Origin of the sequence: Pandoraea terrae, from assembly GCF_902459695.1 — a bacterium.
Taxonomy (GTDB): Bacteria; Pseudomonadota; Gammaproteobacteria; order Burkholderiales; family Burkholderiaceae; genus Pandoraea; species Pandoraea terrae.
The window spans coordinates 1-57671 of sequence record NZ_CABPRZ010000031.1 but is presented as its reverse complement, the minus strand read 5'-3'; the positions used below and the strand labels follow the sequence as shown (position 1 = coordinate 57671).

Annotated in this window: 51 protein-coding genes and 1 pseudogene (1 of these 52 running past the window's edge); 30 read left to right on the top strand and 22 right to left on the bottom strand. The window is 63.9% G+C overall.

Annotated elements, in window-relative coordinates:
• The 5 genes from PTE30175_RS24735 to PTE30175_RS24715 all read right to left on the bottom strand — a co-directional run.
• Positions 1 to 141, bottom strand: partial view of a mechanosensitive ion channel family protein gene (locus tag PTE30175_RS24735; protein WP_150699723.1) — the start only. It extends 1095 nt beyond the left edge of the window; the window shows 141 of its 1236 coding nt (coding positions 1–141); the start codon lies at positions 139 to 141; its stop codon lies beyond the left edge, outside the window.
• 12 nt (positions 142 to 153) lie between these two features.
• Positions 154 to 1284: an osmoprotectant ABC transporter ATP-binding protein OsmV gene (locus tag PTE30175_RS24730; RefSeq protein ID WP_150699722.1), complete on the bottom strand. Its 1131-nt coding sequence runs from the start codon at positions 1282 to 1284 to the stop codon at positions 154 to 156.
• Positions 1281 to 1937, bottom strand: coding sequence for an ABC transporter permease (locus PTE30175_RS24725; protein WP_150699721.1), 657 nt, complete (start codon positions 1935 to 1937; stop codon positions 1281 to 1283). The genes PTE30175_RS24730 and PTE30175_RS24725 overlap by 4 nt, the downstream gene beginning before the upstream one ends.
• Before the next feature lie 41 nt (positions 1938 to 1978).
• Positions 1979 to 2875, bottom strand: coding sequence for a glycine betaine ABC transporter substrate-binding protein (locus PTE30175_RS24720; RefSeq protein WP_150699720.1), 897 nt, complete (start codon positions 2873 to 2875; stop codon positions 1979 to 1981).
• 103 nt (positions 2876 to 2978) lie between these two features.
• On the bottom strand, positions 2979 to 3710 hold the full coding sequence (locus PTE30175_RS24715) for an ABC transporter permease (protein WP_150699719.1): 732 nt from the start codon (positions 3708 to 3710) through the stop codon (positions 2979 to 2981).
• A gap of 957 nt (positions 3711 to 4667) precedes the next feature.
• Here PTE30175_RS24715 and PTE30175_RS24710 point away from each other — a divergent pair.
• Positions 4668 to 6035 carry a GGDEF domain-containing protein gene (locus PTE30175_RS24710; RefSeq protein WP_191629201.1) on the top strand — a complete coding sequence of 456 codons (1368 nt, stop codon included), beginning with the start codon at positions 4668 to 4670 and terminating at the stop codon, positions 6033 to 6035.
• Between the two features lie 76 nt (positions 6036 to 6111).
• On the opposite strand, the gene PTE30175_RS24705 is transcribed toward PTE30175_RS24710, so the two are convergent.
• From PTE30175_RS24705 to PTE30175_RS24690, 4 genes are read right to left on the bottom strand one after another with little or no spacing between them, the layout of a single operon-like run.
• A complete protein-coding gene (locus tag PTE30175_RS24705; protein ID WP_150699717.1) occupies positions 6112 to 6522 on the bottom strand; it encodes a VOC family protein in 411 nt (136 codons plus the stop codon).
• Between the two features lie 21 nt (positions 6523 to 6543).
• On the bottom strand, positions 6544 to 8082 hold the full coding sequence (locus PTE30175_RS24700) for a SpoVR family protein (protein WP_150699716.1): 1539 nt from the start codon (positions 8080 to 8082) through the stop codon (positions 6544 to 6546).
• 30 nt (positions 8083 to 8112) lie between these two features.
• Complete coding sequence (locus tag PTE30175_RS24695) at positions 8113 to 9375, bottom strand: YeaH/YhbH family protein (RefSeq protein WP_150699715.1); 1263 nt, start codon at positions 9373 to 9375, stop codon at positions 8113 to 8115.
• 23 nt (positions 9376 to 9398) lie between these two features.
• Positions 9399 to 11321: a PrkA family serine protein kinase gene (locus PTE30175_RS24690; protein WP_150699714.1), complete on the bottom strand. Its 1923-nt coding sequence runs from the start codon at positions 11319 to 11321 to the stop codon at positions 9399 to 9401.
• A 1012-nt stretch (positions 11322 to 12333) separates the two neighbouring features.
• Here PTE30175_RS24690 and PTE30175_RS24685 point away from each other — a divergent pair.
• The 17 genes from PTE30175_RS24685 to gloA all read left to right on the top strand — a co-directional run bounded on the left by PTE30175_RS24685 (position 12334) and on the right by gloA (position 28618).
• Positions 12334 to 13593, top strand: a complete 1260-nt coding sequence (locus tag PTE30175_RS24685) for a GTP-binding protein (protein WP_150699713.1) — start codon at positions 12334 to 12336, stop codon at positions 13591 to 13593.
• Positions 13590 to 13712: a hypothetical protein gene (locus tag PTE30175_RS29010; protein ID WP_263596300.1), complete on the top strand. Its 123-nt coding sequence runs from the start codon at positions 13590 to 13592 to the stop codon at positions 13710 to 13712. The genes PTE30175_RS24685 and PTE30175_RS29010 overlap by 4 nt, the downstream gene beginning before the upstream one ends.
• Complete coding sequence (locus PTE30175_RS24680; RefSeq protein WP_191629200.1) at positions 13709 to 14404, top strand: metal ABC transporter ATP-binding protein; 696 nt, start codon at positions 13709 to 13711, stop codon at positions 14402 to 14404. The genes PTE30175_RS29010 and PTE30175_RS24680 overlap by 4 nt, the downstream gene beginning before the upstream one ends.
• Positions 14394 to 15257, top strand: coding sequence for a metal ABC transporter permease (locus PTE30175_RS24675; protein ID WP_150699711.1), 864 nt, complete (start codon positions 14394 to 14396; stop codon positions 15255 to 15257). Before PTE30175_RS24680 ends, PTE30175_RS24675 begins: the two co-directional genes overlap by 11 nt.
• A 60-nt stretch (positions 15258 to 15317) precedes the next feature.
• Positions 15318 to 16199, top strand: a complete 882-nt coding sequence (locus PTE30175_RS24670; protein ID WP_224788957.1) for a metal ABC transporter solute-binding protein, Zn/Mn family — start codon at positions 15318 to 15320, stop codon at positions 16197 to 16199.
• A 231-nt stretch (positions 16200 to 16430) separates the two neighbouring features.
• Entirely contained in the window at positions 16431 to 17774 is a 1344-nt protein-coding gene (miaB, locus tag PTE30175_RS24665) for a tRNA (N6-isopentenyl adenosine(37)-C2)-methylthiotransferase MiaB (protein ID WP_150699709.1), read from the top strand.
• Between the two features lie 50 nt (positions 17775 to 17824).
• Positions 17825 to 18895 carry a PhoH family protein gene (locus PTE30175_RS24660; RefSeq protein WP_420819676.1) on the top strand — a complete coding sequence of 357 codons (1071 nt, stop codon included), beginning with the start codon at positions 17825 to 17827 and terminating at the stop codon, positions 18893 to 18895.
• Complete coding sequence (ybeY, locus tag PTE30175_RS24655) at positions 18892 to 19365, top strand: rRNA maturation RNase YbeY (protein WP_150699707.1); 474 nt, start codon at positions 18892 to 18894, stop codon at positions 19363 to 19365. The genes PTE30175_RS24660 and ybeY overlap by 4 nt, the downstream gene beginning before the upstream one ends.
• A 30-nt stretch (positions 19366 to 19395) precedes the next feature.
• Complete coding sequence (locus PTE30175_RS24650; RefSeq protein WP_150699706.1) at positions 19396 to 20130, top strand: gamma-glutamylcyclotransferase; 735 nt, start codon at positions 19396 to 19398, stop codon at positions 20128 to 20130.
• Between the two features lie 66 nt (positions 20131 to 20196).
• Complete coding sequence (locus tag PTE30175_RS24645) at positions 20197 to 21063, top strand: HlyC/CorC family transporter (protein ID WP_150699705.1); 867 nt, start codon at positions 20197 to 20199, stop codon at positions 21061 to 21063.
• The gene (gene lnt, locus PTE30175_RS24640; RefSeq protein ID WP_263596299.1) at positions 21053 to 22660 is read left to right on the top strand and encodes an apolipoprotein N-acyltransferase; all 1608 of its coding nucleotides are present in this window, start codon (positions 21053 to 21055) and stop codon (positions 22658 to 22660) included. The genes PTE30175_RS24645 and lnt overlap by 11 nt, the downstream gene beginning before the upstream one ends.
• A gap of 143 nt (positions 22661 to 22803) precedes the next feature.
• The gene (glyQ, locus tag PTE30175_RS24635; protein ID WP_150699704.1) at positions 22804 to 23742 is read left to right on the top strand and encodes a glycine--tRNA ligase subunit alpha; all 939 of its coding nucleotides are present in this window, start codon (positions 22804 to 22806) and stop codon (positions 23740 to 23742) included.
• Entirely contained in the window at positions 23739 to 25847 is a 2109-nt protein-coding gene (gene glyS / locus PTE30175_RS24630; RefSeq protein WP_150699703.1) for a glycine--tRNA ligase subunit beta, read from the top strand. Before glyQ ends, glyS begins: the two co-directional genes overlap by 4 nt.
• Before the next feature lie 12 nt (positions 25848 to 25859).
• A complete protein-coding gene (gene gmhB, locus PTE30175_RS24625) occupies positions 25860 to 26444 on the top strand; it encodes a D-glycero-beta-D-manno-heptose 1,7-bisphosphate 7-phosphatase (RefSeq protein ID WP_150699702.1) in 585 nt (194 codons plus the stop codon).
• A gap of 29 nt (positions 26445 to 26473) precedes the next feature.
• On the top strand, positions 26474 to 27235 hold the full coding sequence (locus PTE30175_RS24620) for a lysophospholipid acyltransferase family protein (protein WP_150699701.1): 762 nt from the start codon (positions 26474 to 26476) through the stop codon (positions 27233 to 27235).
• A gap of 40 nt (positions 27236 to 27275) precedes the next feature.
• On the top strand, positions 27276 to 28130 hold the full coding sequence (locus tag PTE30175_RS24615) for a M48 family metallopeptidase (protein WP_150699700.1): 855 nt from the start codon (positions 27276 to 27278) through the stop codon (positions 28128 to 28130).
• Positions 28131 to 28216: 86 nt separating this feature from the next.
• Positions 28217 to 28618, top strand: coding sequence for a lactoylglutathione lyase (gene gloA / locus PTE30175_RS24610; protein WP_150699699.1), 402 nt, complete (start codon positions 28217 to 28219; stop codon positions 28616 to 28618).
• A 492-nt stretch (positions 28619 to 29110) separates the two neighbouring features.
• Here the strand turns inward: gloA and PTE30175_RS24605 are convergent, their stop codons facing one another.
• From PTE30175_RS24605 to PTE30175_RS24585, 5 genes are all read right to left on the bottom strand, one after another.
• Positions 29111 to 29812, bottom strand: a complete 702-nt coding sequence (locus tag PTE30175_RS24605; protein WP_150699698.1) for an alpha/beta hydrolase — start codon at positions 29810 to 29812, stop codon at positions 29111 to 29113.
• A gap of 288 nt (positions 29813 to 30100) precedes the next feature.
• Positions 30101 to 30934, bottom strand: a complete 834-nt coding sequence (gene rsmA / locus PTE30175_RS24600; protein WP_150699697.1) for a 16S rRNA (adenine(1518)-N(6)/adenine(1519)-N(6))-dimethyltransferase RsmA — start codon at positions 30932 to 30934, stop codon at positions 30101 to 30103.
• Between the two features lie 9 nt (positions 30935 to 30943).
• Entirely contained in the window at positions 30944 to 32062 is a 1119-nt protein-coding gene (pdxA, locus tag PTE30175_RS24595; protein ID WP_150699696.1) for a 4-hydroxythreonine-4-phosphate dehydrogenase PdxA, read from the bottom strand.
• Between the two features lie 11 nt (positions 32063 to 32073).
• Positions 32074 to 33444, bottom strand: coding sequence for a peptidylprolyl isomerase (locus tag PTE30175_RS24590; RefSeq protein ID WP_150699695.1), 1371 nt, complete (start codon positions 33442 to 33444; stop codon positions 32074 to 32076).
• Positions 33437 to 35773, bottom strand: coding sequence for an LPS-assembly protein LptD (locus tag PTE30175_RS24585; RefSeq protein WP_150699694.1), 2337 nt, complete (start codon positions 35771 to 35773; stop codon positions 33437 to 33439). Before PTE30175_RS24585 ends, PTE30175_RS24590 begins: the two co-directional genes overlap by 8 nt.
• A gap of 163 nt (positions 35774 to 35936) precedes the next feature.
• Here PTE30175_RS24585 and PTE30175_RS24580 point away from each other — a divergent pair, with 163 nt between their 5' ends.
• From PTE30175_RS24580 to purH, 7 genes are all read left to right on the top strand, one after another.
• Positions 35937 to 37031, top strand: a complete 1095-nt coding sequence (locus tag PTE30175_RS24580; RefSeq protein ID WP_150699693.1) for an aminoglycoside phosphotransferase family protein — start codon at positions 35937 to 35939, stop codon at positions 37029 to 37031.
• A gap of 11 nt (positions 37032 to 37042) precedes the next feature.
• Positions 37043 to 37825 carry an N-acetylmuramate alpha-1-phosphate uridylyltransferase MurU gene (gene murU / locus PTE30175_RS24575; RefSeq protein ID WP_150699692.1) on the top strand — a complete coding sequence of 261 codons (783 nt, stop codon included), beginning with the start codon at positions 37043 to 37045 and terminating at the stop codon, positions 37823 to 37825.
• 109 nt (positions 37826 to 37934) lie between these two features.
• Positions 37935 to 39269 (top strand): aminopeptidase P N-terminal domain-containing protein, encoded by a 1335-nt coding sequence (locus PTE30175_RS24570; protein ID WP_150699691.1) that lies wholly within the window; start codon positions 37935 to 37937, stop codon positions 39267 to 39269.
• A gap of 17 nt (positions 39270 to 39286) precedes the next feature.
• Complete coding sequence (locus tag PTE30175_RS24565; protein WP_150699690.1) at positions 39287 to 40600, top strand: UbiH/UbiF/VisC/COQ6 family ubiquinone biosynthesis hydroxylase; 1314 nt, start codon at positions 39287 to 39289, stop codon at positions 40598 to 40600.
• 151 nt (positions 40601 to 40751) lie between these two features.
• Positions 40752 to 41780, top strand: coding sequence for a tRNA dihydrouridine synthase DusB (dusB, locus tag PTE30175_RS24560; protein WP_150699689.1), 1029 nt, complete (start codon positions 40752 to 40754; stop codon positions 41778 to 41780).
• Positions 41777 to 42010 (top strand): Fis family transcriptional regulator, encoded by a 234-nt coding sequence (locus PTE30175_RS24555; protein ID WP_010803993.1) that lies wholly within the window; start codon positions 41777 to 41779, stop codon positions 42008 to 42010. The genes dusB and PTE30175_RS24555 overlap by 4 nt, the downstream gene beginning before the upstream one ends.
• Positions 42011 to 42074: 64 nt before the next feature.
• On the top strand, positions 42075 to 43640 hold the full coding sequence (gene purH / locus PTE30175_RS24550; protein ID WP_150699688.1) for a bifunctional phosphoribosylaminoimidazolecarboxamide formyltransferase/IMP cyclohydrolase: 1566 nt from the start codon (positions 42075 to 42077) through the stop codon (positions 43638 to 43640).
• Between the two features lie 113 nt (positions 43641 to 43753).
• Here purH and PTE30175_RS24545 read toward each other — a convergent pair whose 3' ends face one another.
• The 6 genes from PTE30175_RS24545 to PTE30175_RS24520 form a co-directional block, all read right to left on the bottom strand.
• Positions 43754 to 45022 carry a glutamate-5-semialdehyde dehydrogenase gene (locus tag PTE30175_RS24545; RefSeq protein ID WP_150699687.1) on the bottom strand — a complete coding sequence of 423 codons (1269 nt, stop codon included), beginning with the start codon at positions 45020 to 45022 and terminating at the stop codon, positions 43754 to 43756.
• A 157-nt stretch (positions 45023 to 45179) separates the two neighbouring features.
• Positions 45180 to 46259 carry a DNA polymerase III subunit delta gene (holA, locus tag PTE30175_RS24540; RefSeq protein ID WP_150699686.1) on the bottom strand — a complete coding sequence of 360 codons (1080 nt, stop codon included), beginning with the start codon at positions 46257 to 46259 and terminating at the stop codon, positions 45180 to 45182.
• Positions 46260 to 46278: 19 nt separating this feature from the next.
• Positions 46279 to 46794 carry an LPS-assembly lipoprotein LptE gene (locus PTE30175_RS24535; protein WP_150699685.1) on the bottom strand — a complete coding sequence of 172 codons (516 nt, stop codon included), beginning with the start codon at positions 46792 to 46794 and terminating at the stop codon, positions 46279 to 46281.
• Between the two features lie 34 nt (positions 46795 to 46828).
• A complete protein-coding gene (gene leuS, locus PTE30175_RS24530) occupies positions 46829 to 49420 on the bottom strand; it encodes a leucine--tRNA ligase (protein ID WP_150699684.1) in 2592 nt (863 codons plus the stop codon).
• Between the two features lie 158 nt (positions 49421 to 49578).
• Positions 49579 to 50376: a 4-hydroxy-tetrahydrodipicolinate reductase gene (dapB, locus tag PTE30175_RS24525; protein WP_150699730.1), complete on the bottom strand. Its 798-nt coding sequence runs from the start codon at positions 50374 to 50376 to the stop codon at positions 49579 to 49581.
• An 8-nt stretch (positions 50377 to 50384) separates the two neighbouring features.
• Entirely contained in the window at positions 50385 to 51020 is a 636-nt protein-coding gene (locus tag PTE30175_RS24520) for an outer membrane protein assembly factor BamE (RefSeq protein WP_224788956.1), read from the bottom strand.
• Between the two features lie 124 nt (positions 51021 to 51144).
• Here PTE30175_RS24520 and fur point away from each other — a divergent pair, with 124 nt between their 5' ends.
• Positions 51145 to 51576, top strand: coding sequence for a ferric iron uptake transcriptional regulator (gene fur / locus PTE30175_RS24515; protein WP_150699683.1), 432 nt, complete (start codon positions 51145 to 51147; stop codon positions 51574 to 51576).
• A gap of 96 nt (positions 51577 to 51672) precedes the next feature.
• Here fur and gap read toward each other — a convergent pair whose 3' ends face one another.
• Together gap and tkt are read right to left on the bottom strand one after the other, a co-directional pair.
• Positions 51673 to 52683 carry a type I glyceraldehyde-3-phosphate dehydrogenase gene (gap, locus tag PTE30175_RS24510; RefSeq protein WP_150699682.1) on the bottom strand — a complete coding sequence of 337 codons (1011 nt, stop codon included), beginning with the start codon at positions 52681 to 52683 and terminating at the stop codon, positions 51673 to 51675.
• A 28-nt stretch (positions 52684 to 52711) separates the two neighbouring features.
• A complete protein-coding gene (gene tkt, locus PTE30175_RS24505) occupies positions 52712 to 54736 on the bottom strand; it encodes a transketolase (RefSeq protein ID WP_150699681.1) in 2025 nt (674 codons plus the stop codon).
• A 355-nt stretch (positions 54737 to 55091) separates the two neighbouring features.
• On the opposite strand from tkt, the gene PTE30175_RS24500 reads away from it, so the two are divergent.
• The 4 genes and pseudogenes from PTE30175_RS24500 to PTE30175_RS24485 form a co-directional block, all read left to right on the top strand.
• Complete coding sequence (locus PTE30175_RS24500) at positions 55092 to 55931, top strand: spermine/spermidine synthase domain-containing protein (protein ID WP_224788955.1); 840 nt, start codon at positions 55092 to 55094, stop codon at positions 55929 to 55931.
• 110 nt (positions 55932 to 56041) lie between these two features.
• Positions 56042 to 56464, top strand: a complete 423-nt coding sequence (locus PTE30175_RS24495) for a VOC family protein (protein WP_150699679.1) — start codon at positions 56042 to 56044, stop codon at positions 56462 to 56464.
• Positions 56465 to 56556: 92 nt separating this feature from the next.
• A complete protein-coding gene (locus PTE30175_RS24490; RefSeq protein WP_150699678.1) occupies positions 56557 to 57288 on the top strand; it encodes a 16S rRNA (uracil(1498)-N(3))-methyltransferase in 732 nt (243 codons plus the stop codon).
• A gap of 139 nt (positions 57289 to 57427) precedes the next feature.
• Positions 57428 to 57671: pseudogene (locus PTE30175_RS24485) on the top strand (YidB family protein); the annotation flags it as partial.

Sequence of the window (57671 nt, the reverse complement as noted above, 5' to 3'; positions counted from 1 at the left end):
CACGACGAGGCGCACCACGCGTACGATTACCCGGCTCGCCACGACGCGCGCGGCCACCGCCACCGACAACAACAACACCAACGAACCCGCCGAGTGTGCCCAAGGCTCAGCTGAGAGCCACGTGATTCCCGAAGTCAACATCGCCTGCCGCCATTATCCTGAAGTGAGATCGCGCGACTTGCCCGAACTCAGATAGTCCGCGATCGAGTCCTGCGTGACCTCGCCCAGATACTGGTTGGCGTCGCCGAGTACCGGCAGCGACGCCAGATTGTGTTCGTACATGCGGGAGAGCAACACACGCAGATTGTCACCGGCCGCGGCCGTCGCCTTGAATGGACGCACGCGCGCCTCGCAGGTTCCCTGCGCGCCGCGTGTTTCCCGCCGTGCGATGTAACCCAACGCACGCGCGCTTGCGTCCACAACGACCAGCGAGCGCGTATCGAGTTCGTCCATCAACGCGAACGCCTCCGATGCCGGCGTCTGCGGCCTGACGGTCGGTTGCGGCGTGGCGGCATCCTCCGCGCGCACCAGCAGCAGGCGTTTCAGGATACGGTCATGGCCGACGAAACTCGCGACAAATTCGTCGACCGGTTTGGCCAGCAGCGCATCGGGCTGGGCGAACTGCACCAGCCGCCCTTGGCGGAACACGGCGACACGGTCGGCCAGCTTGATCGCTTCGTCGATGTCGTGGCTGACCATGATGACGGTCTTGCCGAGTTGACGCTGCATCTGCAGGAACTCGTTCTGGATCGATTCGCGGTTGATGGGGTCGACGGCGCCGAACGGCTCGTCCATCAACAGGACGGGCGGATCGGCCGCCAGCGCGCGGATCACGCCGATACGCTGCTGCTGGCCGCCCGACAGCTCTCGCGGATAGCGCGACAGATAGCGCTTCGGATCGAGCGCGACCATCGCCATCAGCTCCGTGGCGCGCGCCCGGCAGCGCGTCTTGTCCCAGCCCAGCAGACGCGGCACGACCGCGATGTTTTCCTCGATCGTCATGTTGGGGAACAGGCCGATTTGCTGGATCACATAGCCGATATGTCGGCGTAAAGCGATTTCATCGAGCTGGCGGGTGTCCTCACCGTTGATCAGCACGCGGCCCGACGTGGGCCGGATCAGGCGGTTGATCATCTTGAGCGTGGTGGTCTTGCCGCAACCGCTCGGGCCGAGAAAGACGCAGATTTCGCCCGGGGGGACGTCGAGACTCACGGCGTTGACCGCGCTCACCTGCGAGCCGTCCTTCTGGACGAAGCTTTTGGTGAGATTGTCGAGAGTAATCATGGGGTTCGAATTCCTTTCGGGGTCAGCACGCGTTGCAGGCGGTGCAGGACGGTGTCCGCCACGACCGCCAGCACGCTGACCATGATCGCGCCGACCACGAGTTGGCGAATGTCGCTCTGGTTGATACCGCGCAGGATCAGGACACCCAGGCCGCCCGCGCCGACCACGGCGCCGATGGCCATGACGCCGATGTTCATGACGACCGCCGTGCGCACGCCGCCCAGAATGACGGGCACGGCCAACGGCAGGTCGACGAGTCGCAGGCGCTGGCCGAACGTCATGCCGATACCGACACCAGCTTCGCGGATACTGGCGTCGATCTGCCGCAGCGCGAGGCAGGTATTGCGCATGATCGGCAACAGCGCGTACAGAAAGACCGTCACCAGCGCCGGGGCAGCGCCGATGCCGAGCCCGTAGATCGACAGTACCGGGATCATCAGGCCGAACAGCGCGATCGACGGAATCGTCAGCACCACCGTGGCGAGGCCGAGCAAACCGCCAGAGAGCCACTTGTAGCGCGCGGCCAATACACCGAGCGGCACCCCCACGAGCACGGCGCAGCCCACCGACGCGGACACGAGCCACGCATGCTGGCCGGTGAGCGCGGCGATGCGCGGCCAGTTGGCCAGCGCGTATTCGTAGATGGCGTTCACGTTGTGCCCAGCCGCCGACAGCCACAAAGTCGCGTTGCCGCTCACTTGACGAGACCCTGGGCCTTCAGGAAGTCACCGGCAACTTTCGCGACCGGCTCGCGGTCGACGTCAACCTTGGCATTCAGATCGCGCATCGTGGTGTCGTCGATCTTCGCCGAGAGCGCGTTCAGCTGTTCGGCCAGTTGGGGATTCGCCTCGAGCACCGGCTTGCGGACCACCGGCGTTGCCGCATATGTCGGGAAGAAGTGCTTGTCGTCTTCGAGCACCTTCAAGTCGAAGCCCTTGTTGCGGCCGTCCGTGGTGTAGACGAGACCGACGTCGACGAGGCCGTCGCGCAGCGATGTGTAGACAAGGCCCGGGTCCATCTGCTTGATGTTTGCTCGCCCCAGACGGAAGTCGTACAGCTTTTGCATCGGGCGCAGGCCGTCCGAACGGCCGACGAACTCCATGTCGGAGGCAAGCGTCATGCCCTTTTTGCTTTCCAGTTGCTTCACGAGATCGGAGACGGTGCTGATGCCCTCCGTGTCGGCGCGCTTCCTCTGCATCGCGAAGGCGTACGTGTTGTTGAGATTTGCCGGGTTCAGCCAGACGAGGCCGCGCTTGGCATCGAGTTCCTTTACGCGTGCATAGGTCTGCTGACGATCGAGCTTCTCGTTGACCTTGTTGTAGACGATCAGCGAGGTGCCCGTGTACTCCCAGACGATGTCGAGTTGCTTGCTCTCGATGCCCTGGCGCAAGACCACTGAGCCAAGTCCATTCTTGAGATCGACGTTGTAGCCCTTCGACCTCAGGTACTGCGCGGTCATGTTCGAGAGAATGAGCTGCTCGGTGAAATTCTTGCCACCGATGGTCAGCTTGGCGGCGTGCGCCGGACCGAAGGCAACCAGGCTGCAGACGGTGGCGGCGAAAGCGGTAAAACGGGTGAATCCGGACTTCACGTGTGGGCTCCTTTTTCGGCAAGGATGAAAGCGGCAACCGGCGCATGCACGCTGCACGCACCGGGGCGAAGGCGCGCGGCGCCGGACAGGGCCGGCACCGCCATCAGGTATCTTGCTGCGCAGCGCCGTGACGGGCGAACCAGATCTGGCTGCCGAATGCCAGCAGGCCGTCGAGCGTCAGCGCGAGCAATGCGGTGCCGGCTGCGCCGAGCAACAGCTTGACCGGGTCGTTGAGATAAATGCCCGGGAAAATCAACTCGCCGAGGCTGCTCGCGCCGATCAGGAACGCGAGCGGGGCGGTGCCGACGTTGATCGTCAGCGCAGTGCGAATGCCGCCGACGATCACCGGCATGGCATTGGGGATTTCGACGCGAAGCAGCACCTGACGCGGGCGCATGCCCATGCCGCGCGCCGCTTCGCGCTGCGCCGGCGCCACCTGCTTGAGTCCCTCGTAGGTATTGCGCACGATCGGCAACAGCGATGCGAGCCACAAGGCCAGGATCGCTGGCCCCGCGCCGATGCCGAGCACTGTCATCGACAGCGCGAGCACCGCCAGCGAGGGCAGCGTGTTGCCGACGTTGAAGAGTTGCATCGCGCGCTCGGCATGGCGGGCGAACATCGGCCGCGACAGGACGATGCCGGCCGGCACGCCGGTGGCGATGGCCAGCGCCATCGAACCGCCCACGAGCTTCAGGTGCTGCCGCGTGAGAAACACAAGTTCTTCCTGGTAATCGACCAGCGTGCCGAGGCCGAGCCACGCCACAAGCCCCGCCACGGCGGCAGCTACGGCCAGAATGCCGAGAACGAAAATACGATACTGCTTCGCCACGTTCATACTCCCTTTACGGTTGGCAGCGCCAACGCAAAAGGCAATGGCGAGCCCGATTTGGGCGGGAACAGGCCCCAGCATGACAACTGTTGGCTGCCTTGCGAATGGATATGTACGCCCCGAAGGTCTGTGGGAGACGACGGACACGAACCAGGCGTCGCGCAATGCGACATGAGAGACAAGCTTTCGACGCCATCGGCGCCTGGGCCTCTCGGTGCACGCTTATTGAAAGCGCGCGGATGTTTTGCTGCACAGACTCATTGCATGGATGGAACAGATGCCGGTGCAACGAGGAACATCGGCATCGCTTTTTATTAGTCAACCGTAACGATTGGCATTTTTTATTCTAGTACAGATAGTGCGTCGATGCCAACCCGCCAGCTCAGCATTGGGAAATTTCCTAGATAACCAATTATGTATATCGCACTACAAAATATTTACCACTCGTAGGCCGCCCAAGGGATTTCTTCCCATCAAGTTGCCGATTGCGAACACGACGGAAACGGCATTTTGATTTCTCAAATACACCGAATTCTTTTAAATGCGCGTTTTACGCGTTCTGCGCGATGCGCGCGGTCGCCGATGGCGCGGGAATGGCGTGGAACGGGCCTTGGAGCGCCGTTCAGGCATGCGTATCCGGTTTTGGGTGCGGGCCCGGAGAAATTGGTGTATTCTTCGAAGTTTATCTTAGTTTTCAATCATTTAGCGCGACCACTGCAGAAGCGAATTGCCATTCCGCCGTGTCATTTCACCGTCACTCGGATGTCATTCCCGCGTAACTCAGATGCCACCGGAACGTCATGGTGACCTGACGATATGCCTGCAGTGCCACGGGGGAGCGCGGGGTGCACACGGCGGCCGGGATCGATAGCGGCACACCGGTGGCCCGATGAGAGGACCGGGATTCGCGCAAACCGCGCGGGACCGTACGAACCAGCGTACGTTGAACGGCGAATAATAACGATGAAAAGCACCATCAGTCGAACTGAGCAGGGGAATCGTGTCGCTGCCGCCAGCGTGCTGGTGGCCGGTTGCGCGCTGACCGCGGCAGGTTTCATGGCGCGCGCCATCGACGGTCCCGTGAACCCGCTGCTGACGTTCTTCCTCGTCTCTGCCGCCGGCATCCTCAATCTGTCGACAGCCTGTCTGTTGGGCGTCCAGTTCCTCTATAACGGCAAGCGCTATTTCGCACAATTCGGCTGTGCCTTCCTGTTGCGCGGCCTGCTCATGTTCACGCAGGGCGTGTTGCTCGCGAATCAGCTGGCCGGCGGCGAAGATGCGGTGACGCGCGCGCCCTTCTGGTTGTGGATCGCCGGCGAAACAGGCTTCGCGGGCTATGTGTGGCTCAGCGCCCGCAGCTATTCCAGCACATGCCAGGATCCGCACAAGCGCCCCGGATATCGCGAAGCGGCTCGTCACGGGGTGACTGTGCTCGTTGTTTGGTTTGCCGTGTCGATGTCGCTGGTCGGTGCCGGGAAGACGATGAGCGCGCCTGCGATCATCGGCGGCGCCAACGTCGAGCGCTTTGCGGGCGTCGGCTTGCTTGTCCTGTACATGGCGTTGTGGCTATACGTCGCGGCGCTGACCCGTTTGTCGCACAAATTATTCCTGCTGGTCTGGGTCGTGCTTTCGCTCGCGTTGTGCGAAGTGCTGCTGTCACTGACCGCGCCGGGTGAAACTTCGTACCCGTGGTATGTCGCACGCATGCTCGCGCTGGCGTCGCCGGGGGTCGCGACGCTGGCATTGATGTGGGAAATCACGCGGCAGTACCAGTCGCTCGCGCTCACGAACACCGATCTCGTCGAGAAGGTGTTCATCGATCCGCTCACCGGCATCTACAACCGCCGTTATTTCGACAGCCGGATCCGGCTTGTCGCCGAGCGCGCGCAGCAGAACGAGCGGCCGTTGTCGCTTTTGATCATCGACGTCGACTTCTTCAAGCAGGTCAACGATCGCTACGGCCACCCGTTCGGCGACGCCGTGTTGCAGCGAATCGCGGCCACGATCCAGCATTGCATCCGCACGCCGAGAGACTTTGCGGTGCGGCTGGGCGGCGAGGAGTTTGCCGTCGTGCTGCCGGAGATCGACCAGCACGCGGCGCTGCGCGTGTCGGACCGGATTCGTGAATCGGTCAAGCGCGCCGGCGCCGATATGCTGCCCAAACAGGCACACGACGACGGCGAAGCGATCACGATCAGCGTCGGCATCGCAACTTGGAAGCCGGGCCAGCCGTTCATCATCGGCGCGATGCTCGAAAATGCCGATCAGGCGTTGTACGAGGCCAAACACAAAGGCCGCAATCAGAGCGTCCTGGCAAGCATGCCGGCGTGATGCCGCCGTCCCCGCATCGGTGTGCGCGGCACCCGGCGCCCTGTGCTGTGCCAAACGGCCGTGGATTCCACGGTGCCTACTTCGCCGGCGGCCCCTTGAGTTCGACGGTGTTGCCGTCGGGATCCTGCAGATAGCAAGACGGCCCCTCGCCCTCGGCCCCGTAGCGCATGGCCGTCTCGCCAAGCGACACGCCGCGGATGGCGAATGCCGCGCGCATGGCGTCCGGATCCCAGGGATCCACGCGCAGACAGAAGTGATCGAGATTGTGTCCGTCGCGGCGTGGCGCCGGGCCGCCCATGCGGCCGATCTGGCCGTTCACGTCGGTGATGTCGATCAGCGCGTTCCCTGCTCGCAACTGCCACAGACCCAGCGCTTCCTGTGTGCGCTCGATCGTACAGCCGAGAACTTCCGTATAGAAGCGGACCAGGCGGCCCGCGTCGGCCGTGCGCAACACGACGTGATCCAGGCCGACAATCGGCACCTTCATGACAAGATCCTCATGCAACGTTTACGCCGTCAGCGCGTAGCGCTTACGCTTCTCGACCTTGGTCTCATGCGTAATTTCGCTGCGTCCGTCCTCGAACACAGTTTCGAGGCGCACCGTAAACCCCCACAGCCGCGCCACGTGCTTGAGCACTTCCTCGAAGCTGTCGTCCAGCGGCCGCCGATCATTTTGCAGATGCCGCAGCGTGAGCGAACGGTCGCCGTGCAGATCGACATGCGCGACTTGTACATTCGGCTCCAGGTTGCTCAAATTATGCTGCTGCGCGAGCATTTCGCGAATGGCGCGATAGCCGCTGTCGTTGTGAATCGCCGTGACGCGCAGGCGGCTGTCGCGATCGTCGTCGAGCACGGAGAACAACTTCAGGTCGCGGATGACCTTGGGCGAAAGGAATTGCTGGATGAAACTCTCGTCCTTGAAGTTGCGCATCGCAAAATCAAGCGTCGTCAGCCAGTCGCTTCCGGCGATCTCCGGCGCCCACCGCCGGTCTTCCTCGGTCGGGTCCTCGCACATGCGGCGGATGTCCTGGAACATCGAAAAGCCCAGCGCGTAGGGATTCAGTCCGCTGTAATACGGGCTGTCGAACGGCGGTTGATACACGACGTTGGTATGCGCGTGCAGGAACTCCATCATGAACGCGTCGTTGACCAGTTTTTCCGTGTACAGCTGCTGCAGGATCGTGTAATGCCAGAACGTCGCCCAGCCTTCGTTCATCACCTTCGTCTGGCGTTGCGGGTAGAAGTATTGCGCAAGCTTGCGCACGATGCGCACGATTTCGCGTTGCCACGGCGCGAGCTTCGGCGCATTCTTCTCGAAGAAGTACAACAGGTTCTCCTGCGGCTCGGGCGGGAAGGCAGGCTCCTCGGATTCGCCGGGCTCGAGGCCGTCGTCGTCATCGTGCAGCACGTGATGCGGCAACGTGCGCCACAGATCGTTGATCTGTGTCTGCAAATAATTCTCGCGCTCCTTCTGACGCGCCTGTTCCTGCGCCATCGACAGGCGCTTCGGCCGCTTGTAGCGGTCGACGCCATAGTTCATCAGCGCGTGGCACGAATCGAGCAGGACTTCGACCTGCTGCTCGCCGTAGCGCTGTTCGCATTCAGTGATGTAGTTGCGCGCGAACAGCAGGTAATCGATGATCGCGTCGGCGTTGGTCCACGTGCGGAACAGGTAGTTGCCCTTGAAGAACGAATTATGGCCATAGCAGGCATGCGCGATCGTCAGCGCCTGCATGGTCATGCTGTTCTCTTCCATCAGATACGCGATGCACGGGCTGGAATTGATGACGATCTCGTACGCGAGCCCCATCTGGCCGCGCTTATAGCCGCGCTCGGACGCGAGGAAATGCTTGCCGAACGACCAGTGATGGTAGCCGACGGGCAGGCCGACGCTGGCATACGCGTCAAGCATTTGCTCGGCGGTGATGATCTCGATCTGATTAGGATAGGTGTCGAGCTTGAAGTTCGCCGCGATGCGAGCGATCTCGTGCTCATACCGCTGGATCAGTTCGAAAGTCCATTCCGATCCGGTGGAAATGTACGCCATTGCGTCCCCCGTTGTGCCCCAGGGCCTGGGCTAGGCCGCCTTCTTCTTGAAGAGATCGTGCAGCACCGGATAGATCTCCGCCGCTTCCATGATGCGCTGCATCGCGAAATTCGGATGCCCCGACTTCACTGCCAGATACTCGTTCCACAAATTCTGCGGCTCCGCGCTCGCCACTTCGATATACGCGAAGTACTGAACGAGCGGCATGATCGAGTCCTGCAGCAGATCACGGCAAATCGGCGAATCGCCGTCCCAGTTGTCTCCATCCGACACCTGTGCGCCGTAGATATTCCATTCGCCGACCGGGTAGCGATCCTGGATGACTTCCAGCATCAGCTTGAGCGCGCTCGACACGACCGTTCCGCCCGACTCCCGCGCATAGAAGAAGTCGTCTTCATTGACTTCCTTCGCGGTCGTGTGGTGACGGATCAGGACCAGATCGATGCGTTCATAGTTGTGGCGCAGGAACAGATAGAGCAGCATGAAGAATCGCTTGGCCAGATCCTTGCGGGCCTGGTCCATCGACCCGGACACGTCCATCAGGCAGAACATGACCGCCTGCGCCGACGGGCGCGGCTGCATGATCCGGTTCGAGTAGCGCAGATCGAGCTTTTCGATATACGGAATCGCCTCGGCACGGGTGCGCAGATGCACCATTTCGTGCTGGATCGCAATCGCGCGCGGCGACGTATCGCCTTCACGCGACACGACGTCGGCGTACTCTTCCTCGAGCTCACGCAGCTGGCGGCGGTACGGCGCCGACAGCGCGATGCGCCGGCCCAGCGAACTGCGCATCGTGCGGATCACGTTCAAGTTGGATGGCGTGCCGTCGATCGAATACCCCGCCCGGATCTTGCGGAACTCCGGAACCTGCGCCAACCGGCGCTTGGCCAGATCGGGCAGCGCCATGTCCTCGAAAAAGAACTTGAGGAATTCTTCGCGCGACAGATTGAAGACGAAATCATCTTCGCCTTCGCCCGAATCGCTGGCGCGGCTGCCGCCGCCTCCGCCCTGCGGCGGCGGACGTTCGAAGTTGTCGCCCACCACGAACTCGCGGTTGCCGGGATGCACCATCTCCCGCTTCCCGCCGTGTCCGTGGTGGAACAAAGGTTCCGAGATGTCCTTGACCGGAATCGAGACCTGTCCGCTGCCATCGATGTCGGTGATCTTACGGCCAGCCACCGCCTTCGCTACCGCGCGCCGTATCTGGTCGCGGTAGCGCTTGATGAAGCGCTGCTGATTGATCGCGCTTTTGTTCTTGCCGTTTTCGCGTCTGTCGATGATCGCGGACATATTGGCCCCGACTGGCTACTGACTCACGACGATTTGCGCACGCGCAGGTACCATTCCACGAGCAGGCGAACCTGCTTCGGGGTATAGCCTTTTTCCACCATTCGGTTGACGAAGTTGGCGTGCTTTTCCTGGTCCTCCTTGGACGATTTGGCGTTGAACGAGATCACCGGCAGCAGATCCTCCGTCGTGGAGAACATGCGTTTTTCGATCACCGCCCGCAGCTTCTCGTAACTGGTCCAGAGCGGGTTCTTGCCGGCGTTGCTGGCGCGCGCCCGCAGGACGAAGTTGACGATCTCGTTGCGGAAGTCTTTCGGGTTGGTGATACCCGCCGGCTTTTCGACTTTCTCCAGTTCATCGTTGAGCGCCGTGCGATCGAGAATCTCGCCGGTATTCGGATCGCGGTATTCCTGGTCCTGGATCCACAAATCGGCGAAGTTGACGTAGCGGTCGAAGATGTTCTGGCCGTACTCGGAATACGACTCCAGGTAGGCCGTCTGGATCTCCTTGCCGATGAACTCGACAAACGGGGCGGTCAGATACTCCTTGATGTAGGCGAGGTAACGCTTCTCGAGTTCCGACGGGAACTGTTCACGCTCGATCTGTTGCTCGAGGACATAGAGCATGTGCACCGGATTCGCGGCGACTTCTGTGTTATCGAAGTTGAAGACCTTCGACAGCACCTTGAAGGCGAATCGGGTGGACAACCCCGTCATGCCCTCGTCGACGCCGGCATAATCGCGGTACTCCTGATACGACTTTGCTTTCGGATCGATATCCTTGAGGTTCTCGCCGTCATAGACGCGCACCTTCGAGAAAATGTTCGAGTTCTCCGGCTCCTTGAGGCGGGTAAGCACGGCGAACTGCGCCATCATCTTGAGAACGTTCGGCGCCCTCGGCGCGTTGGCGAGCGAACTGAACTTCACCAGCTTCTCGTAGATCTTCACTTCGTCGGTCACGCGCAGGCAGTACGGCACCTTGACGATGTAGATCCGGTCGAGGAATGCCTCGTTGTTGCGGTTGCTCTTGAAGGCCTGCCACTCGGCTTCGTTCGAGTGCGCGAGCACGATGCCGTCGAACGGAATCGCGCCGAAACCCTCGGTGCCCTTGTAGTTGCCTTCCTGGGTTGCCGTCAGCAACGGGTGCAGCACCTTGATCGGCGCCTTGAACATTTCAACGAATTCGAGCAGGCCGCGATTGGCCAGGCACAGGCCGCCGGAGTACGAATATGCATCCGGGTCATCCTGCGGGAATTCCTCCAGCTTGCGGATGTCGACCTTGCCGACCAGCGACGAGATGTCCTGGTTGTTTTCGTCGCCCGGCTCCGTCTTGGAGATGGCAATCTGGTTCAACACCGACGGCCGCGTCTTCACCACGCGGAACTTGGTGATATCGCCGTTGAATTCGCGCAAACGCTTGGCCGCCCATGGCGACGGGATCGAATTCAGATAGCGCGACGGTATGCCGTAATCCTCTTCGAGAATGCGGGCGTCCTCGCCGGGCGAGAACAGCCCCAGCGGAGATTCGTGCACCGGCGAACCCTTCAGGCTGTAGATGGGCACTTCTTCCATCAAGGCCTTCAGTTTCTCGGCCAGCGACGACTTGCCGCCGCCCGGAGGTCCGAGCAGGTACAGGATCTGTTTGCGCTCTTCCAGCCCCTGCGCCGCGTGCTTGAAGAACGAAACGATCTGTTCGATCGTGTCCTCCATGCCGTAGAAGTCGCGGAATGCCGGATATATCTTGATGATCTTGTTGGAAAACAACCGGGACAGGCGCGGATCGTGGTGAGTGTCCACAAGCTCCGGCTCGCCGATCGCACGCAACATCCGTTCAGCCGCAGTGGCATACGCGGTCGGATCTTTCTTACAGATCTCCAGATACTCCTGGATACTGCATTCCTCTTCCTTGCGCGCGTCGAAACGTGTCGTGTAGTGGCTGAAAATATCCATATGCCTCACCCCCGCTTCACAGGCGAACATCGCACATGCGACGCTCACCTACTGCCTAAGACTGGATGGCGATGCGTTTGGTTTCGGCGTGGCCCACTGAATGTTCGAGCGACCTCGCGAAACGTGCCCGCACTGCCCCCTCCCTGACATGAACGACTCAAAATCGGTTTAGGTTGACTTTAAACTTGTGACGCCAAAAAGCCAACCGGTAATTCATCATATGCACAAAATAAAAAGCCGTGTTGGACGATTTGCGGCGACGCGCTCATCGCCGCGTCAACCCGTGTTTCACAAGGGTTTCCGAGCATCTACGCATTGCGCATGTTTTGCTCGTCCGCCGACATTTCGAAAGCATTCGACAAGCGAAATGGGCGCGCTGTGCATTCGGGCCGACCGTTTCCTTGCCATTCAAAACAAATTAGGATTACAACCCATTACATACAACTTCCTGCGAATCGGAATCGCATGATTTTTCTCACCTTGCGACGAGACTTTCCAAAAAAAAAGTGGGAGCCGCAGCGACGTCGACGCAAACGAAGACGTGGGCGCGATGAGATGGATTTTCCCTGCGGACCGGAGTGAGGGCGCAAGCCAATCCGGTTGGCGGCGATGCGGGACGTTGGGGATCGAAGCGCAAGCGCCGTGACGGGGAAAATCAGCAGAGCGGTCGAATGTACGGATCAGCCTCCTGTCGGAAGAGGTCGCCTCGCCTGCACGGCATGCGGGACGGCCGCCATCGAAACTTGCAAATTCCGCGTACGTGGTATGAAGCGAACAATGTGCCAACGCGACGCGTGAAGCCCATGTTACGCCGGTTCGCAAAAACGTGCATGTCCGATCACCGCTGGAAAACCCTGAATTCCCCCTCAGCGACCGCTTACCGCCGATCGCCCGGGCGCGCGCTTCGCGGGAGCGGGTTCGTTTAGTCACAAGACCCGGCCCGTTCACACCGGCACACGAGATTCGTGCAATAATGCAACTTTGTTGCATTTATTACCGTGTTGCAATAACCATGGCCCTCATTTCCCAGCCGGTTGCGTCCGGACGCTTGCCGGTGACCGTATTGTCCGGCTTTCTTGGCGCAGGCAAGACCACGCTGCTCAATCATCTGCTGCGCTCGGCAATCGGCCCGCGCGTAGCGGTGATCGTCAACGACATGGCGTCCATCAACATTGACGCGGCGCTGGTGCGGCAGGCCGACGGCGCCACGCCGGCGGCCGATCTCGTCGAACTCACCAACGGGTGCATTTGCTGCACGTTGCGCGACGACCTGCTCGCCGCTGTGCTCGACCTCGCCGACGCCGGGCGTTTCGACTATTTGCTGATCGAATCGACCGGCATTTCCGAACCCTTGCCCGTTGCCGAAACGTTTACGTTTGCCGCGGACGATGGACGCACCCTGTCCGACGTCGCGCAACTGGATACCCTCGTGACCGTGATCGATGCCGAACGGTTTCTCGACGATTATCGAGGGGCTGCCTGTCTGCATGAGCGCGACCCGGAGGCCCAGGGCGAAGACGGGGAAGCCGACGACGACCGGACGGTCGTGGAGTTGCTGGTGGAACAAGCCGAATTCTGCGACGTCCTGGTCATCAACAAGACCGACCGCATCGCGCCCGAAGCGCTCGAAGCACTGCAAGCCGTGCTGCGCGCCATCAATCCGCGCGCCGAGCAGATTGTCACGACGCACGGCATCGTCGATCCGGCCCGTGTCATGGGCACCGGCCGCTTCGACTTCGTGGCCGCCGAGGCCGCGCCGGGATGGCTGCAAAGCCTGCACGGCCAGCATCTCCCGGAAACGGAGCGGCTCGGGATAGGGAGCTTCGTCTATCGGGCCGACGGGCCATTCCACCCGCAGCGCTTCTGGGAATTTCTGCAGGGCGACTGGCGCGGCATGCTGCGCAGCAAGGGATTTTTCTGGCTGGCGACGCGTCCGGCCGACGCAGGCAGCCTCTCGCAAGCCGGTGGCGCATGCCGCCACGGTCCGGCCGGACGTTGGGCCGACGATGGCGAAGTCCTCGGCGCGCCGCGCCAGGAGCTGGTTTTCATCGGCCAGCAACTTGACGCTGACACGCTGCAGGCGCGTCTTGACGCGTGCCTTGCCACCGCCGGGGAAATCGCCGGCCGCGACGCGCTCGCCGACCCGTTCCCGGAATGGGAATCGTTTTTTGCCGATATGAACGACAATGGCGTTGACCCGGCGGGTGCCCCCGCCGAAAGGCTCTTGCCAGCCGGCGCGCAAGCCAATGCCGCGCCGAGCGCCGCCCGATGATCCGCTTCTCCGTCTGGCTGTACCGCCGCGCCGGCTGGCAGCGCATGGCCCTGGCGCTCATCGTTCTCGTGCCGCTCTGGGCGCTCGTCGCCTGGGCGCTGCTGGGGGTGGACGGATGATCGCCTGCCGTAACCTGACCGTCCGCTTCGGCGGGCATGTCGCGCTCGAGGGCGTGGACGCCTCGTTTTCGTCGGGCTGCCTGTCCGCGGTCGTCGGCCCCAACGGCGGCGGAAAGACCTCCCTGCTTCGCGCCTTGGCGGGTTTGCAGCGCGCGTCGGGGCAGATCGTGACGGATGGCGCGGTGGCATATCTGTCGCAGCGGCCCGAGACCGACCACCGGTTCCCGATGAGTGTGGAAGAATACGTGCTGACCGGCGCCTGGCGGCGGACCGGCGATGTCCGGGCGTTGGAGGACAATGAATTTCAGCGCGCGCAGGACGCCTTGGGGCGGGTCGGGCTGGCCGCACAGCGCCGCCACGCCCTTGATGCCCTGTCGGGCGGCCAGTGGCAGCGCGCGCGCTTTGCGCGGCTGATCGTCGAAGATACCCCGAATGTATTGCTGGATGAACCGTTGACGGGTATCGACGCCCCTTCGGCGGAACTGTTGCTCAGTTTGCTCGACCAATGGCGCAATGAGGGCCGCACCGTGGTGGCCGTGTTGCATGACCTGCCGCTGGTCCTGGAACGCTTCGCCCATGTTGTCGTCCTGGCGGGCCGGCTGACGGCCTCGGGCCGGCCGCAGGACTGTCTTGCGCACGCCGCGCTGCCGGGATTCACCTACTTTCCCCCGGAGGCGGACCATGTCGCCTGACGCGTTGCTGGCACCGTTCACGCAGGTCATCGCGCCGTTTGCCGAATTCGACTTCATGCGGCACGCCCTGGTCGGCGGCTTGGCCCTGGCGATCGGTTGCACCCCGGTGGGCGTTTTCCTGATTTTGCGCCGCATGAGCCTGATGGGCGACGCCCTGTCGCACGCCGTATTGCCGGGTGCGGCGATCGGGTACCTGGTTGGCGGGTTGTCACTGCCCTGGATGGCGGGCGGCGGCATGATGGCCGGATTGCTGGTTGCGTTGCTGGCGGGATTGTCGAGCCGGCTGACGAAACTCGACGAAGGCGCCTCGTTCGCGGGCTTTTATCTGCTGGCGCTGGCGGCCGGCGTGGTGATCGTCTCCAAATGGGGCAACAGCGTCGACCTGATGCATTTGCTGTTCGGCTCAGTGCTGGCGGTCGACGATGCATCGCTGATCCTGGTCGCAGCGATTGCCACCGTCACGCTGCTGTGGTTTGGCTGGCATTATCGCGGGCTGGTCCTGGACAGCGCCGATCCGTCGTTCCTGGGGCAAGGCGGGACCGTGTTGCGCTACCACCTGGGCTTTACGGTGTTGACCGTGATGAATCTCGTGGCCGGTTTTCAGGCCATGGGTACACTGATGGCCGTCGGGCTGATGATGTTGCCCGCGGCGACGGCGCGCTTGATGGCGCGCACCTTGCCGGGCATGCTGCTGGCGGCGTGGCTCGTGGCCAGTGCGTCGTGCGTGATTGGCCTGCTCATTTCGTATTATCTGGCTTGTCCGTCGGGGCCGGCCATCGTATTGACCGCAGGGATTGCCTACGTGGCGGCCTTGTTGACCGCGCAGGGACGCTCGCACGCGCCGGCGCTTTGACCTAGGGGGAACGGAATGTTTGGAGGGGTAAACCGCGCATTGCGGGAGGCGAAAGCCTGGATGACCGGGTCGTTGCTTGTGGCTGCGCTGGTAATCCCGGGCGTAGCGAATGCGCAGGACGTCCGGTTGCCGGTAAGCGCGAGCTTCAGCATTCTCGGCGATCTCGTGCGCGCCGTCGGCGGCGACCGTATCGATCTGACGACGCTCGTCGGGCCGGACCAGGACGCGCACGTCTACGAGCCCACGCCGGCCGATATCGGCAAACTCACCGCGACGAAGGTCTTCTTCATCAACGGGCTGGGTTTCGAAGGCTGGATGCCGCGCCTGCGCAAGGCCAGTCATTACACCGGCCGCGTGGTCGAGGTGACGGAAGGGCTGAAGCCGCGCACCACGCGGGATCAGGGCAAGCTGGTCACGGACCCGCACATGTTCCAGGACCCGGCGCTGGCAAAGGCGATGGTCACGCGCATCCGCGACGCGCTGACGGAAGCGGATCCTGCCGGCAAGACTTACTACGCCGAGCGTGCGAAGAACTACGAACTGGCCCTCGACGACCTGATCACCTGGGCGCGCAAACAACTGGCGCCGATTTCGCCGACGCGCCGCGTCGTGCTGACGTCGCATGACGCATTCGGCTACCTCGGCGAGCGCTTCGACATCCGCTTCCTGGCCCCGGAAGGCGTGTCGACGGAAAGCGAAGCCAGCGCGCGCGACGTCGCCAAGCTGATCCGCGTGATCCGCACGACAGGCGTGAAGGCCGTGTTCATGGAAAACATCACCAATCCGCGCCTCATCGAACGCATTGCGCACGACGCGAAGGTTCAAGTCGACGGGAAGCTGTACTCGGACGCCTTGTCGCAAAATCAGGAAGCGTCCACTTACCTTCAGTTGTTCCAGCACAACATCCGGGCGATCGCTGCCGCGATGAAAGACGACCGGTAATCGGAATGTCCCGGCCGGCCGGCGCCCGTGCCCGCCGGCCGCGCCGCGCGCCGTTCACGGGGGCGAAGCCGCGGCCTGCCGCCAGGCGCGCCATCCCCTTGCGCCCGCAGCGGTATAATAATGCCCTTCGCCGGTGGACCCGCCGGCCCCGGCGCCATGCCGGTTCACCCCCGAAGACATCGGCTTTTTACGGACGCCCCCAGGTCAACCACTGCGATCGGCGCGAAATATATGGCTAAGAAGATTTACATCAAGACGTTCGGCTGTCAGATGAACGAGTACGATTCGGACAAGATGGCCGACGTACTCGGCGCGGCCGAGGGTCTCGAAAAGACGGACACGCCGGAAGACGCAGACGTCATCCTGTTCAACACGTGTTCGGTACGGGAAAAAGCTCAGGAGAAAGTGTTCTCCGACCTGGGCCGCATGCGTGCGCTGAAGGAACTCAAGCCGGATCTGATGATTGGCGTCGGCGGATGCGTCGCCAGCCAGGAGGGTGCGGCGATTGTGCAGCGCGCGCCATACGTCGACGTCGTGTTCGGGCCGCAAACGCTCCATCGTCTGCCGCAAATGCTGGAAGCGCGCCGTCAGAGCGGCCGCTCGCAAGTGGATATCAGCTTCCCCGAGATCGAGAAATTCGACCATCTGCCGCCCGCCAGGGTGGAGGGTCCGACGGCGTTCGTCTCCATCATGGAAGGTTGCTCGAAGTATTGCAGCTATTGCGTGGTGCCGTACACGCGCGGCGATGAAGTGTCGCGTCCGTTCGACGATGTGTTGACGGAAATCGCAGGCCTCGCCGAACAGGGCGTGCGCGAAGTCACGCTGCTGGGCCAGAACGTCAACGCCTATCGCGGCCTGATGGCTGACGGGGAAATCGCCGATTTTGCGCTGTTGATCGAGTACGTCGCGGAAGTCCCCGGCATCGAGCGCATTCGTTACACCACCAGCCACCCCAAGGAATTCACGCAGCGCCTCATCGATACCTATGCCCGCGTGCCGAAACTCGTGAGTCACCTGCATCTGCCCGTCCAGCACGGCTCGGACCGCGTACTTTCGGGCATGAAGCGCGGCTACACCGTGCTCGAATACAAGTCGATCATCCGCCGCCTGCGCCAGGTGCGCCCGGACATGTCCATGTCGTCCGACTTTATCGTCGGCTTTCCCGGCGAGACCGAAGAGGACTTCGACAAGCTCATGGCCATGATCGAAGATATCGGGTACGACACCAGCTTCTCGTTCATCTACAGCCCGCGACCCGGCACCCCCGCCGCGAACCTGCACGACGACACGCCGCGCGAAGTCAAGCTGCGCCGGTTGCAGCACCTTCAGGCGACCATCGAGGCCAACGTCGCGCGCATCAGCGAAAGCATGGTCGGCTCGCGTCAGCGTATCCTGGTGGAAGGCTTGTCCCGCAAGGACGACAACGAACTTCAGGGCCGCACGGAAAACAACCGGGTCGTCAATTTCCCTGTCAGCCAGGCCCAACACGCCGCGCGGATAGGGCAGATGGCCGACGTTGTCATCACGTACGCCTACCCGCACTCGTTGCGCGGCGAACTCGTCGCGAAGCATTGACCGCACCCGAAAACCTGGTAACGTAACTCAGACAAAGGCGCCCCGCGACCATCTTGAAACTGCCTGCCCAAGACTTTACCGCCCCGCGCGACGACAACCGCCGGCTCGCCAATCTGTGCGGCCCGCTCGATGAAAACCTGCGGCAAATCGAACAGGCGCTCGACGTGTCGATTTCGCGGCGCGGCAACCGCTTCACGGTGCGCGGCAGAAGTGCCGCGATCACGGTGCAGGCGCTCGAAAGCTTCTACAACCGGGCCACCGAACCGCTTTCCGTCGACGACATCCAGCTCGGCCTGGTCGAAACGCGCCAGGGCCACGTGCCGATCGTGCGCCACGGCGACGACAACCCGTTCGTCGGCGGCGGCGAAGACGACGGCGAACAGGACGGCTCGCCCGTGCTGCACACGCGCCGCAGCGACCTCCACGGCCGCACGCCCGCGCAGCGCGACTACCTGAAGCAAATCCTGTCGCACGATGTCACGTTCGGGATCGGTCCGGCCGGCACCGGCAAGACCTATCTCGCGGTCGCGTGCGCCGTCGACGCGCTCGAACGCGACGCCGTCAAACGCATCGTGCTCACGCGCCCTGCGGTCGAAGCCGGCGAACGCCTCGGCTTCCTGCCGGGCGACCTGGCCCAGAAGGTCGACCCGTATCTGCGCCCGCTCTACGACGCGCTGTACGACCTGCTCGGCTTCGACAAGACCCAGAAGTATTTCGAGAAACAGATGATCGAGATCGCGCCGCTCGCCTACATGCGCGGCCGCACGCTCAATCATGCCTTCATCATCCTGGACGAAGCGCAGAACACCACGCCCGAACAGATGAAGATGTTCCTCACCCGCATCGGCTTCGGCAGCAAAGCCGTCGTGACCGGCGATACGACGCAGGTCGACCTGCCCCGCGGCCAGAAAAGCGGGTTGATGGAATCTCAGATAATTCTGAAAGATGTCCGTGGCATTGCCGTCACGCGCTTCACCAGCGTTGACGTCGTCCGTCACCCGCTGGTGGCCAGAATCGTCGATGCCTACGACGCCCATGCGCGCCTTGAAGCCGGGCTCGACCTGCCGGACAACGGTCATGGCGACCGCCGCGTGCGCCGCGATGGCCGGGGCCAGGCATGAGCCGCCGTCCCGGCCTCGATCTGACGGTGCAATTCGCCGCGCCCGCGTTCGCCGGGCACAAGGCAGTGCTGGGGCGTGCCGCCCTGCGCCGCTGGGTGCAGGCCGCGCTGTTTGCCGACGCGGAACTGACGCTGCGGTTCGTCGACGCCGACGAAGGCCAGTCGCTTAACCGCAGCTATCGCGGCAAGGATTACGCCACCAACGTGCTGACATTCGCCTACGCGCAGAGCGAAGACGACCCGGTCAGCGGCGATATCGTGCTGTGCTGTCCGGTCGTCGCGCGTGAAGCCTCGGAACAGAAGATCACGCTCGAAGCGCATTATGCTCATCTGGTCGTGCATGGGGTTTTGCACGCGCAGGGGTACGATCATGAAGACGACGAGGACGCGGCCGAAATGGAAGCCCTCGAAACGGAAATTCTCGCCGTCCTCGGCTATGCTGACCCGTACCAACCGATTGCTGCTGCTTAATCGCCGCCCTGAGCCGCTCACCGCCACCGCATGGAACGACCGCCGAACGACCGCTCTGCCCCTCTCCCGCCGGCCACGACGGCACTCGCACAGGACACCGTGCGTCCGACGTCCGGCCCGCATGCCGAGCACTATCCGCCCGATCTCGGCCACGCCCGTCATCTCAGTCCCGAGGAACTGTCGAAGTCGCTCGACGCCGCGCTGCGCGGCTGGAACGGCAAGCAGGATCTCTGGCTTTTCGCCTACGGTTCGCTGATCTGGAATCCGGGCGTGCCGGTCGAGGAAAACCTGCACGCGCGCGTGTTCGGCTATCACCGCGGCCTGTACCTTTGGTCGCGCGTCAATCGCGGCACGCCGGAACATCCGGGCCTCGTACTCGCCCTCGATCGCGGCGGTTCGTGCGCCGGCGTGGCGCTGCGGCTCGCGGCGCCCACGGTGCGCGCCCACCTGGAGACGCTATGGCACCGCGAAATGGCGCTGGGCTCCTACCGCCCCGCGTGGCTGCACTGCGCGCTTGCCGATGGACGAACGACCCCCGCGCTGGCCTTCGTCATGCGCCGCGACGTCGCCAGCTATGCGGGCCGGCTGTCCGACGACATGATTCGTCAGGTGTTTACGCAGGCCCAGGGCCGCTACGGCACGACCCACGATTACGTGGCCCGTACCGTGAGGGCACTGCGCGAAGCCGGCATGCCCGACCCGGCGCTCGAAGCGGTCCTGCACCGCTGCGGTGCGCCGAATATGAAAACCCGCGGTCGATTGTGACATGCCGCATAGTGTATCCTTGAGTTTCCTGCAACCTCGGCGTCCGCCCAATCTGGACGCGCCGTCATGAACGACCCTTATCCCAGTCGAAAGTCTTCCGACAAACCCCGCTCGCTGCTCGAGCGCCTGACCGACCTGATTTCTCCGGAACCGGAGTCGCGCGCCGAACTGCTCGAAATTCTGCAAGACGCGCACGCCCGTAACCTGATGGACGCCGATTCACTGGCGATGATCGAGGGTGTGTTCCAGGTGGCCGATCTGTGCGCGCGCGACATCATGGTCCCCCGGGCACAGATGGACGCGATCAACATCGCGGAATCCCCCGAGGAATTCATGGCCTTCGCGCTGGAGCAGGCGCACTCGCGCTATCCGGTGTTTGAGGGCAATCGCGACAACATCATCGGCATCCTGCTCGCGAAGGATCTGCTGCGCTTTTACGCCAACGAAGATTTCGACGTGCGCGACATGTTGCGCCCGGCCGTCTTCATCCCGGAATCGAAGCGCCTGAACGTGCTGCTGCACGACTTCCGCGTCAATCGCAACCACATCGCGATCGTCGTCGACGAATACGGCGGCGTCGCCGGCCTGATCACGATCGAAGACGTGCTCGAGCAGATCGTCGGCGATATCGAAGACGAATACGACTTCGAAGAGGAAGAAGACAATATCATCGCCGCGCCCGACGGCACCTACCGGATTCGCGCGCTCACCGAAATCTCGCAGTTCAACGAGGCCTTCGGCACACAGTTCCACGATGACGAAAACGATACCCTCGGCGGCATGATCACGCACCAGTTCGGCCGCGTGCCGCGCCGTGGTGAACGGCTGCGCATCGGCAATCTGATGTTTGAAGTGTTGCGCGCCGACGGCCGCCAGATCCATATGCTGCTGATGCGCCGCGCCGAACCCGGCGCGACGGCCAATGACGATTGACGCCCCGCGTCCGATGCAGGAAATAACGACTGCCGCAGGCGTGCCACGCGGCCGCGCGCGCCCGGCCTGGCGCACCTGCGCCCTTGCCGGAGCGGCCGGCATCGCCCACATGCTCGCCTTCGCGCCGCGCGACTGGTGGTGGCTGCAACTGATCGCACAGGCCGGCCTGTTTGCGCTGATCGAGCGCACCGCCGGCCGCCGGCAGGCCGCGTGGCTGGGCGCCGCGTTCGGACTGGCCTGGTTCATCGCGGGCGTCTGGTGGCTGTACGTCAGCATGCACACATACGGCGGCATGCCCGCGCCGATGGCCGGGCTCGCCGTCGTGCTGTTCGGCGCCTATCTGTCGATTTACCCGGCGGCGGTCGCGGCCGTCACGCGGGCCGTGCCTGCCGCCGGATTCCCGCGTGCAATGGCGTTCGCAGGCGCGTGGACCGTGTTCGAATGGCTGCGCGGCGTCGTTTTCACCGGCTTCCCGTGGCTCTCTCCGGGCTATGCGCACACGGACGGCCCGCTCGCCGGCTTCGCGCCGCTGCTCGGCGTCTACGGTATCGGCGGTCTCGCCGCGTTGACCGCAGCACTGCTGGCACAGCTCGTCCTGCCCCTCGACACGGCGGCGGCGGTCGTACGGCGGCGCATTGCTGCGGCGGGCGGCGCCTTTCTCGTCCTCGCTGCCGGCGTTGCACTCAGCCGCCACGCCTGGACGAGCCCGTCCGGCGCGCCGATCACCGTGCGTCTTCTGCAAGGCAATATCCCGCAGGACATGAAGTTCGAGCGCGCCGGCATCGAACACGGGATGCGGCTTTATCGCGACCTCATCACGGCCACCCCGGCCGACCTCATCGTCACGCCGGAAACGGCCTTCCCGGTGCTGCTCCAGCAGATTCCGGACGACGTTTCCGGCCCGCTGCGCCAGTTTGCCGACCGTACCGGCTCGCACCTGCTTATCGGCACCGTCGGCGCAACGATCACGCCCGCAGGGCTTGCCGTCGACCTGACCAACAGCCTGATCGGCGTGACGCCGAACGACACGACCCTGCACCGCTATGACAAGCACCATCTAGTGCCGTTCGGCGAGTTCGTGCCGTGGGGGTTTCGCTGGTTCGTCGACATGATGCATATCCCGCTGGGAGATTTCCTGCGCGGGTCGGCCACGCCGAGCGGCTTCGCCATTGGCACCCAGCGTGCCGCGCTCGATATCTGCTACGAGGATCTGTTCGGCGAGGAAATCGCCCAGGCACTGCGCAATATGCCTGAACCGGCCTCGATGCTGGTCAATTCGACCAATCTGGCATGGTTCGGCGACACCATCGCGATCGACCAGCATTTGCAGATTTCGCGCATGCGCACGCTGGAAACCGGCCGTCCGATACTGCGGGCGACGAACACCGGCGCTACCGCGATCGTCGACGCCCGGGGCCGCGTACAGGCCCGTCTGCCGGCGTTCACCACCGGCGCACTGACCGGGCACGTTCAGCCCACCCGGGGCTTAACGCCTTACGTACGCTTCGGGAATCTCCCGGCGTTGGGATTGGCCGTGCTGGCGCTCCTGGGCGCCGGAATCGCCGCCCGCCGCCGCAAAGCCGCGGCCGCGCCCTGAGTTTCGGACCGGTATCGGGCGGCGGATTGGGGCGTAACACCCCACGCGAGGAGAAATCCCGCTAAAATTCAACGTTTTAGCCCGCCGGTCCGCGATCGCGGCCGGACCGGCGGGCATCGCCACATCATCCGCGCGAATTGAACATGCTTACCTTTCAACAAGTCATCCTGACACTGCAGGATTACTGGGCCAAGCAAGGCTGTGCATTGCTCCAGCCTTACGACATGGAGGTTGGCGCCGGCACCTCGCACACGGCCACGTTCCTGCGCGCCATCGGCCCGGAGCCGTGGCGTGCCGCCTATGTGCAACCGTCGCGCCGTCCCAAGGACGGCCGCTATGGTGAAAATCCGAATCGGATGCAGCATTACTACCAGTACCAGGTGGTGCTGAAGCCTGCGCCCGAGAACATTCTCGATCTCTATCTGGGCTCGCTGACGGCGCTCGGCCTCGATCTGACCGAAAACGACGTCCGTTTCGTTGAAGACGATTGGGAAAACCCGACACTCGGCGCTTGGGGGCTCGGCTGGGAAGTGTGGCTCAATGGCATGGAAGTCACGCAGTTCACATACTTCCAGCAAGTCGGCGGCCTCGATTGCAAGCCCGTGCTCGGCGAAATCACCTACGGGATCGAGCGTCTGGCCATGTATCTGCAGCAAGTCGAGAACGTCTACGATCTTGTCTGGACGGAATGGCAGGAAGCGACCGACAACGGCCCGGTCACGCGCCGCCTGACCTATGGCGACGTGTTTCATCAGAACGAAGTCGAACAGTCGCGCTACAACTTCGAGCATTCGAACCCGTCGATGCTGTTCGGATTCTTCGACAACTACGAAAACGAAGCGAAGCGCCTGATCGAAGCAGAACTGGCGCTGCCGGCCTACGAAATGATCCTGAAGGCCGCGCACACGTTCAATCTGCTCGACGCGCGCGGCGCCATCTCGGTGACCGAGCGCGCCGCCTACATCGGACGCATTCGCGCGTTGTCGCGTCTGGTCGCGCAAGCGTATTACGCATCCCGCGAGAAGCTGGGCTTCCCGATGTGCAATACCCCCGCCACCGTTTCCCTGCAAGCCGCACAATGAGTACCGCACAACGCACCCTGCTGGTCGAACTGCTGACCGAAGAATTGCCGCCGAAAGCCCTGGCGCGCCTGGGCGATGCTTTCGCCGACGGCTTGGCCATCGGTCTGCGCACGCGCGGCCTGTTGAGCCAGGACAGCGTCGTCACGCCGTTCGCCACCCCGCGCCGCCTGGCAGTATCGATCACGCACGTCCTGGAACGCGCGCCCGACGCGCAGATCCGGGCGAAGGTCCTGCCGGTGTCCGTCGCCCTCGATGCGGCCGGCAATCCGACGCCGCCGCTGGCCAAGAAGCTTGCCGCACTCGGTTTTCCCGACCTGCCCGTCTCGGAACTCGAGCGTGCGGTCGACGGCAAGGCCGAAGCGTTCTTCCATACGTACACCGCACCCGGCGCGCAGTTGGCTGACGCCCTGCAGGCATCGCTCGACGACACGCTCGGCAAGCTGCCGATCCCGAAGGTCATGAGCTACCAGCGCCCGGACGGCGAGACCGTGCAGTTCGTGCGCCCGGTCCACGGCCTGATCGCCCTTTTCGGCGACGCCGTCGTCCCCGCCACGGCCATCGGCCTGTCGTCGGGCAACGTCACGCTCGGCCACCGCTTCCTGTCGAACGGTGAAATCACGATTTCCGGCGCCGACGCCTACGCGCAGACCCTGGAGACCGAAGGCAAGGTCATCGCCAGCTTCACCGCACGGCGTGATGCGATCCGTGCCCAGTTGCTCGCCGCAGCAGGCAGCGATCACGTCGTAATGCCCGATGCGTTGCTCGACGAAGTGACGGCGCTGGTCGAATTCCCGGCCGTGTACGCCTGCCATTTCGAGGAAGTGTTCCTGCGCGTGCCGCAGGAATGCCTGATCCTGACGATGCAGACGAACCAGAAATACTTCGCGCTGACGAACAAGCCGCTCGCCGACGGCGGGCGTCTGACGAACCGCTTCCTGATCGTGTCGAACATTGCGACGGACACGCCCGCGCAAATCGTCACGGGCAACGAGCGCGTGGTGCGTCCGCGGCTGGCCGACGCCAAGTTCTTCTTCGAGCAGGACAAGAAGAAGCCGCTGGCCGACCGCGTGCCGCTGCTCGCGCACGTCGTGTATCACAACAAGCTGGGCTCGCAACTCGCGCGCACGGAGCGACTCGAAGCGCTGGCCGGCGACATTGCCGGCATGATCGGCGGCGATGTCGCGCACGCCCGGCGCGCCGCGCTTCTGGCCAAGGCCGACCTGCTGACCGACATGGTCGGCGAGTTTCCCGAACTGCAGGGCACGATGGGTACGTATTACGCCCGCAACGACGGCGAAGCCGAAGACGTGGCGCTGGCGTGCTCGGAACACTATCAGCCGCGTTTCGCCGGCGATGCCCTGCCGTCGACCCCCACCGGCAGGGCTGTCGCGCTGGCTGACAAGCTCGAAACACTCGTCGGCATCTGGGGCATCGGCCTGCAGCCGACGGGCGAAAAGGACCCGTTCGCACTGCGCCGCCATGCGCTGGGCATCGTGCGCATGTTGGTCGAAAAGCGTCTGCCGGTGATGCTCGACGAACTTCTGCTCGCCGCCTATACCAAGTTCACGGCGGGTGTGGCGTCGTCCGAGTATCTGGAAGACGTCGCGCAGTTCATGTACGACCGTCTGCGCGGCTATCTGCGTGAGCGCGGCTATGCGCCGAACGAGATCGAGGCCGTGTTGGCCAATCGTCCGAAGTACATCGGCGACGTGACCGAGCGTCTGGACGCCGTGCGCACCTTCGCGGCCCTGCCCGAAGCCGAGGCGCTGGCCGCGGCGAACAAGCGTATCGGCAATATCCTGAAGAAGACGGCGCCGCCGCCGGATGGCACCATCAACGAAGGCCGGCTGGAAGAAGCCGCCGAGGTCGCGCTGTTCGCGGCGTTCCGCAAGGTCGCGCCAATCGTGGAAGAGAAGTACAACGCCCGCGCCTATACCGACGCGCTGCTGGCGCTCGCGCAACTGCGCGCGGCCGTCGACACCTTCTTCGACGACGTGATGGTGATGGCCGAGAACGACGCGTTGCGCAACAACCGCCTGACGTTGCTGCACAATCTGCACACGCGGATGAATCTCGTCGCCGACCTTTCCAAACTGGCTGCCTGACGCCCTTTCGCCATGGACTCGCGCAAAGATCGTAACCCCGGGGCTGCCGCCCGCAAGCTGGTGATACTGGATCGTGACGGCGTGATCAACGCCGACTCGGACCAGTTCATCAAGACGCCGAACGAATGGGTCGCCATTCCCGGCAGTCTCGAAGCGATCGGCCAGCTCAACCAGGCCGGCTACCGCGTGGTCGTGGCGAGCAACCAGAGCGGCGTGGGCCGCGGTCTGTTCGACATGGCCGCGCTCAACGCAATGCACACGAAGATGCACCGCGCAGCGGCGGCCGTCGGCGGGCGTATCGATGCCGTGTTCTTCTGTCCGCACACGGCCGCCGACAACTGCGATTGCCGCAAGCCAAAGCCCGGCATGATGCAGGAAATCGCACGCCGGTACGAAATCGACCTGACTGGCGTGCCGGTCGTCGGCGATTCGTTGCGCGATCTGCAGGCGGGTGCGGCCGTCGGCGCGGCGCCGCACCTGGTGCTGACCGGCAAAGGCAAGAAAACACAAGCGGAGGGCAATCTCCCCGCAGGCACGCGAATCCACGACAGCCTGTCGGCTTTCGTACTCGATTATCTTGCGGGCGAGCCGTCCTGACGCTCACCGGAACCTGAATAGAACTCCCCATGCTGCGACTGCGTTCCGCGTTGTTTTTCGCCTTCCAGATCCTGTACACGATCCCCTATGCCACGGCGTGCTTCGTGCTGTTTCCGTTCATGCCGCCGGTAGCGCGATACTGGTTCGCGGCGGGCTGGTGCAAGTCGGTGATCTTCGTTGGCCGCTGGCTGTGTGGCATCCGCTATCGCGTGATCGGCTGGGAAAACCTGCCCGACGGACACGCGGTGCTGCTGTCGAAGCATCAATCGGCATGGGAGACGATCGCATTGCCCGCGCTGATGCCGCGCCCCTTGTGTTTCGTGTTCAAACGCGAGTTGCTGTACGTTCCCTTCTTCGGATGGGCGCTTGGTATGCTCCGCATGATTCACATCAATCGCCAGAAAGGCAAAGATGCGTTTCAGTCGGTGGTCAATCAGGGGCAGCAGCGCCTGGACGAAGGCGCGTGGATCATCATGTTCCCGGAAGGCACGCGCACGCGCTCGGGCACCCGCAACAAATACAAGTCGGGCGGCGCACGCCTGGCCGCCGCGACGCAAACGCCGGTCGTGCCGATCGCGCACAATGCGGGCCGCGTGTGGCCGCGCAATTCGTTCGTGAAGTATCCGGGCGAAGTGATCGTGTCGATCGGCCCCGTGATTCCGACGGCGGGATTGACACCGGATGCGGTGAACACGCGCGTCGAACAGTGGATTGAAGCCGAGATGGACCGGATCGATCCATCGGCCTATGCGAAGCCCTATGTGTCAGCAACGCCGGTGACGCGTACGTAACGGCATCACGCAACGCGAACCGCACTCGAGAGGCATCCTCATGTCGAAGGCCCGCCCCGCCACCCGCCCCCGACGGCATGAGGACATTGCACCACAATTGGAACTTCCGCTTTTTGACGCCGGCGCTGCGCCGTCTTCGTCTCCCGAGACCGAACCGCGCCGAGTACCTGCCGGCAACGAACGCGTGATGCTCATCGAGGCGCAGCCGCTCTACTATCGTTTTAAACGTTCGTCGCGCCGGACCATCGGCTTCATGATTGACGAAGCCGGGCTGTCCGTGACCGCGCCGCGCTGGGTGACGCTCGCTGAGGTCGAGGCGGCCATTCTTGAAAAGAAGCGCTGGATCTTCAGCAAGATCGCGGAGTATCGAGAGCGCGCCACGCGGCGCGCGATTCCGAAGATCCATTGGGCCGACGGCGCAACGCTACCGTACCTGGGGCACAAGCTGACGATCCGGCTGGGCGGGCATCCCGGCGCTTCGCTCTATGATATCGCCACGCACACACTGTGGCTCGACCTGCCGCCGCAGGCCGCGCCGACGCAGATGCGCGACCGCGTCCAGGGCTGGCTCCAACAGGAAGCGCGCAAGCTGTTCGCAACGCGCCTCGATGTGTATGGCGAGCGCCTCGGGGTGCGGCACACTGCATTGGCGTTGTCATCGGCCGCCACGCGTTGGGGGAGTTGCAGCGCGGACGGACGCATCCGGCTGAACTGGCGGCTCATTCATTTCCCGCTGGGCGTGATCGATTATGTGGTGGCGCACGAACTGGCGCATTTGAAAGAGATGAATCACGGCCCGCGCTTCTGGCGCGCGGTCGCGTCCATCTTTCCGGAATTCGAGGCAGCGCGCGATACGCTCAAATCGCACGCGCCTGAATGGGTGCCGGAGCTGTAGCCGGCGGGATTCGGTGGGGCAGGTCTGCAGGGGTTTGGCTCGAGGGCTACAATGGAGTCTCATTTTTCCCCCTGAAGCAAAACACTATGCGAATGCTCCACACGATGCTGCGCGTCGGCGACCTGCAGCGCTCGATCGATTTTTATACGCGCGTGCTCGGCATGCAGTTGCTGCGCCAAAGCGAAAACCGCGAGTACAAGTACACGCTGGCGTTCGTGGGCTATGGCCCGGAAAGCGAAAATGCGGTGCTCGAACTGACGTACAACTGGGGTACCGAGAAGTATGAACTTGGCACTGCGTTCGGCCATCTGGCAGTGGAGGTGGACGATGCGTACAAGGCTTGCGAGACAATTCGCGCCGCCGGCGGCAAGGTGTCGCGCGAGGCTGGCCCGGTGAAAGGCGGTACGACAGTGATCGCGTTCGTCGAAGATCCGGATGGGTACAAGATCGAGCTGATCCAGAAGCATTCGGCAAAGGGCGCGCTGTAAGCGTTGGCGTTGGCGTTTGGCTTACGGCCAGCGCCGCCGACTCTCGACCCGCTTTCCACGCTCGCGCCAGCCGCTTTATCGACCCTCCTTCCGCTCCCGGAGCACACGTCCGCTGCAGGAGGGTCAATAAAACGGCACCAGCGCTGCCGTGCCTTTGATTCCCGGTCCGTCGAAGACCCGCTTCACACTCCCCCGCGCGACACTTTGCCCTCCGTAACCGCCGCCAGTGCGGCACTCCCAGCGACGGTCCCTACAGCCAAAGTGTCGTGAGACGCAGCCGTTCATCGACCCGGGGCCAGCATCGCAATCACCGTTGGCGTGACTTCCCGCGGGGGTGCTCCCCTCGATGCATGGCGCCGGCAATGGCGCTGGTTTTGCGAAGCAAAAGTAGCTCCGTTGGCGGCCCCGGGCGCCAGACAAAGCGCAAGCACAGCAATTTGAGATGGGGTCCAGCGTCGCAATCTGATACGTGATGAATTCCCGCAATCGGGTCTAGCCGCGATCCAATGCCAACGACCCCGCCAACCACTGCGTAAAGTCGGCAACAACCCGTGCGTCAATCTCATGCCCGATGTCGTACCGATGTGTCTCGTGACGCACGCCAAGTTGATCAAGCCAGCGATCCGCACGCTCAGCCCAGTCAATCGGCAGTTTGTTGTCGTAGCGGCCGTGCGCAATGAACGCCGTTAATGCCTTCAAGGCTTCAGTCGAAGCGATTTGCGGGGCGATCTCCGGCAAAATACGTCCGCTCAGAATCGCAAATCCTTTCACGGCCTCAGGCGATGTCAAACCGACGCTCGCACTCAAGATGCCGCCCTGACTGAAGCCCGCAATCACCGTCGGTAATGGATTCGCACCATCAGCCGCGCGCAATTCGCGTAGCAGCGCGACCAAACGCTCTCGGCTCGATTCGGCCTGCAACGGATCAATCGCCGGCACACCCGTCGCAAAACTGACCTCGAACCACCCGAACTGCCCCGGCGCGAAGGTCAACGGTCCCCGCACAAGTAATGTCTCCACGCGCGCGTCTAGCTGCGCGGCCAATCCCTCCAGATTGGTTTCGTTGCCACCGACACCATGCAGCAGCAACAGCCGCGCACGTGCCGGCGCCTCGCGCTTGACGCCAAAGCGCCGATATCGCAATCCAGTCGCCGCCGATTCGATCAACGAGACCGCCGCATGCGTGTCGCTCATTTGAATTCTCCAGTTCGCCATCGGGACCCGCCCCCGATTCCATTCCCCCCAGTCTATTGGGCCGCACCCTCCCGATAAACCGCGCAGCATGAAATTGATCGTCCCCCGGAACAGGACAATCGGCCGGAAACTTTCGATCGAAACTATCAGGTGTCGCGCGCGAATGCACCAAATCGGGGACAATGGGCGTCCGCATCCCACATGATTTCGCCAGAAGCCCGCATCATGCCGTCGTTTGTGACTCGCGTTCCGACGACCACACGGGGGATGGCACGCTGCCCGCCGGGATCAACCGGGTAAACCGGCGACGCTGAGCGCCCGCGCAAGGGCGACGTATTCATCGACGGATACGTCTTCGGCGCGTCGGGTGAGATCAAAGCCCAAGGCATCAAAGTCGAGACGGTCGCGATACTTCCCCAAGGTGTTGCGCAACATTTTCCGGCGCTGCGAAAATGCCTGCGCCACGACTTCCTCGAACGCCTTCAAATCGACCTGGGGCAGATCGGCCGCTGCCCGCGGGATCATGCGAACGATGGCCGAATCGACCTTCGGCGGCGGATTGAATGCTTCGGGTGGGACATCCATCACTTTGTCCATCCAGTAACGGTACTGCAGCATCACGGACAGGCGGCTGTAGTCGCTGGAGCCCGGAGCGGCAACCATGCGTTCAACCACTTCGTTCTGCAACATGAAATGCTGATCGCGTACTACGGCCGCAAAGCGCATGAGATGGAACAGCAGGGGACTCGAGATGTTGTACGGCAGGTTGCCGACAATGCGCAGCGGTTTCTCTTGCGCACGTTCGGCCGGGACGAGCGACGCGAAATCGAAGTCGAGGGCGTCGCCCGCATGTACCGTGACACGCTCGGCGAAGCGGCGCTGCAGGCGCGCGACCAGGTCGCGATCGAGTTCGACGACGTGCAAATGTGCCAGCCATTCGGTCAAGGGCGTGGTCAGGGCGCCAAGTCCCGGGCCGATTTCGACCATGAGGTCGTCTTTCTGCGGTCCAATGACGCTGACGATCCCGGCAATGACGCCGGTGTCGACGAGAAAGTTCTGACCGAAACGTTTGCGCGCCACGTGGCCCTGATGGACGCCCGTGCGCTTGCCCGCGCTGCTCATGTGAATTCCTTAGGTACGCGGTGACCGCGTGCGGGCGTGACCCGCCCGGGTGTTTGCCGAAGGGGCCGCGTCAGGCGCGCCCCGAGGTTGTGTTCGATTTTTCAACGGGTGTTTGGCACGATGGGCCGCCATCTCGGCCGCCGTGCGCAGTGCCTCGACAAGGCTGCCGCTCTCGGCACGCCCGGTGCCGGCAAGATCAAGCGCGGTTCCGTGATCGACGGACGTGCGCACGATCGGCAAGCCAAGGGTGATGTTGACGCCTGCGCCAAAGCTCGCGTATTTGAGGACCGGCAAGCCTTGGTCGTGGTACATCGCCAGGACACAGTCGGCGTCGGCAAGATGCCTCGGCTGAAACAAGGTGTCGGCCGGATAAGGGCCCGTCGCATGAATGCCCGCGGCCTGTGCGTCGCGCAACGCCGGGGTGATGACGTCGATTTCCTCTCGACCAAGATAGCCGGCCTCGCCCGCATGCGGATTCAAGCCGGTCACGAGAATGTGCGGCTTCGCAATGCCGAAATCGCGCCGCAATCCGGTGTCGACAATGGCCAAGGTCTCGTAGAGATCGCCCCGCTCGATGGCAGCAGGGACTTGCGCGAGCGGCAAGTGCGTCGTCGCCAGTGCGACACGCAAGCCGCCCCCCGCAAGCATCATGACGACTTTCGGGGTCCGGGTGCGTTGCGCGAGATATTCGGTATGGCCGGTAAAGGGCACGCCACAATCGTTGATGGTGCTCTTCTGAAGCGGCGCGGTGACAATGGCGTCGTAGTGCCCGGCCATGGCGCCGTCAATGGCATCGTCAAGCAACGCCAGCACATAGCGGCCGTTGGCAGCATCGAGCCGGCCAGCGACCACCGGCGCCGCAGTGGCGTGTGGCACGACCCGCACGCGCGGCCCCGCAAGCATGTTCGACCAGGCATCGGCCAAACCAACGGCCTGCGCACGCTCGGCGAGTAAATCGGCGTCGCCCAGGACATGGAAGACGACGCCGGCAAACGCCGCGTCGGCCACGCCGGTCCCGCCTGCGTCCGGGCCCAGCAGGCCGGCCAAAGCCTGCACGGTCAACTCGGGCCCGACCCCGGCGGGTTCGCCGGTGGTGATCGCGAGAACCAGAGGACGCGCAGACGTCATGCGATGCGCGCTTACTGCGCGTTGCCAGTGCGGTAGTCGACGTAGGCGCTGTCGCGCAACTGCTGCAGCCAGTCGCGGTACTGCTGTTCGGCCTTGCGGCTGCGCAGTTCCTGCGTGGCGAGATTGCGCTCCTGATCTCCGGTGACTTTGCTCTCGCGGTGCCCCAGCACCTGGATCAGGTGATAGCCATACTCGGTGCGCACCGGATCGCTGATCTGGTTGTCCTTCAGTTCGGACAGGGCGCGCTCGAACGCCGGCACGGTTTCACCCGGGGAAACCCAGCCAAGATCGCCACCCTGCGACGCCGAGCCGTCGGCCGACAGCCGGCGCGCAAAGTCACCGAAATTGCCCTGACCTTTTTCCAGTTGCGCCTTGACGTCGAGCAGCTTCTGACGCGCCTGCGCTTCCGAAACGCCGTCGCCGATGCGAATCAGGATGTGACGCGCGTGAATCTGCGGCACGGTCATGCCGTCCTGCGCACCGCCTTGTTGACGCTTCTCAACGAGCTTCACGACGTGGAAGCCGTTGCTGCTGCGCAGCACCTGCGGCACCACCTGTCCGTCCTTGAGCTTGTTGACCTGATTCAGGAACAGATCGGGGATGCGCTCCGGAATGCGGTACCCCATGTCGCCGCCGTTGGAGGCATCGCCGCTGTCAGAGTACTGCTGCGCCAATTGTGCGAAATCGGCGCCCGATTTGGCCTTCGACAACGCTTCTTCGGCCTTCTTCTTGGCGGCGTCGATCTGCGTGGCCGAAGCGCCGTCCGGCACCTTCACGAGAATCTGGGCAAGACGGTATTCGCTTTCCGTCGCCGGGGCAGCGCTCGCGCCGCGCTGGGCGGTGAGAAACGCGTTGATTTCCGATTCGCCGACCTGCACCTGGCTGTCGACTTCCCGGTCACGCAAACGGGCCATCGTGATCTGGTCGCGCACTTCCTTGCGGAAGGCCTCCCACGATACGCCAGCGGCCCCGAGACGCGTACGGTACTGGTCGACGCTCATGTGGTTATCGGCAGCCACGCGCTGTACCGCCTGCTCGACATCCGCATCCTTGACGACGATGCCGTCTTCCTTGGCGCGCTGCAATTGCACGCGCGTCACGATCATCTGCTCGAGGATCTGGCGCTGCACGACGTCGCCTTCCGGAATCGGACGGTTTTGCTGCTTGAGCTGGCGCATCGTCTCGTTCACACGCGCATCAAGTTCCTTTTTCGTAATGACGCTGTCGTTGACGACCGCCACGATCGAATCCACAGGCTTGACCGCCGAGGTCCCGTGCGCGGCCGCGCCGCCGGTCGCCGGCACGGGCTGGGCCACCGCGAGGTTGGCAGCAAGACACAGGCTCGCCAGCAGCGAGACACGCTTCACAATGAGGTCATTCATAGTTGCTGAATCGAGAAGGAATCTGGTTCGTCGGCGCCGTCATATAGCCAGGCACGGCTGCCTTGAAGGCTTCGGTCGCGCTCGTGCCCGACTTCGAAAGCCCCTTGAGTTCTAGCTGCGCGAACACGCGGCTCGTCGTGGTGGTCGCGTTGGTCGCGTAGCGCTGCACGCCAAAGCGGAACGCCCAGCAGTCGGCATCATACTCGAAACCGCCCAGCGCATCGATGAACGTCTTGTCGCTCAGGCTGTAGTTGACGCGCCCCACGACGCCGAAGCGAGGTGTAATCGGCCATTGGCCGGAAAGTTCGATCTGGTTGATCGGAGATTCCCCAACGATCGTCGACGTTCGCAGATAGCGGTAATAGGCGTTGAATACCTTGCGCTCGCCCGGACGCCATGTGATGCCCACGTCCGACCGGTTGAATTGCTTGGTGTTCTGGCTGTATTGGACCGCCGTGGCAAAGCTCACGTTGCGGGCAATCAGCATCGACGCGCCGACAAGCAAGTCGGACGGGCCGGTATCTTCCGGCAACGTCGTCGGTGTCAGCGTAACGCGGGACTGGGTCAGGTTGTAGCGCTGCGCAATCCAGAAGCGGGCGCGTTCGATACCGGAATCCGAGTCGATGAAACGGGATGTGACACCCGCGGTGACGCGATTGGCGTCTGCAATCCGGTCGTTACCGACGAACGAGTTCTCACTGAAGATTTCCGCGAGGTTGAAGTCGGCGTGCGCCGTATCGAACAGCGGGATCGAATTCTGGTTTCGGTACGGCGTATACACGTAAAACAGACGCGGTTCCAGCGTTTGGGTCATGTTCAGGCCAAACAGATGGACCGGTCGCTCGAACGTCAGCCCCGTATCGAAACTGAACGTCGGCACCGTACGGTTGATGCTGTTCGGCACGCCGGGCGTCAGGTTGTCGAGCTGGTACGAGGTCGCGTTGAAGATGACCTTCGGAATGACAAAATATCCCGGCGTCAGAATCGGGTAGCTCAGCGTCGGCTGGATGTACAAGCGCTCGCCATTCGGTTGCGACGCGTTGGGCACTGCGATGCGAAAGCGTGTGTAGTCGATCGGCATCGTGAAGTCGAAGCCGTGCCAGTCCATCTTGTTATAGGTCGCCAACAGTTGCGGCACGCGCTCATACGGCGCCGTACTCGGCAGGAGCGCCTGATACTTCAGCACACGGGCCAAAAACGACCAATCCCCCTTGCTCCACGTCAACCCCGCCTCGCGGTTGTACAGACGCGTCACGCCAGTCTGGAAGGTCGTGCCCGTCCCGAAATCATCCGGATAGGTGTCGTCGGAAACCTTGGTGAAGTTGACGTACGCGCCGACGCCATACCCGAGGGTTTGGTTGTGTACCCAAGTGTATGTGTAACGGTTCGGGTTTCCGTCCTTGCCCTTGTCGCGCGGCAGATACTCGACGTGAAACAGCCCGGAATACGTCGGTTCCAGGTAGCGCAAATCGGCATTCAGCATCACGCCGCGCTTGGCCATGAAGCGCGGTGTGATCGTCAGGTCGCGGTTCGGCGCGATATTGAAATAATACGGCTGCAGGAATTCCAGGCCGGTCGTGCTCGACTGGCCGAATGTCGGCGCAAGCAGGCCGGATTTGCGCTCATTCGTGGTCGGAAACGACATGTACGGGCTCGCCAGGATCGGCACCCCCTGAAAGAACAACACGCCGTTATAGGCCGTGCCCTCGTTGGCTTCCGTATCGAATTCGAACTCGGAGGCCTTGATGTACCAAGCGGGGTCGTCGGTGCATGCACAGCCGGAGTAGGTGCCCTTCGTCACGGTGATCTGGTCGCCGCCCGTCATGTCGATGCGCGCCGACTTGCCGCCCCCGCCGTTGCTCAGCGTGTAGGTCGGGGTCAGCATGTAGCCTTCGCTCGCGCCCGTGTACATGTGGGCTTCCGGTCCGACGAAAGTGTTGCCGCTATCGATCAGGCGCGCGTTGCCGCGCACGACGACCTCGTCCGTGTCCTGGTCATAGGTCAGTCGGTCGCCCTTGGCGACCGATTTGAAATGGCGGACTTCGGCATCGCCGTCGACTGCCATGTCCCGGTCGGTGCGGCCGGTCATCCGGTCTCCGCGCAGAAAGAGCGGCGTGTCCTGGCCGGGCTTCAGCGTGAAATCACCGATCGCGGGCACAGTCTGGAGGCTCAGCCCGTCGGCCGGCGGCGCGGCGGGCGTCTCCTGCGCGCCGGCCAGCGAACACCACACGCCGGGCAGCGACAGCAGCAGGGCCAGCGGCTTGCGCCGCGTCCGCAGGAGGCGGTGAATCGGCGAAAAATCGTGTTCTGAGACGTGTTTAGGCGGCATGTACGCAAACGGCGTGACAATCGAGGCGCCGCTGGCGGGCGGCCAGACCCGCACTCCCGCACGGCGGCACCGGGGCGAGCGAGACGGTCGATCGAGGTCGAGAAATAGGGCGTTTGGAAAACATCATCGGGTATTATATGGCAAGACGTTTTCACCCCCTATCATGACCGCACAATCGATCGCCCAAGCGCGTGTTTCCGAGTCTTCCGCCCTCCCCGGCGCCCCGTCGGACACCCCGGATCTCCGTATTGAAGCCCTGCATGCCTGGCTGGCCTCGCTGCCCGCCGAATTCGCCCTCGAGCCCGCCACGCTGACCCCTGCCTCCGCAGATGCCAGCTTCCGGCGCTATTTCCGCATCGCGAGCGCCTCGGCCAGCCATCCGACGCTGATCGTCATGGATGCCCCGCCGCCGCAGGAAGACTGTCGCCCGTTCGTCCATGTCGCCGGACTGCTGCAGGAAGCCGGCCTCTCGGCCCCGCGCGTGCTGGCCGAGGATCTCATTCAGGGGTTCCTGTTGCTCACGGACCTCGGCCGTGACACCTATCTCGACGTGTTGTCCGACGAAAACGCCCGCCCGCTCATGCGTGCGGCGATCGACGCACTCATCGTCTGGCAGAAAAGTTCGCGCGAAGGCGTGCTGCCCCCGTACGACACGGCGCTGCTACAACGTGAACTCGACCTGTTTCCGACGTGGTACGTTGCCCAGCATCTGAAGACGGCGCTCACAGTGGAGCAGCAAGCCACGCTCGACGACATCAACCACCTGTTGATCGAGAGCGCGCTGGCGCAGCCCAAGGTGTTCGTGCACCGGGACTTCATGCCGCGCAACCTGATGGCGCCGCCGGGCGACAATACCGCGCCGGGCATCCTCGACTTCCAGGACGCGGTCTACGGACCGCTCACGTACGACGTCATCTCGCTGCTGCGCGATGCGTTCATCAGTTGGGATGAAGAACGCGAACTCGACTTTCTTGCGTATTACTGGGAACGCGCCCGCAAGGCCGGTCTTCCCGTCGACCCCGACTTCGCCGAGTTCTACCGCCAGTGCGAATGGATGGGCCTGCAGCGCCATCTGAAGGTCATCGGCATTTTCGCGCGCATCAATTATCGCGACGGCAAGCCGCGCTATCTCGCCGACACGCCGCGCTTCCTGGCGTACGCCCGCAAGGTCGCCGACCGTTACGGCGCGCTGCGTCCGCTCGCGCTGCTGCTCGACACGCTGACCGGGCAATCCGCCGACGTCGGCTACACCTTCTGAGGACGCCCGGCATGAAGGCGATGATTTTCGCCGCCGGCCGCGGCGACCGCATGCGGCCGCTGACGGACACGGCCCCGAAGCCGATGCTGCCGGTCGGCGGCAAACCGCTGATCGTCTGGCAGATCGAACGCCTCGCGCAGGCCGGTCTCACCGACATCGTGATCAATCACGCCTGGCTGGGCGCGCGGATCGAATCCGAACTCGGCGACGGCCGGCAATTCGGCGTACGTCTGGCGTACTCACCGGAGCCCGAAGCACTGGAGACGGCCGGCGGCGTCGCTCAGGCGCGGCCGCTGCTGTCGACTCGCGCCGCGGGCGAAGCGGACATCTTCCTCGCCGTTGCCGGCGACATCTTTACCGATTTCGACTTCGGCACGCTGGCCGTGCACGCACGCAAGCTCGCCGCAATGCCAGCGCCCGGCATGCATCTGGTGATGGTGCCGAACCCGCCGTTCCACGCGGCCGGCGACTTTGCCCTTGCCCCCGCCGGACGCCTGTATCCGCGCGGAGCAGCGCCCGCCGGCGCGCCGACCCTGACGTTCGGCAGTATCGGCCTGTACGATCTGCGCCTGTTCGACGACATCAAGGCCGGCACCCGCCTGGCCATGAGCCCGCTGTACCGCGACACCATTGCGGCGGGCCGCGCCACGGGCGAGCGCTTTGACGGCCGTTGGGAAAACATCGGCACTCCGGCGCAATTGGCCACGCTCGACGCACAGGTCCGCGCCGAAATCGGTGCCGGCGGCCGCACTGACAGCGGCAACAATGCCCCACCGGCGCTAGAATCTGCCTGACAGCCCAGCGAGGCGTGCGGCCGCCAGCACCATTTACACCTGGCGGGCCGACACCGCGCGAATCCGTTTCGAATCCTGGCGCCGCGGGCGCCGAGCCCTGGAGTTTGCGATGACCGATTCCCCGTATGCTGCGCGGCGCGCGCGCGTGATCGAGGCCATGAACCGCCTGGGCGGCGGCGTGGCGATCATCCCGACCGCGCCTGAAGTCCCCCGCAACCGCGACAGCGACTACCCTTACCGGCACGACAGCTACTTCTACTATCTGTCCGGCTTCACGGAACCCGAAGCGGTTGTCGTGCTCGATTCCCGTAACGGCCAATCGATCCTGTTTTGCCGTGCGAAGAACGAAGAACGCGAGATTTGGGACGGTTATCGCTATGGCCCCGAAGCCGCACGCGAGGTCTTTGGCTTCGACGCCGCCTATTCGATCGACGAACTCGACGCACGTCTGCCGCAACTGCTGGCCAACGTGCCGGCGCTCTTTTATGCCCTCGGCGCCTCGGCCCGGCAGGACGAGCAGATCCGCGGCTGGCTGAACACCGTGCGCGCGCAAAGCCGCGCCGGCGTGACCGCGCCGGAATCGGCGCACGACGTCCGCGCGATCCTCGACGAAATGCGTCTGGTGAAAGACGCGCATGAGATCGGCATCATGGCGCGCGCCGGCAAGATCTCGGCGCAGGCGCACGTGCGCGCGATGCAGACAAGCCGCCCCGGGCTGCGCGAATACCACCTCGAAGCGGAACTGCTGTACGAATTTCGCCGCCATGGTTCGCAATTCCCGGCGTACGGCTCGATCGTGGCCACCGGCGCCAACGCCTGCGTGCTGCACTATCGCGCAGGCGACACCGAATGCCGCGACGGGGATCTGTGCCTGATCGACGCGGCCTGCGAACTCGACGGATATGCATCCGACATTACCCGCACTTTCCCCATCAACGGAAAATTCACCGCTGCGCAGCGCACGCTGTATGACATCGTGCTGGCCTCGCAGCAAGCGGCCATCGACGCCACTCGCGCCGGCGCGCGCTTCGACGCGCCGCACGAAGCCGCCGTGCGCGTGCTCGCGCAAGGCATGCTCGACACAGGCCTGCTCAAGACCGACACCCACGGCAGCGTCGACGACGTGATCGCCAGCAAGGCTTATTCGCGCTACTACATGCACCGCACCGGCCACTGGATCGGCATGGACGTCCACGATTGCGGCGAATACCGGGAGACGGCGCCGAATGGCGGCGAGCGTCCGTGGCGCGCATTGCGGGAAAACATGGTGCTGACAGTCGAGCCGGGAATTTACGTGCGTCCGGCGCCCGACGTCGACGAGCGCTGGTGGAACATCGGCATTCGCATCGAAGACGACGCCGTCGTGACCGCCAACGGCTGCACCTTGCTCACGCGCGGCGTGCCCGTCGACGCCGACGAAATCGAGGCGCTGATGCGCGGCTAAACGCAGTACCGACCGCCATGACTTCGCAAGCTTTCCCGCCGCCGGCAGAGGAAACCCGTTCGTCCGCAGTGCCGGGCGCGTCCATCGGCGAACATCCGGCGCCGCATTACGACGTGGCTATCGTCGGCGCGGGTCCGGTCGGTACCGCGCTGGCACTCCTGCTCGCCCAGCGCTCGCCGCACCTGCGCGTGGCGTTGATCGACGCGCGTGGGCCGCAAGGCGGCTACGACGATCCGCGCGCGCTCGCGCTGTCGCACGGCAGCCGGCAAATCCTCGCGCGCGCCGGCGCGTGGCCGGATGCGGACGCGCATGGCGCGCCACACCGCCTTGCCGCGACACCGATCCGTCACATCCACGTTTCCCAGGCGCACCATTTCGGCAGCACCGAGATCGATTGTGCCGATCATGACGTTCCCGCGTTGGGCTATGTCGTGCGATACGGCGCCCTGATGCGCACACTGGACGGCGCGCTCGATCGTTTGCCCATGCCCGCAACGGCCTCGGCGGCGGTGGTGCCGTCCGAAGCCGCCCCCGGACTGACCCATTTGCGGCCGCGCCGCGCCCTCGCGCTGCGGCAGGACGCCAGCCACGTCACACTCACCGTCGGCGGACACGACGACCATGCCGGCACGTTGCACGCGACATTGGCGATCAACGCCGAGGGCGGGCTGTTCGAGGGCCAGACAGCCAGGCCGCTCACACGCGACTACCGGCAAACAGCGCTGGTGGCATTCGTGACGTGCGCTCGCCCGCGGGCCGGATGGGCCTGGGAGCGATTCACGTCGGAAGGTCCGCTCGCGCTGCTGCCGCTCGAACACGGGTACTCGCTCGTCTGGTGCTGTGCCCCGGATGACGCCGAACGCCGCTTGCACGCCGATGACCGCGCATTCCTCGACGAACTGCACACGGCATTCGGCGACCGCATGGGAGAATTCACCGCCGTCGCGAGCCGGGCGCGTTTCCCGCTGGGACTCAACGCCCTCGGGCACGTGGTCGACGGACGGGTCGCCGCCATCGGCAACGCGGCCCAGACGCTGCACCCGGTGGCAGGCCAGGGATTGAATCTCGGGTTGCGCGATGCCTTCGACCTGACCGAAGCACTCGCGCTCGCCCGCGGCGCGCCGGGTGTCGAAGCGCTGCGCACCTTCGCCCGCCGCCGCCGCGTGGACCGTGGCATGACGATCCGCATTACCGACTGGCTGCCGCGGCTGTTCGGCGTGGATGCCGCACCGGTCGCGACGCTGCGCGGCCTCGCCCTGCTCGGCCTCGAACTGGCTCCGCCATTGAAGGCTGCATTCGCTCGCCAGATGATGTTCGGCCAGCGCGGCTGACAGCCGATCGCCACTGATCCCGGACGATCGTGGCGCTCGCACAACATTTAGGCAACACGCGGTCGCGGTGCCGCGCCCAAGGGGCGGGTTTTGGGCGACGGGAAAGGGTTTACGCAGTAAAATAGAAGTTTTTCCCGGCTTTTCCCTCCCCGTGCGCATCGGTCCTCACGAGCTCCGCAATAATCTTTTCGTCGCCCCCATGGCCGGGGTGACGGATCGTCCGTTCCGCCAGTTGTGCAAGCAACTGGGGGCGGGCTATGCCGTCTCGGAAATGGTCGCCTCGAACGCGCAGTTGTGGAAAAGCGAGAAAACCATGCGGCGCGCCAACCATGCCGGCGAAGTCGCGCCGATCTCCGTGCAGATCGCCGGCGCCGATCCGGCCATGATGGCCGAAGCGGCGCGCTACAACGTCGAGCGCGGCGCGCAGATCATCGACATCAACATGGGCTGTCCGGCCAAGAAAGTCTGTAATGTCGCTGCCGGTTCCGCGCTGTTGCAGAACGAACCGCTCGTGGCACGCATCGTGTCGGCCGTTGTCGGCGCGGTGGGCGACGCCGTACCGGTCACACTCAAGATCCGCACCGGCTGGGACCGCGACCACAAGAACGCGCTGACGGTCGCGAAAATCGCCGAAGATTGCGGCATCAGCATGCTGACGGTGCACGGCCGCACGCGCGCCGATCTGTACCACGGCGACGCCGAATACGAAACCATCGCCGCCGTAAAGGCCGCCGCGCGCATCCCGGTCGTCGCCAACGGCGACATCGATTCGGCGCAGAAGGCGAAACACGTCCTCGCGGTGACCGGCGCGGACGCGATCATGATCGGCCGCGCGGCACAGGGACGTCCGTGGCTGTTCCGCGATATCGAATTGTTTCTGACGACGGGCGAAGTGGCCTTGCCGCCGCGCGTCGACGAAATCCAGCAGATCATGAACGAGCATCTGCAGGATCATTACGCGTTCTACGGGGAATTTACGGGCGTGCGCACGGCGCGCAAGCACATTGCCTGGTATTCACGCGGATTGCCCGGTGCATCGGCCTTCCGCCAGCGCATGAACACGCTCGACACCACACAAGAACAGTTGGCCGCGGTCAACGAGTTTTTCGAACAGCAGAAGGCGCACTCGGACCGCCTCTGTTACGAACAAGAATCGCCGAGGGAGCTATTAGCCGCATGAGTAAAACCAATATAGAACAATGCGTGCGCGACAGTCTGGATTCATATTTCCGGGATCTGGACGGCGCACGGCCACACGATGTATACGATATGGTGGTCTCGGTCGTCGAGAAGCCCCTGCTCGAGTTTGTGCTCGGCAAGGCGGACGGCAACCAGTCGCTGGCCGCCGAATACCTGGGCATCAACCGCAACACCCTACGCAAGAAGCTGCAGCAGCACGGCCTGCTGTAAAGGCCGTTCGCCGCCACCGCCCGATCCCAGGCCGCCCCTTTCGCCGTTTCATTTTCGTACCGTCATGATCAAGCAAGCCCTCATCTCCGTCTCCGACAAGACCGGCATCGTCGACTTCGCGAAGTCGCTCGCCGCGCTCGGCGTGTCGATCCTTTCCACCGGCGGCACCGCCAAGCTGCTGGCCGACGCCGGCCTGGCCGTCACCGAAGTGGCCGACTACACCGGTTTTCCCGAGATGCTCGACGGCCGCGTCAAGACGCTCCATCCGAAAGTGCACGGCGGCATCCTGGCCCGCCGCGACCTTCCCGAGCACATGGCCGCGCTCGCGAAGCACGACATCCCGACGATCGACCTGCTCGTCGTGAACCTGTACCCGTTCGTCCAGACGATCGCCAAGAGCGACTGCACGCTCGAGGAAGCCATCGAGAACATCGATATTGGCGGCCCCACGATGCTGCGTTCGGCCGCAAAGAACCATCGCGACGTGACCGTGATCGTCGATCCGGCTGACTACGCCGTGGTGCTCGACGAAATGAAAGCCAATGGCAACACCGTCGGCTACGCGACCAATTTCCGCCTCGCGACGAAGGTCTACGCGCACACGGCCCAGTACGACGGCGCGATCACGAATTACCTGACGAGCCTAGGCGTTTCGCTGCGCCACAGTGAACGCAAGCCCTACCCGGCGACGCTGAACCTGGCGTACACGTTGGTGCAGGACATGCGCTACGGTGAAAATCCGCACCAGAGCGCGGCGTTCTACCGTGACATCACGACCCCGGAAGGCGCGCTCGCGAACTATCGCCAGCTGCAGGGCAAGGAACTGTCGTACAACAACATCGCCGACGCCGACGCCGCGTGGGAATGCGTGAAGACGTTCGACGCGCCGGCATGCGTGATCATCAAGCATGCAAACCCGTGCGGCGTGGCTATCGCGGCAACTGCGGCCGATGCGTATGCCAAGGCCTTCCAGACGGATCCGACGTCGGCCTTCGGCGGCATCATCGCGTTTAATCGCGAAGTCGACGAAGCCGCAGCGCAGGCCGTCGCCAAGCAGTTCGTGGAAGTCCTGCTGGCCCCGGCATTCTCCGAGGCCGCCAAGCAGGTGTTCGCTGCGAAGCAGAACGTGCGTTTGCTCGAAGTCCCCCTGGGCCAGGGCGTTAACGCCTTCGACTTCAAACGTGTCGGCGGCGGCCTGCTGGTCCAGTCGCCGGACGCGAAGAATGTGCAGCCGCATGAGCTGCGTGTGGTCACGAAGCGTTACCCGACGCCCAAGGAAATGGACGATCTGCTGTTTGCCTGGCGCGTCGCGAAGTTTGTCAAGTCGAACGCCATCGTGTTCTGCGCCGGCGGCATGACGCTGGGCGTCGGCGCCGGCCAGATGAGCCGCGTCGATTCCGCACGCATCGCCAGCATCAAGGCGCAAAACGCGGGCCTGTCGCTGAAGGGGTCGGCCGTGGCATCGGACGCCTTCTTCCCGTTCCGTGACGGTCTTGACGTGGTCGTCGACGCCGGGGCCACCTGCGTGATCCATCCGGGCGGCTCGATGCGCGATGACGAAGTCATCGCCGCCGCCGACGAGCGCAACGTCGCCATGCTGATGACCGGCACGCGCCACTTCCGTCACTGATCGACGGATAGCCGCTGAACAAAGGCCGGCACCCTCACGGGGCCGGCCTTTTGCATGGTGCGTACGGCTTCGTCCGTCGAGCCGTCAGAACACGGGGCTGCCGCCTCTCGCGATTACTGACGCACTTCGCCGTGGCCGAAGACGACATACTTCAGACTCGTCAGGCCTTCGAGACCCACGGGGCCGCGCGCATGGAGTTTGTCGTTCGAAATGCCGATTTCCGCGCCGAGGCCATACTCGAAGCCGTCGGCAAAGCGCGTGCTGGCGTTGACCATGACGCTGGCCGAATCGACTTCCCGCAGAAAGCGCATGGTCGCGCTATAGTCTTCCGACACGATCGCGTCGGTGTGATGCGAGCCGTAATGGTTGATGTGGTCGATGGCGGCGTCGAGACCGTCAACGATCTTCACGGCCAGCACCGGCGCCAGATATTCCGTCGACCAGTCCTCCTCGACAGCGTGCTTGATGCCATCGATGCCGGCGGCCTCAAGCACGGCGTAACTGCGCTCACAGGCGCGCAGTTCGACTTGCCTGGAACGCATCGTGCGCGCCAGTTCAGGCAACAGCGCCTGCGCCGCGACGTCGACCAGCAGCGTTTCCATCGTGTTGCAGGTGCCGTAACGATGCGTCTTCGCGTTGTCGCAGATGGCGTTCGCCTTGACCGGATCGGCGCGGCCGTCGACATAGACGTGGCAGATCCCGTCGAGGTGCTTGATCATGGGCACGCGCGCGTCACGCATGAGCCGCTCAATCAGGCTCTTGCCGCCGCGCGGCACAATCACGTCGACGTGCGCCGTCATCGTGATCAACTCACCCACGGCGGCGCGATCGGGCGTGGCCACGACCTGCACTGCCTCGCCCGGCAGCCCGGCCGACGCCAGCCCTTCGGCGATCAGTGCCGCCAAGGCCGTGTTGCTTTCGATCGCTTCCGAGCCGCCACGCAGAATCGTGGCGTTGCCCGATTTCAGGCACAACGCCGCAGCATCGATGGTCACGTTGGGACGCGACTCGTAGATGATGCCGATGACGCCAAGCGGCACGCGCATCTGACCGACCTGAATGCCGGTCGGACGAACGCGCACGTTGGTGATTTCGCCGATAGGGTCGGGTAGCGCGGCGATCTGGCGAAGCCCTTCGATCATCGTCTGCAGGGCCTTGTCCGACAGCGTCAGGCGATCGATGAAGGCCGCGTCGTTGCCGTTGGCGCGAGCGCGCGCCAGATCCTTCTGGTTGATTTCCTTCAGGCGCGACGCATCGCGTGCAATGGCGTCGGCGATCGCCAGCAGTGCGCGATTCTTCGCGGCGCTGTCGGCGCGCGCCATGGCACGGGACGCGTTGCGGGCACGTTGCCCGAGAGCTTGCATGTATTGCTGAATGTCCATTGTCTTTGCGGGCAGCAAGGCTGCCGGTTCGAAGCGTATCGGTTGCATCGGGTTCAGGCGTATTGTGCGCCTGATGGCGTTTTCGCGCAGGCCGCCGTCCTGGCGCCCGGCATCGTCCGGACCAAACAGCGCCTGCGAGAATCGGGCGGGCGCGGCCCTACGCGTGCGCCGGTCGTGGCGCGCGCGGCGGCCGCGCCGGCGGCGGTCGCTCGCCCACCAGCATCAGGCCCAATTGAAGCAGGCCGTCCCAAGGGTCGGCGGGCAGGCCATCGGCACGCAGCCCCTTGACCTGACGGTCCAGACGGGCCGCAAGCAACAGCGCACGATTGAGCGATTCCGGCGTGACGCGCCGCACTGCCTGGTCCATCAGGCGTTCACGCGGCCCCCACACCCGATATTCGCGCAGCAGCGCCGCCAGCGGCTTGCCGGCCGCCATGCCGCGGGTGATGCGCGCGAGCGTGCGGACCTCTTCGGTCAGCGCCCAAAGCACCAACGGCGCCGCCTCGCCTTCGCCGCGCAGCCCGTCGAGCATACGTACGAGCCTCGGAACGTCGCCGGCGAGCACCGCTTCGCTGAGTTTGAACACGTCGTAGCGGGCAACGTTGAGCACCGCGTCCTGCACTTGCTCGAACTCGATCGGTCCGGCCGGATACAGGAGACCGAGCTTCTGGATTTCCTGATGGGCAGCCAGGAGATTCCCTTCCACCCGATCGGCAATGAACTGCAATACGCGGCGGCCCGCGTCTCCGGCAGCCACGCGCTGTCCCTGCGCCGCCAATCGCTGGGCGATCCAGTCCGGCAGGCGTTGGCGGTCGACAGGATCGATCTTGATCGTCGTGCCTGCCCGATCGAGCGCACCGAACCAATCGGATTTCGTTGCCAGGCCATCGAGCCGCGGCAACGTCACGATCGTCAACACGTCGCTGCCCGCGGCTTGGGCGTAGGTTTTCAAAGCCGCACCGCCGTCGCGCCCGGGCTTGCCGCCCGGAATCCGCAATTCGATCAGCTTGCGATCGCCAAACAGCGACATCGATTGTCCGGCGTTGGCCAGCGCGCCCCAATCGAAGCCACGCTCGACGCTCAGCACCTCACGCTCGGTAAACCCGCCGGCACGCGCTGCGGCACGCACGCGATCGACGGCCTCCTGCACAAGCAGACTCTCGTCGCCGTAGATCGTATAGATCGGCGAAAGTGTCTTGGCGAGGTGCGCTTCAAGCGCGTCGGCACGCAGTTGCATGAGTGACAGGCGCCGGGAATCAGCTCGCGGACGGCGCGGGCATTGCCTTGACCGCTTCCATGCGACGGATGATCTGATCGACGGTATCGCGCAACATGTCCCGATACAACAGCGCGGATTCCGTGTCGCGCGCGGTAGATTCCGAGTCGCTGTACGGCAAATTGCGAACCAGCCGAATTTCACTGCGCGGAATCACAATCGTGCCGTCGGGCGTCACGAGCTGAAACGTGGTGATGCTCGAAAGTTCATACTCGCGCGCCTGCCCGGACGTGTTCAGGCTCACGGCAGCGCGGCTCTGCGACACGCTGAGGATCTCCAGCCGTGCGTCGGCGTCCTTGGGGGAAGTGACGACCACCGTGCCCTTGCTGCCGTATCGGATATTGCGCTGGATATCGACGGACAACTGGGTATTGGACGACGCGATATACAGCCGCTTGAAGGCATAGTCGCTCGCGCCGCGCAACTCGAATCCGCATGCCGTCAACAGCAGCGCACAGCCGAGCACCGTGACCCAGCCGAAAATCGTACGAAACATGCCGGCTCCTTGCCGCAGCAGAATGTTGTGCACCTTACATCACCACGTTCACAAGACGGCCCGGCACGATGATGATCTTCCTGGGCGTAGCGCCCTCGCCGAACTTGGCGGTCATTTCGTGGGCCAGGGCGGCCTGCTCGATGACTTCGCGCGAAGCATCCTTCGCAACCGTCAACGAACCGCGCACCTTGCCGCTGACTTGCAGCACGAGCTCGATTTCCGCTTGCACCAGCGCCGCTTCGTCGACTTCGGGCCACTGCGCGTCGAGCAGATCGCCGAACTGCGCGGCGTAGCCGAGCGCCTCCCAGAGTCCGTGCGTGACGTGCGGCACGACCGGGTACAACACGCGCAGCAGGATGCCATAGCATTCGCGCACGGCGCCCGCACCGGCGGCGCCCTTGTCGCCCTCGATCGCATTGAGCATCTTCATCGCGGCCGACACGACGGTGTTGTACTGGACGCGGTGGTAGTCGTAGTTGGCCTGCTTGAGCACGCCGTGAATTTCACGGCGCAGCGTTTGCGCGGCAGCATTCGTCCCGATCGCCGCATCGGGCTGCGACAGCAGCGCCGCGTTGGCCTGGCCGAAGCCCCACAGACGGCGCAGGAAGCGGCTTGCGCCTTCCACGCCCGAGCCCGACCACTCGAGCTGCTGCTCGGGCGGGGCGGCGAACATGACAAACAGTCGGGCAGTATCAGCGCCGTAGAGGTCGATCAGCGCCTGCGGATCGACACCGTTGTTCTTCGATTTCGCCATCTTCTCGATGCCGCCCAGCACAACGTCCTGGCTGTCCGCGCGCAGGGTCGCGCCGATAGGACGGCCCTTGTCGTCGAGCTGCACCTGCACATCGGCCGGATTGAACCACGTCTTCTTGCCCGATGTGTCTTCGCGGTAGAACGTTTCGTTGAGCACCATGCCCTGTGTCAGCAGGTTCTGCGCCGGCTCATTGAACTTCACGAGCCCCAAATCGCGCATGACCTTGGTCCAGAAGCGCGAATACAGCAAGTGCAGGATGGCGTGTTCGATGCCGCCGATGTACTGGTCCATCGGCATCCAGTAATCGGTGCGCGAATCGACCATCGTCTCGGCATCCGGGCACGTGTAGCGCGAGAAATACCAGGACGAATCGACAAACGTGTCCATCGTATCCGTCTCGCGGCGCGCCGCCTTGCCGCAACTCGGGCAGGTGCAATTCAGGAATTCCGGCGACTTGGCGAGCGGATTGCCCGTGCCGTCCGGCACGAGGTCTTCCGGCAACACGACCGGCAGATCCTTCTCGGGCACCGGCACCGCACCGCAGGCGTCGCAATGGATGATCGGGATCGGCGTACCCCAGTAACGCTGGCGCGAAATGCCCCAGTCGCGCAGGCGGTATGTGACCTGCTTGTCGCCGACGTCCTTCGCCTTCAGGTCAGCCGCGATCGCGTCGACGGCGGCGGCGTAACCCAAACCGTCGTACTTGCCGCTGTTGACGCACTGGCCGGCTTCCTTGTCGCCGTACCACGCCTGCCATGCGTCCGTCGAGAACGTTTCACCCGGCACCGTCACGACCTGCTTGATCGCCAGGCCGTACTTGCGCGCGAACGCGAAATCGCGCTCATCGTGCGCCGGCACGCCCATCACGGCGCCTTCGCCGTAGCCCATCAGCACGTAATTGCCGATCCAGACTTCCACAGGCTCGCCGGACAGGGGATGCGTGACGAAGAAACCCGTCGGCATGCCCTTCTTTTCCATCGTGGCGATGTCGGCCTCGGCCACACCGCCGTGCTTGCACTCGGCGATGAATGCCTGAAGCTCGGGCTTGCCCTCTGACAGACGCGCCGCCAGCGGATGCTCGGCCGCGATCGCGCAGAAGGTCACGCCCATGATCGTGTCGGCACGCGTGGTGAACACGCGCAGCAATTGCTGCTGGCCATCGAGCGTGTACGGAAAACCGAAGTTCACGCCGAAGCTCTTGCCAATCCAGTTCTGCTGCATCACCTTGACGCGCTCCGGCCAGCCAAGGCTGTCGAGATCGCTCAGCAGCTCGTCCGCGTACTCCGTGATGCGCATGTAATACATCGGGATCTCGCGCTTTTCCACGAGTGCGCCCGAACGCCAGCCGCGACCGTCGATCACCTGCTCGTTGGCGAGCACGGTCTGGTCGACCGGATCCCAGTTGACGGTCCCGGTCTTCAGGTAGACGACGCCCTTCTCGAGCATCTTGAGGAACAGCCACTGATTCCACTTGTAGTAATCGGGCTTGCAGGTCGCCATTTCGCGCGACCAGTCGATGGCGAGCCCCATCGCCTGCATCTGCTTCTTCATGTAGGCGATGTTGTCGTACGTCCACTGCGCCGGCGGCACGCCGTTGGCCATGGCCGCATTTTCCGCCGGCATGCCGAAGGCGTCCCAACCCATCGGCATGAGCACGTTATAGCCGCGCATGCGCAACTGACGGTACATCACGTCGTTGATGGTGTAGTTGCGCACGTGCCCCATATGCAGCTTGCCCGACGGATACGGCAGCATCGAGACGCAGTAGAACTTCGGTTTGTCCGCGCGCTCGGTGGTCTTGTAGGCATCGATGGCCGTCCAATGCGACTGGGCAGCGGCTTCGACGTCGGCGGGAACGTATTTTTCTTGCATGATGGGTCGGCGGATGGAATTCGGTCCGGGCTGTTGCCGCCTGCCGGCCGGTCCACGCGGGGACGGTCAGCAAACGAGGCAATTCCGGGGGAAAACGTTGATTATAACGCCGCCGCGCCTGGAATCGGCGCAGCGGAACAGCACGGACGGGCCTCGGGCTAACGCAGGCCCAGCACGTCCTGCATGTCGAACAGGCCGTTCTGGCGGGTGGCCAGAAAGCGCGCGGCGCGCAGCGAGCCTTGCGCGTAAGACTGGCGGCTCGACGACTTGTGCGTAATCTCGATACGCTCGCCAATGCCGGCGAACAACACCGTGTGATCGCCGACGATGTCGCCGCCGCGCACGGTCGCAAAGCCGATCGTCGACGGATCCCGTTCGCCCGTGACGCCTTCGCGGCCATAGACCGCGCATGCCTGAAGATCGCGGCCGAGCGCTGCGGCGACCACTTCGCCCATGCGCAGCGCCGTACCCGACGGCGCGTCGACTTTGTGGCGGTGATGCGCTTCGATGATCTCGATGTCGTAACCCGTATTCAGAATTTTCGCAGCGACTTCGAGCAACTTGAACGTGGCGTTCACGCCAACGCTCATGTTCGGCGCAAAAACGATCGACACGCGCTCGCTGGCGTCATGCAGGCGCTGCTTCGCTTCGGCGGAGAAACCGGTGGTGCCGATGATCATCTTGACGCCGCGCTTTTCGGCGACGGCAAGATGCGCCAGCGTGCCTTCGGGGCGGGTGAAGTCGATCAGGAACTCGGCATTCGCGAGCGCGGCGTCGATATCGCCGCTGATCTTGATGCCGGTGTCCCGGCCGAGGAACGCACCGGCATCCACACCGATGGCCGGGCTGTCCGGCCGATCGAGCGCGCCGACCAGTTCGGCGTCATCGGCCGCAAGGACCGTTTCAACGAGCATCCGGCCCATGCGGCCGGACGCCCCTGCAATGGCGATTTTCAACATGGCGATTACTTGGGCATCGAGAACTTGCCGCCCGAGGCGGTCACGGGCGGCGACGGCACGGTCGCCGGCGATTCGGCACTGGCAGGCGCGACCGCAGGCGCCGCAGCGGCAGGCACGCTTTGCACCGCGGATGCGGGGGCGTCCGGCGCAGCGGCCGGCGCCGATGCAGAGGCGTCAGTCGACGGCGCAGCGGCCGCAGCACTCGCGGCGGCCGGCGCAGCCGCCGGTTTGTCGCTCTTGCCACGTTTCTGGCCATCGATTTCCTGGACCAGCTCGTACTCGGACGGCAGATCGTTGCCGCCTTCCCATTTCGCGAGCGAGTCGCCGTCGAAGTACAGGGCCAGGTGGCGCTCCTGCACCACGGCTGTATTGCCGCGCTTGAAATAGAAGACGTAGTCCCAGCGGTTGGCGTGGAACATGTCGGCCAAAAGCGGCGTGCCGAGCAGCAGGCGCACCTGGTCGCGCGTCATGCCGGCCGCGAGTTGATCGTAGGCTTCCTTCGAGACGAAGTTGCCCTGCACGATGTTGATGCGATACGGCGTGACAGCACCGATCATGCGGCCCGTAACGCTGTCGTAGGTCGAGCAGCCGGCCAGTACCAACAGGGCCGCGGCCGCGCAGAGGGTAAGGGAACGACGCAAATCTGACTCGCTTAGAAAAAGTACGACGGATGGACAAATCCCGCCCAGGTTGCACCGGTTTGCGCCGGGCAAGACAAAAAGGCATTATTATTGGGGCTGTATTGTACTCTAGGGACGTAGAGCGATGCCGAATCCCGCCGATCTGAAAAATATCGGACTGAAAGCCACGCTTCCGCGCCTCAAGATTCTGGAGATTTTTCAGAATAGCGAGGTGCGCCATCTAACCGCCGAAGACGTCTACCGACACCTGCTCGGCGAAAACCTCGACATCGGCCTGGCCACTGTCTACCGCGTCCTGACGCAGTTTGAACAGGCAGGCTTGCTCTCACGCAGCAATTTCGAATCGGGCAAGGCCGTTTTCGAGCTGAACGAAGGGCATCACCATGACCATCTGGTCTGCATGGACTGCGGACGCGTCGAAGAATTTTTCGACGCGGAGATCGAGCGACGCCAGAAGCTGATTGCCAAGGAGCGCGGTTTCGCGCTGCAGGAGCACTCGCTGGCGATGTACGGCAGTTGCACGAAGGACCCCTGCCCGCACCGCGGAAAAACCTGACCGGCGCTGCAATGGGCACCGCCGGGCTTTGAGTCGACGCCCAAAAATGAAAAACCGCTGTCTCGACGACAGCGGTTTTTTTTGCCTGACAAACGCTTACTTCGCGCTCATTAGCGCGACAGTCGTGTCGAGCATGCGGTTGGAGAAGCCCCACTCGTTGTCGTACCACGACGTGACCTTCACCAGGCGGCCCGACACCTTCGTGAGCGAACCGTCGAAGTTCGACGACGCCGGGTTGTGGTTGAAGTCGACCGAGACCAGCGGCGCCGTCGTGTACGTGGCGATCGCCTTCAGCGGGCCTTCAGCGGCTTCCTTGAGAATCGCGTTGACTTCATCGACGGTCGTGTCGCGCGATGCGATGAACGACAGGTCGACGATCGACACGTTGATCGTCGGCACGCGGATCGCGAAACCGTCGAGCTTGCCGTTCAGTTCCGGCAGCACCAGGCCGACGGCCGAAGCGGCGCCGGTCTTCGTCGGGATCATGCTCATCGTGGCCGAACGTGCGCGGCGCAGGTCTTCGTGATAGACGTCCGTCAACACCTGGTCGTTGGTGTAGGCGTGGACCGTCGTCATCAGGCCGTTCTCGACACCGATTTTTTCGTGCAGCGGCTTGACCAGCGGCGCCAGGCAGTTGGTCGTGCACGATGCGTTCGAGATGACCGTGTCGGTCGACTTCAGCACACCTTCGTTCACGCCGAACACGACGGTCGCGTCGACATCCTTGCCGCCCGGGGCCGAAATGATCACCTTCTTCGCGCCGCCCAGGATGTGCGCGCCAGCCTTTTCCTTCGTGGTGAAGAAGCCCGTGCACTCGAGCACGACGTCGACACCGAGCTCGCCCCACGGCAGTTCGGCCGGGTTCCGGTTGGCCAGCACGCGAATCTTGTCGCCGTTGACGACCATGAAGTCGCCGTCAACCGACACCGTGCCCGGGAACTTGCCGTGGGCGGTGTCGTATTGCGTCAGGTGCGCATTGGTCTGAGCGTTGCCGAGGTCGTTGATGGCGACGATCTCGATGTCATGCTTCTTGCCGCCTTCGTAATGGGCACGCAGGACGTTGCGGCCGATACGACCGTAACCGTTGATTGCGACGCGAATAGTCATGGGGGTTCTCCGTAAGGTCAAATGAAAATCAGCCGATCACGGACTTGGCCGTCGAGACCACATGGTCGACGGTGAAGCCGAAGTGTTTGAACAGCACGCCGGCCGGAGCCGACTCGCCGAAGGTGTCGATGCCGACCACACCGCCTTCCAGGCCGACATACTTGTGCCAGAAGCTGGTCACGCCGGCCTCGATGGCCACACGCGGCACGCCGCGCGGCAGCACGCTCTCGCGGTACGCCTTGTCCTGACGGTCGAATACATTGGTCGACGGCATCGAAACGACGCGCGCAGCCACGCCAACGGCTGCCAGCGCCTCGGCGGCCTTTAGCGCCAGATCGATTTCCGAGCCCGTCGCGATCAGCACGACCTTGGCATCCTTCGCGTCGCGCAGCACGTAGCCGCCACGACGGATCGCGGCGATCTGTTCGGCGTCTCGCGGCACGAACGGCAGGTTCTGGCGCGAGAAGATCAGCGCGCTCGGGCCGCTGTCGGCGGCGGTATTGCGTTCCACGGCGAAAACCCAGGCAGCGGCCGACTCCACGGTATCGCACGGACGCCAGACGTCCATTTGCGGGATCAGGCGCAGGCTCGACACGTGCTCGATCGACTGGTGGGTCGGACCGTCTTCGCCGAGGCCGATCGAATCGTGCGTGAACACGAAGATCGAGCGCAGCTTCATCAGCGCCGCCATGCGCAACGCATTGCGGCTGTAGTCGGAGAACGTCAGGAAGGTGCCGCCGAACGGGATGAACCCGCCATGCAGCGCGATACCGTTCAGGATGGCGCTCATGCCGAATTCGCGCACGCCATAGTTGATGTGATTGCCGGACTGCACACCCTCGGCGTTGGCGCGCACGGCCTTGCTCGCCTTCCAGTTGGTGAGGTTCGAGCCCGTCAGGTCGGCGGAGCCGCCGAGAAACTCGGGCAACACGGCAGCAAGGCCTTCGATCGCGAGTTGCGACGCCTTGCGCGTGGCCACCGTCTCGGCCTTTTCATTGGTGCGCGCGATCAGCGCTTCGGTCGCGGCCTTCCAGTCGCCCGGCAGTTCGCCCTTCATGCGGCGTACGAACTCGTTCGCTTCACGCGGATATGCACGGGCGTAGGCGTTGAATTTGTCGTCCCAGGCCGCTTCGGCCTTGGCGCCTGCCGCCTTCGCGTCCCAGGCGGCGTAAACTTCGGCCGGCACTTCGAACGGCGCGTTGGTCCAGCCCAGTGCGGCGCGCGTGGCGGCAATTTCGTCGGCGCCGAGCGGCGCGCCGTGCACGTCGTGTCCGCCTTGCTTGTTCGGCGCGCCCTTGCCGATCAGCGTCTTGCAGCAGATCAGCGTCGGACGATCCGATTGCTTCGCCTGCGCGATCGCGGCGTCGACCGCGTCGGCATCGTGACCGTCGATGCCGCGAATCACGTTCCAGCCGTAAGCTTCGAAGCGCTTCGGCGTGTCGTCGGCAAACCAGTATTCGACATCACCGTCGATCGAGATCCCGTTGTCGTCGTACAGCGCGATCAGCTTGTTCAGGCGCAGCGTGCCGGCCAGCGAACAGGCTTCATGCGAGATGCCTTCCATCAGGCAGCCGTCGCCGAGGAATGCATATGTGAAGTGGTCGACAATCGATGCTTCCGGCTTGTTGAACTCCTTGGCAAGCAACGCTTCGGCGAGCGCGAAACCGACCGCATTCGTAATGCCTTGGCCGAGCGGGCCCGTGGTCGTCTCGACGCCCGGCGTGATGCCCACTTCGGGGTGGCCCGGCGTCTTGCTGTGCAACTGCCGGAAGTGCTTGAGCTCGTCGATCGGCAGATCGTAGCCGGTCAGGTGCAGCAGCGAGTAAATCAGCATGGAGCCGTGACCGTTCGACAGCACGAAGCGGTCGCGATCGGCCCAATGCGGATTCACCGGATTATGCTTGAGATGTCGGCCCCACAACGCAACCGCGATGTCGGCCATGCCCATCGGCGCCCCCGGGTGCCCGGAATTGGCCTGTTGGACGGCGTCCATGGAAAGGACGCGAATGGCGTTGGCCATCAGCGCGGCGGAAGCAGTAGAAGAATTCGTCATGGTGACCAACCGGATGAGCGGGCTTGCCCTCGGGTGCCGCGGGCGGCCGCGCGAAATCAAATGCGGAGAAAGACCACGATTTTACCAGATGCGCTCCCTCCCCGGGACGACGGCCGCCAACTTCCCCAAATGAGGGGAAAGTGGAATGATGGAAAGATGATCGGCCTTCGCCGTTCGTTTGCCGTTCGCTTACCGTTCATTTCGCATCCACTTCACCGGAAATCACGTAGCGATGACGTCAAAACCTCCCGTCCTGCCGTCATCTCCGGGGGCGGACACCCCCCGTGGAGAGACGGTGCCGTCCGATTCCGGGCGCGGGGCCGCGTCCGGGATCAGGGCAGCCGGCGAAACCTTTTTGTCGCCATTGTCCCCGCATGTCACGTACGGATTCACCGGCCGCCGCGTCGCATCGATCGACACGCCGCATCAACGCATCGAGGTCATCGACACCGACGCCCTGGGGCGCGCCTACCGCCTCGATGGCCGGTTCATGGCCTCGCTGGCCGACGCCCACATTTGCCACGAATGCATGGTGCACCCGCTGCTGCTCGCCCATGGCGCCGTGCAGCGCGTGCTGATTCTCGGCGGCGGCGACGGCGGCTCAGCCCGGGAAGTCCTGCGCTACAGCGGGGTTGCATCCGTCGTCGTCGCGGAGCTCGACGCGGCCGTCGTCGCGATGACGCAGCGTTATTTGCCGAGCCTGGCCGATGGCGCCTTCGACGATCCGCGCACCCTGCTCGCGCCAGGCGACGCCGTGGCCTACGTGGATACGGCACACGCGCACGGGGCGCATTTCGATGGGATCATCTTCGACTTGACGGAACCCGACGGGATCGCCGCGTCCTTGCATGGCGACGCCTTCTTCGCGCGTGTCAAGGACGTGCTGGCGCCCGGCGGCGCCATCGCGCTGCAACTCGGCGCGCCCTGGCACCAGACGGCGGCGGTGCGCCGGATGCTCGCGGCATTGCGGCGGCACTTCCGGATCGTCCGTCCGATGACCGCCTACGTGCCGCTGTACGGCGCGCTATGGGCCTTGGCCTGCGCCAGCGATACCGTCGACCCCGTCGCCCTGTCATCCCGAGCGGCCGCGAAGGCTCTGGTACAGCACGGCATCGGCCCGCTGCGCCATTACGACGGCGCTCGGCACGCATCGCTGTTTTCGCTCACGGCCGATGTTGCCGCCCTGCTCGCGTGACGGAACCGACAGGCGCGTGAACACGTCCAACGCCAAATCCGCGCGGCGCCGGCACGCCGCGCAGGTATATTTACCCTTGTAGCGCTCTGCGACGACGACAGGAGGCCCCCATGTCCGATTCCCGTCCGGCCCATGTGCCGTGGCTGACGCCGTACCTGACCGTGCGAAACGCGCGCAAGGCCGTAGACTTCTATCAGCGGGCCTTCGGCTTCACGCTGCACGATCAGGTCGACGACGACGGCGCCGTCATGCATGTCGAAATGTTCTACAAGGGACAGCTGATTCTGATGTTCGCGCCTGAAGGTGCGTTCGGGAGCACCGCGAAATCGCCGAAAAGCGCCGGCATCGAAGCTTCGCAGAGCTTTTACGTCTATTGCGACGACGTCGATGCGCATTACGCCCGCGCAACCGCCGAGGGCGCGCGCGGCATCATGCCGCCCGAGGACCAGTTCTGGGGAGACCGCTTCTGCCAGCTCGAGGATCCCGACGGCTACCGTTGGGGCTTCGCCAAGCCAGTGACCGCGCGTGCTTGAACGCGCGAGACGCGTCGCACCGCCGGAGCGGGCTTGAGCGGCGCGTAGGACGCTGCTACTCTGCGGGCAATCTCACCGCCGGCCCGTTCGCCATGCCACGCTTTTTCATCGATGCTCCCCTCGCCGCCGGCATGCCCGTCGAGCTTCCCGACAACGTGGTTCGCCACGTTCAAGTGTTGCGCCTGCAGGTCGACGACGCCATTACCCTGTTCAACGGCCAGGGCGGCGAGTATCGCGCCGGATTGCTCGAGATCGGCAAGAAACGCGCAACCGCACAGATTGTGGAACATGTGCCGGTGGAGGCCGAGGCGCCGTATCATGTCACGCTCGCCCAAGGTATCGCAGGCGGCGACAAGATGGACTGGCTGATCGAGAAGGCCGTCGAACTTGGCGTGGCGGCCATTCAGCCGATTGCGGCAGAACGTTCCGTCACGCGGCTCGACGGCGAGCGCGCGGTCAAGCGCGTTGCACACTGGCAGGCGATCGTCGAGGCCGCGTGCGAACAGTGCGGCCGCAATCGCGTCCCGGCTGTCCTGCCCATTCTCTCGTTGAACGAATGGTTACGCGGTGCCGCTACGGATTGTCATTGGCGTGTGCTATTGTCACCAAGAGCAGACGTCGGTTTCGATTCGTTGCCCATGCATGCGCCGCAAGACCGGGGCGCCCTGCTGTTCGGCCCGGAAGGCGGATTGACGGACAACGAAGAGATGGCAGCCCGAAAGGCCGGCTTTACCGGCATTCGGCTCGGGCGGCGGGTGTTGCGCACCGAAACCGCGGGCATCGCCGTGCTGGCCGCGCTGGCCGCCCGCTGGGGCGGCTGGTAGGCGGTGTTCGCCGGCATTCGCCCCGACACCGTTCACCCTCACCGCATTCCCTGTCGTTGCTGTCAGTTCCGGCCATTCCCGGCCACTTTGCAGTTCCACGCAGCCATCCACGGCCAATCAGGGCCACAAGGAGATCGCCATGGGCTTGCTCGATTCCATCCTCGGTTCGTCCGGCAATACCGGCAGCGGCGGCGGTAACACGCGTGCGCTGCTTCTGATGGGGCTGTTGGCGATGATCGCCAGCCGCTCGAGTCAAGCACAAGGGCCGGGCGGCGAAGGTGGTGGCCTGCTCGGTTCGCTGGGCAGTCTGCTCGGCGGTGCAGGCGGGGCCGGCGGCGCACTCGGCGGGCTCCTCGGCGGCGGTGGCGCGGCCGGCGGCCTCG

What these genes read in the sequence shown, in the direction of transcription:
- fur (WP_150699683.1), top strand. Translation starts at nt 51,145, where the DNA reads ATGCCGAATCCCGCCGATCTGAAAAATATCGGACTGAAAGCCACGCTT.
- PTE30175_RS24690 (WP_150699714.1), bottom strand. Translation starts at nt 11,321, where the DNA reads ATGGATATTTTCAGCCACTACACGACACGTTTCGACGCGCGCAAGGAA.
- gloA (WP_150699699.1), top strand. Translation starts at nt 28,217, where the DNA reads ATGCGAATGCTCCACACGATGCTGCGCGTCGGCGACCTGCAGCGCTCG.
- purH (WP_150699688.1), top strand. Translation starts at nt 42,075, where the DNA reads ATGATCAAGCAAGCCCTCATCTCCGTCTCCGACAAGACCGGCATCGTC.
- rsmA (WP_150699697.1), bottom strand. Translation starts at nt 30,934, where the DNA reads ATGAGCAGCGCGGGCAAGCGCACGGGCGTCCATCAGGGCCACGTGGCG.
- PTE30175_RS24580 (WP_150699693.1), top strand. Translation starts at nt 35,937, where the DNA reads ATGACCGCACAATCGATCGCCCAAGCGCGTGTTTCCGAGTCTTCCGCC.
- PTE30175_RS24710 (WP_191629201.1), top strand. Translation starts at nt 4,668, where the DNA reads ATGAAAAGCACCATCAGTCGAACTGAGCAGGGGAATCGTGTCGCTGCC.
- PTE30175_RS24685 (WP_150699713.1), top strand. Translation starts at nt 12,334, where the DNA reads ATGGCCCTCATTTCCCAGCCGGTTGCGTCCGGACGCTTGCCGGTGACC.
- glyQ (WP_150699704.1), top strand. Translation starts at nt 22,804, where the DNA reads ATGCTTACCTTTCAACAAGTCATCCTGACACTGCAGGATTACTGGGCC.
- glyS (WP_150699703.1), top strand. Translation starts at nt 23,739, where the DNA reads ATGAGTACCGCACAACGCACCCTGCTGGTCGAACTGCTGACCGAAGAA.
- PTE30175_RS24715 (WP_150699719.1), bottom strand. Translation starts at nt 3,710, where the DNA reads ATGAACGTGGCGAAGCAGTATCGTATTTTCGTTCTCGGCATTCTGGCC.
- lnt (WP_263596299.1), top strand. Translation starts at nt 21,053, where the DNA reads ATGACGATTGACGCCCCGCGTCCGATGCAGGAAATAACGACTGCCGCA.
- PTE30175_RS24615 (WP_150699700.1), top strand. Translation starts at nt 27,276, where the DNA reads ATGTCGAAGGCCCGCCCCGCCACCCGCCCCCGACGGCATGAGGACATT.
- PTE30175_RS24650 (WP_150699706.1), top strand. Translation starts at nt 19,396, where the DNA reads ATGGAACGACCGCCGAACGACCGCTCTGCCCCTCTCCCGCCGGCCACG.
- PTE30175_RS24700 (WP_150699716.1), bottom strand. Translation starts at nt 8,082, where the DNA reads ATGGCGTACATTTCCACCGGATCGGAATGGACTTTCGAACTGATCCAG.
- PTE30175_RS24545 (WP_150699687.1), bottom strand. Translation starts at nt 45,022, where the DNA reads ATGGACATTCAGCAATACATGCAAGCTCTCGGGCAACGTGCCCGCAAC.
- PTE30175_RS24645 (WP_150699705.1), top strand. Translation starts at nt 20,197, where the DNA reads ATGAACGACCCTTATCCCAGTCGAAAGTCTTCCGACAAACCCCGCTCG.
- PTE30175_RS24490 (WP_150699678.1), top strand. Translation starts at nt 56,557, where the DNA reads ATGCCACGCTTTTTCATCGATGCTCCCCTCGCCGCCGGCATGCCCGTC.
- PTE30175_RS24495 (WP_150699679.1), top strand. Translation starts at nt 56,042, where the DNA reads ATGTCCGATTCCCGTCCGGCCCATGTGCCGTGGCTGACGCCGTACCTG.
- tkt (WP_150699681.1), bottom strand. Translation starts at nt 54,736, where the DNA reads ATGACGAATTCTTCTACTGCTTCCGCCGCGCTGATGGCCAACGCCATT.
- gmhB (WP_150699702.1), top strand. Translation starts at nt 25,860, where the DNA reads ATGGACTCGCGCAAAGATCGTAACCCCGGGGCTGCCGCCCGCAAGCTG.
- miaB (WP_150699709.1), top strand. Translation starts at nt 16,431, where the DNA reads ATGGCTAAGAAGATTTACATCAAGACGTTCGGCTGTCAGATGAACGAG.
- gap (WP_150699682.1), bottom strand. Translation starts at nt 52,683, where the DNA reads ATGACTATTCGCGTCGCAATCAACGGTTACGGTCGTATCGGCCGCAAC.
- murU (WP_150699692.1), top strand. Translation starts at nt 37,043, where the DNA reads ATGAAGGCGATGATTTTCGCCGCCGGCCGCGGCGACCGCATGCGGCCG.
- PTE30175_RS24585 (WP_150699694.1), bottom strand. Translation starts at nt 35,773, where the DNA reads ATGCCGCCTAAACACGTCTCAGAACACGATTTTTCGCCGATTCACCGC.
- PTE30175_RS24535 (WP_150699685.1), bottom strand. Translation starts at nt 46,794, where the DNA reads ATGTTTCGTACGATTTTCGGCTGGGTCACGGTGCTCGGCTGTGCGCTG.
- PTE30175_RS24695 (WP_150699715.1), bottom strand. Translation starts at nt 9,375, where the DNA reads ATGTCCGCGATCATCGACAGACGCGAAAACGGCAAGAACAAAAGCGCG.
- PTE30175_RS24705 (WP_150699717.1), bottom strand. Translation starts at nt 6,522, where the DNA reads ATGAAGGTGCCGATTGTCGGCCTGGATCACGTCGTGTTGCGCACGGCC.
- PTE30175_RS24590 (WP_150699695.1), bottom strand. Translation starts at nt 33,444, where the DNA reads ATGAATGACCTCATTGTGAAGCGTGTCTCGCTGCTGGCGAGCCTGTGT.
- PTE30175_RS24555 (WP_010803993.1), top strand. Translation starts at nt 41,777, where the DNA reads ATGAGTAAAACCAATATAGAACAATGCGTGCGCGACAGTCTGGATTCA.
- PTE30175_RS24670 (WP_224788957.1), top strand. Translation starts at nt 15,318, where the DNA reads ATGACCGGGTCGTTGCTTGTGGCTGCGCTGGTAATCCCGGGCGTAGCG.
- pdxA (WP_150699696.1), bottom strand. Translation starts at nt 32,062, where the DNA reads ATGACGTCTGCGCGTCCTCTGGTTCTCGCGATCACCACCGGCGAACCC.
- holA (WP_150699686.1), bottom strand. Translation starts at nt 46,259, where the DNA reads ATGCAACTGCGTGCCGACGCGCTTGAAGCGCACCTCGCCAAGACACTT.
- PTE30175_RS24620 (WP_150699701.1), top strand. Translation starts at nt 26,474, where the DNA reads ATGCTGCGACTGCGTTCCGCGTTGTTTTTCGCCTTCCAGATCCTGTAC.
- PTE30175_RS24680 (WP_191629200.1), top strand. Translation starts at nt 13,709, where the DNA reads ATGATCGCCTGCCGTAACCTGACCGTCCGCTTCGGCGGGCATGTCGCG.
- PTE30175_RS24730 (WP_150699722.1), bottom strand. Translation starts at nt 1,284, where the DNA reads ATGATTACTCTCGACAATCTCACCAAAAGCTTCGTCCAGAAGGACGGC.
- leuS (WP_150699684.1), bottom strand. Translation starts at nt 49,420, where the DNA reads ATGCAAGAAAAATACGTTCCCGCCGACGTCGAAGCCGCTGCCCAGTCG.
- PTE30175_RS24675 (WP_150699711.1), top strand. Translation starts at nt 14,394, where the DNA reads ATGTCGCCTGACGCGTTGCTGGCACCGTTCACGCAGGTCATCGCGCCG.
- PTE30175_RS24570 (WP_150699691.1), top strand. Translation starts at nt 37,935, where the DNA reads ATGACCGATTCCCCGTATGCTGCGCGGCGCGCGCGCGTGATCGAGGCC.
- PTE30175_RS24605 (WP_150699698.1), bottom strand. Translation starts at nt 29,812, where the DNA reads ATGAGCGACACGCATGCGGCGGTCTCGTTGATCGAATCGGCGGCGACT.
- PTE30175_RS24565 (WP_150699690.1), top strand. Translation starts at nt 39,287, where the DNA reads ATGACTTCGCAAGCTTTCCCGCCGCCGGCAGAGGAAACCCGTTCGTCC.
- ybeY (WP_150699707.1), top strand. Translation starts at nt 18,892, where the DNA reads ATGAGCCGCCGTCCCGGCCTCGATCTGACGGTGCAATTCGCCGCGCCC.
- PTE30175_RS29010 (WP_263596300.1), top strand. Translation starts at nt 13,590, where the DNA reads ATGATCCGCTTCTCCGTCTGGCTGTACCGCCGCGCCGGCTGGCAGCGC.